Source organism: Streptomyces sp. H39-C1 (assembly GCF_027158125.1).
GTDB classification, from domain to species: Bacteria; Actinomycetota; Actinomycetes; order Streptomycetales; family Streptomycetaceae; genus Actinacidiphila; species Actinacidiphila fildesensis.
The window spans coordinates 1-56854 of sequence record NZ_JAPVLS010000034.1; the positions used below are offsets into that span (position 1 = coordinate 1).

Annotated in this window: 54 protein-coding genes and 1 tRNA gene; 36 read left to right on the forward strand and 19 right to left on the reverse strand. The window is 69.6% G+C overall.

The features are described from left to right. Window positions 1–97: 97 nt before the first annotated feature. Together O3W51_RS22485 and O3W51_RS22490 are read right to left on the reverse strand one after the other, a co-directional pair. Window positions 98–1180, reverse strand: coding sequence for a DUF4365 domain-containing protein (locus tag O3W51_RS22485; protein WP_269287225.1), 1083 nt, complete (start codon window positions 1178–1180; stop codon window positions 98–100). Window positions 1181–1632: 452 nt separating this feature from the next. Next, complete coding sequence (locus tag O3W51_RS22490; protein WP_244809312.1) at window positions 1633–4443, reverse strand: tetratricopeptide repeat protein; 2811 nt, start codon at window positions 4441–4443, stop codon at window positions 1633–1635. A gap of 541 nt (window positions 4444–4984) precedes the next feature. Here O3W51_RS22490 and O3W51_RS22495 point away from each other — a divergent pair. Continuing rightward, window positions 4985–5569 carry a phosphotransferase gene (locus O3W51_RS22495; RefSeq protein WP_138351317.1) on the forward strand — a complete coding sequence of 195 codons (585 nt, stop codon included), beginning with the start codon at window positions 4985–4987 and terminating at the stop codon, window positions 5567–5569. Here O3W51_RS22495 and O3W51_RS22500 read toward each other — a convergent pair. Both O3W51_RS22500 and O3W51_RS22505 read right to left on the reverse strand, forming a co-directional pair. Then, entirely contained in the window at window positions 5530–6231 is a 702-nt protein-coding gene (locus tag O3W51_RS22500; protein WP_164294622.1) for a response regulator transcription factor, read from the reverse strand. The two genes, O3W51_RS22495 and O3W51_RS22500, sit on opposite strands and share 40 nt — an antisense overlap. After that, the gene (locus tag O3W51_RS22505; protein WP_138351319.1) at window positions 6228–7445 is read right to left on the reverse strand and encodes a sensor histidine kinase; all 1218 of its coding nucleotides are present in this window, start codon (window positions 7443–7445) and stop codon (window positions 6228–6230) included. The genes O3W51_RS22500 and O3W51_RS22505 overlap by 4 nt, the downstream gene beginning before the upstream one ends. Before the next feature lie 139 nt (window positions 7446–7584). On the opposite strand from O3W51_RS22505, the gene O3W51_RS22510 reads away from it, so the two are divergent. Together O3W51_RS22510 and O3W51_RS22515 are read left to right on the forward strand one after the other, a co-directional pair. Continuing rightward, the gene (locus tag O3W51_RS22510) at window positions 7585–7989 is read left to right on the forward strand and encodes a DUF4190 domain-containing protein (RefSeq protein ID WP_232484894.1); all 405 of its coding nucleotides are present in this window, start codon (window positions 7585–7587) and stop codon (window positions 7987–7989) included. Window positions 7990–7994: 5 nt separating this feature from the next. Then, a complete protein-coding gene (locus O3W51_RS22515) occupies window positions 7995–9479 on the forward strand; it encodes an alpha/beta hydrolase (protein WP_269287227.1) in 1485 nt (494 codons plus the stop codon). Window positions 9480–9883: 404 nt separating this feature from the next. Here the strand turns inward: O3W51_RS22515 and O3W51_RS22520 are convergent, their stop codons facing one another. Then, a complete protein-coding gene (locus O3W51_RS22520; RefSeq protein WP_138351321.1) occupies window positions 9884–10285 on the reverse strand; it encodes a DNA-binding protein in 402 nt (133 codons plus the stop codon). After that, window positions 10282–10530 (reverse strand): type II toxin-antitoxin system CcdA family antitoxin, encoded by a 249-nt coding sequence (locus tag O3W51_RS22525; RefSeq protein WP_138351322.1) that lies wholly within the window; start codon window positions 10528–10530, stop codon window positions 10282–10284. The genes O3W51_RS22520 and O3W51_RS22525 overlap by 4 nt, the downstream gene beginning before the upstream one ends. Window positions 10531–10700: 170 nt before the next feature. Here O3W51_RS22525 and O3W51_RS22530 point away from each other — a divergent pair, with 170 nt between their 5' ends. Beyond that, the gene (locus tag O3W51_RS22530) at window positions 10701–11069 is read left to right on the forward strand and encodes a calcium-binding protein (RefSeq protein WP_138351323.1); all 369 of its coding nucleotides are present in this window, start codon (window positions 10701–10703) and stop codon (window positions 11067–11069) included. A gap of 60 nt (window positions 11070–11129) precedes the next feature. Here the strand turns inward: O3W51_RS22530 and O3W51_RS22535 are convergent. Further along, a tRNA-Gly gene (locus O3W51_RS22535) sits at window positions 11130–11203 on the reverse strand. 452 nt (window positions 11204–11655) lie between these two features. Between O3W51_RS22535 and dcd the strand changes: the two genes are divergently transcribed. Then, window positions 11656–12231: a dCTP deaminase gene (gene dcd / locus O3W51_RS22540; RefSeq protein WP_138351324.1), complete on the forward strand. Its 576-nt coding sequence runs from the start codon at window positions 11656–11658 to the stop codon at window positions 12229–12231. A 1-nt stretch (window position 12232) separates the two neighbouring features. Then, entirely contained in the window at window positions 12233–12730 is a 498-nt protein-coding gene (locus O3W51_RS22545; RefSeq protein ID WP_198357290.1) for a phosphoribosyltransferase, read from the forward strand. A gap of 57 nt (window positions 12731–12787) precedes the next feature. Here O3W51_RS22545 and O3W51_RS22550 read toward each other — a convergent pair whose 3' ends face one another. Next, window positions 12788–13759, reverse strand: coding sequence for a Yip1 family protein (locus O3W51_RS22550; RefSeq protein ID WP_269287229.1), 972 nt, complete (start codon window positions 13757–13759; stop codon window positions 12788–12790). A gap of 148 nt (window positions 13760–13907) precedes the next feature. Here O3W51_RS22550 and O3W51_RS22555 point away from each other — a divergent pair, with 148 nt between their 5' ends. Then, the gene (locus tag O3W51_RS22555) at window positions 13908–14720 is read left to right on the forward strand and encodes a DsbA family protein (protein ID WP_198357292.1); all 813 of its coding nucleotides are present in this window, start codon (window positions 13908–13910) and stop codon (window positions 14718–14720) included. Window positions 14721–14790: 70 nt separating this feature from the next. Here the strand turns inward: O3W51_RS22555 and O3W51_RS22560 are convergent, their stop codons facing one another. Continuing rightward, complete coding sequence (locus tag O3W51_RS22560; RefSeq protein WP_138358866.1) at window positions 14791–17070, reverse strand: (Fe-S)-binding protein; 2280 nt, start codon at window positions 17068–17070, stop codon at window positions 14791–14793. 238 nt (window positions 17071–17308) lie between these two features. On the opposite strand from O3W51_RS22560, the gene O3W51_RS22565 reads away from it, so the two are divergent. From O3W51_RS22565 to O3W51_RS22590, 6 genes are all read left to right on the forward strand, one after another. Further along, a complete protein-coding gene (locus O3W51_RS22565) occupies window positions 17309–17941 on the forward strand; it encodes a hypothetical protein (protein ID WP_138358864.1) in 633 nt (210 codons plus the stop codon). Window positions 17942–18107: 166 nt separating this feature from the next. Next, a complete protein-coding gene (gene dnaK / locus O3W51_RS22570) occupies window positions 18108–19964 on the forward strand; it encodes a molecular chaperone DnaK (protein WP_138358862.1) in 1857 nt (618 codons plus the stop codon). Next, on the forward strand, window positions 19961–20623 hold the full coding sequence (grpE, locus tag O3W51_RS22575) for a nucleotide exchange factor GrpE (RefSeq protein ID WP_138358860.1): 663 nt from the start codon (window positions 19961–19963) through the stop codon (window positions 20621–20623). Before dnaK ends, grpE (O3W51_RS22575) begins: the two co-directional genes overlap by 4 nt. 30 nt (window positions 20624–20653) lie before the next feature. Next, on the forward strand, window positions 20654–21853 hold the full coding sequence (gene dnaJ / locus O3W51_RS22580; protein WP_138358858.1) for a molecular chaperone DnaJ: 1200 nt from the start codon (window positions 20654–20656) through the stop codon (window positions 21851–21853). 1 nt (window position 21854) lies between these two features. Next, a complete protein-coding gene (locus tag O3W51_RS22585) occupies window positions 21855–22307 on the forward strand; it encodes a heat shock protein transcriptional repressor HspR (protein ID WP_269287231.1) in 453 nt (150 codons plus the stop codon). A 132-nt stretch (window positions 22308–22439) separates the two neighbouring features. After that, on the forward strand, window positions 22440–22961 hold the full coding sequence (locus O3W51_RS22590) for an FBP domain-containing protein (RefSeq protein ID WP_138358854.1): 522 nt from the start codon (window positions 22440–22442) through the stop codon (window positions 22959–22961). 42 nt (window positions 22962–23003) lie between these two features. Here the strand turns inward: O3W51_RS22590 and O3W51_RS22595 are convergent, their stop codons facing one another. After that, a complete protein-coding gene (locus tag O3W51_RS22595) occupies window positions 23004–23855 on the reverse strand; it encodes a hypothetical protein (protein WP_138358852.1) in 852 nt (283 codons plus the stop codon). A 54-nt stretch (window positions 23856–23909) separates the two neighbouring features. Then, complete coding sequence (locus tag O3W51_RS22600) at window positions 23910–24314, reverse strand: ATP-binding protein (protein ID WP_138358850.1); 405 nt, start codon at window positions 24312–24314, stop codon at window positions 23910–23912. Window positions 24315–24561: 247 nt separating this feature from the next. Between O3W51_RS22600 and O3W51_RS22605 the strand changes: the two genes are divergently transcribed. Then, window positions 24562–25443 (forward strand): helix-turn-helix domain-containing protein, encoded by an 882-nt coding sequence (locus O3W51_RS22605; protein WP_138358848.1) that lies wholly within the window; start codon window positions 24562–24564, stop codon window positions 25441–25443. Window positions 25444–25454: 11 nt separating this feature from the next. Beyond that, the gene (locus tag O3W51_RS22610) at window positions 25455–25655 is read left to right on the forward strand and encodes a DUF397 domain-containing protein (RefSeq protein WP_138358846.1); all 201 of its coding nucleotides are present in this window, start codon (window positions 25455–25457) and stop codon (window positions 25653–25655) included. 15 nt (window positions 25656–25670) lie between these two features. Here O3W51_RS22610 and grpE (O3W51_RS22615) read toward each other — a convergent pair whose 3' ends face one another. From grpE (O3W51_RS22615) to O3W51_RS22630, 4 genes are all read right to left on the reverse strand, one after another. After that, window positions 25671–26216 (reverse strand): nucleotide exchange factor GrpE, encoded by a 546-nt coding sequence (grpE, locus tag O3W51_RS22615; RefSeq protein ID WP_164294596.1) that lies wholly within the window; start codon window positions 26214–26216, stop codon window positions 25671–25673. Further along, window positions 26213–27388, reverse strand: a complete 1176-nt coding sequence (locus O3W51_RS22620) for a tetratricopeptide repeat protein (RefSeq protein ID WP_138358842.1) — start codon at window positions 27386–27388, stop codon at window positions 26213–26215. The genes grpE (O3W51_RS22615) and O3W51_RS22620 overlap by 4 nt, the downstream gene beginning before the upstream one ends. A 53-nt stretch (window positions 27389–27441) precedes the next feature. Next, window positions 27442–29037: an Hsp70 family protein gene (locus O3W51_RS22625; RefSeq protein ID WP_244809318.1), complete on the reverse strand. Its 1596-nt coding sequence runs from the start codon at window positions 29035–29037 to the stop codon at window positions 27442–27444. 150 nt (window positions 29038–29187) lie between these two features. Further along, the gene (locus O3W51_RS22630) at window positions 29188–29592 is read right to left on the reverse strand and encodes a pyridoxamine 5'-phosphate oxidase family protein (protein WP_187144960.1); all 405 of its coding nucleotides are present in this window, start codon (window positions 29590–29592) and stop codon (window positions 29188–29190) included. 81 nt (window positions 29593–29673) lie between these two features. On the opposite strand from O3W51_RS22630, the gene clpB reads away from it, so the two are divergent. After that, complete coding sequence (gene clpB / locus O3W51_RS22635) at window positions 29674–32277, forward strand: ATP-dependent chaperone ClpB (protein ID WP_269287248.1); 2604 nt, start codon at window positions 29674–29676, stop codon at window positions 32275–32277. 92 nt (window positions 32278–32369) lie between these two features. Further along, window positions 32370–32921, forward strand: a complete 552-nt coding sequence (locus tag O3W51_RS22640) for a YbjN domain-containing protein (protein WP_138358838.1) — start codon at window positions 32370–32372, stop codon at window positions 32919–32921. Between the two features lie 68 nt (window positions 32922–32989). Here O3W51_RS22640 and O3W51_RS22645 read toward each other — a convergent pair whose 3' ends face one another. Continuing rightward, the gene (locus O3W51_RS22645) at window positions 32990–34204 is read right to left on the reverse strand and encodes a hypothetical protein (protein ID WP_198357294.1); all 1215 of its coding nucleotides are present in this window, start codon (window positions 34202–34204) and stop codon (window positions 32990–32992) included. 268 nt (window positions 34205–34472) lie between these two features. Between O3W51_RS22645 and O3W51_RS22650 the strand changes: the two genes are divergently transcribed. The 16 genes from O3W51_RS22650 to O3W51_RS22725 all read left to right on the forward strand — a co-directional run bounded on the left by O3W51_RS22650 (window position 34473) and on the right by O3W51_RS22725 (window position 51138). Further along, window positions 34473–35249, forward strand: a complete 777-nt coding sequence (locus O3W51_RS22650) for an ANTAR domain-containing protein (protein ID WP_138357057.1) — start codon at window positions 34473–34475, stop codon at window positions 35247–35249. 147 nt (window positions 35250–35396) lie between these two features. Beyond that, window positions 35397–36113, forward strand: a complete 717-nt coding sequence (locus O3W51_RS22655; protein ID WP_138357058.1) for a GAF and ANTAR domain-containing protein — start codon at window positions 35397–35399, stop codon at window positions 36111–36113. A gap of 125 nt (window positions 36114–36238) precedes the next feature. Then, entirely contained in the window at window positions 36239–37405 is a 1167-nt protein-coding gene (locus O3W51_RS22660; protein WP_138357059.1) for an aminotransferase class I/II-fold pyridoxal phosphate-dependent enzyme, read from the forward strand. Between the two features lie 706 nt (window positions 37406–38111). Further along, window positions 38112–38633 carry a DUF2617 family protein gene (locus O3W51_RS22665; RefSeq protein ID WP_138357060.1) on the forward strand — a complete coding sequence of 174 codons (522 nt, stop codon included), beginning with the start codon at window positions 38112–38114 and terminating at the stop codon, window positions 38631–38633. A 168-nt stretch (window positions 38634–38801) separates the two neighbouring features. Next, window positions 38802–40391, forward strand: a complete 1590-nt coding sequence (locus O3W51_RS22670) for a polyamine aminopropyltransferase (protein ID WP_138357061.1) — start codon at window positions 38802–38804, stop codon at window positions 40389–40391. A 160-nt stretch (window positions 40392–40551) separates the two neighbouring features. Beyond that, complete coding sequence (locus O3W51_RS22675; protein ID WP_138357062.1) at window positions 40552–41346, forward strand: carbon monoxide dehydrogenase subunit G; 795 nt, start codon at window positions 40552–40554, stop codon at window positions 41344–41346. A gap of 48 nt (window positions 41347–41394) precedes the next feature. After that, window positions 41395–42192, forward strand: coding sequence for an aldose epimerase family protein (locus O3W51_RS22680; protein ID WP_138357063.1), 798 nt, complete (start codon window positions 41395–41397; stop codon window positions 42190–42192). A gap of 38 nt (window positions 42193–42230) precedes the next feature. Further along, window positions 42231–42770: an orotate phosphoribosyltransferase gene (gene pyrE, locus O3W51_RS22685; RefSeq protein WP_138357064.1), complete on the forward strand. Its 540-nt coding sequence runs from the start codon at window positions 42231–42233 to the stop codon at window positions 42768–42770. 219 nt (window positions 42771–42989) lie between these two features. Beyond that, window positions 42990–44012 carry a class II fructose-bisphosphate aldolase gene (fbaA, locus tag O3W51_RS22690; RefSeq protein ID WP_138357065.1) on the forward strand — a complete coding sequence of 341 codons (1023 nt, stop codon included), beginning with the start codon at window positions 42990–42992 and terminating at the stop codon, window positions 44010–44012. Between the two features lie 129 nt (window positions 44013–44141). Then, window positions 44142–44555 (forward strand): DUF3151 domain-containing protein, encoded by a 414-nt coding sequence (locus tag O3W51_RS22695; RefSeq protein WP_138357066.1) that lies wholly within the window; start codon window positions 44142–44144, stop codon window positions 44553–44555. A gap of 370 nt (window positions 44556–44925) precedes the next feature. Beyond that, window positions 44926–45732 carry a DUF3152 domain-containing protein gene (locus O3W51_RS22700; protein ID WP_244809322.1) on the forward strand — a complete coding sequence of 269 codons (807 nt, stop codon included), beginning with the start codon at window positions 44926–44928 and terminating at the stop codon, window positions 45730–45732. 82 nt (window positions 45733–45814) lie between these two features. Further along, complete coding sequence (locus tag O3W51_RS22705) at window positions 45815–46693, forward strand: tryptophan 2,3-dioxygenase family protein (RefSeq protein WP_269287235.1); 879 nt, start codon at window positions 45815–45817, stop codon at window positions 46691–46693. Then, complete coding sequence (kynU, locus tag O3W51_RS22710) at window positions 46686–47978, forward strand: kynureninase (RefSeq protein WP_138357068.1); 1293 nt, start codon at window positions 46686–46688, stop codon at window positions 47976–47978. Before O3W51_RS22705 ends, kynU begins: the two co-directional genes overlap by 8 nt. Window positions 47979–47981: 3 nt before the next feature. Next, the gene (locus tag O3W51_RS22715; RefSeq protein ID WP_138357069.1) at window positions 47982–48947 is read left to right on the forward strand and encodes an alpha/beta hydrolase; all 966 of its coding nucleotides are present in this window, start codon (window positions 47982–47984) and stop codon (window positions 48945–48947) included. 122 nt (window positions 48948–49069) lie between these two features. Next, window positions 49070–50482 (forward strand): histidine kinase, encoded by a 1413-nt coding sequence (locus O3W51_RS22720; RefSeq protein WP_138357070.1) that lies wholly within the window; start codon window positions 49070–49072, stop codon window positions 50480–50482. Further along, window positions 50479–51138: a response regulator gene (locus O3W51_RS22725; RefSeq protein ID WP_138357071.1), complete on the forward strand. Its 660-nt coding sequence runs from the start codon at window positions 50479–50481 to the stop codon at window positions 51136–51138. Before O3W51_RS22720 ends, O3W51_RS22725 begins: the two co-directional genes overlap by 4 nt. A 116-nt stretch (window positions 51139–51254) precedes the next feature. On the opposite strand, the gene O3W51_RS22730 is transcribed toward O3W51_RS22725, so the two are convergent. Beyond that, window positions 51255–51929, reverse strand: coding sequence for a Crp/Fnr family transcriptional regulator (locus O3W51_RS22730; RefSeq protein ID WP_138357072.1), 675 nt, complete (start codon window positions 51927–51929; stop codon window positions 51255–51257). 253 nt (window positions 51930–52182) lie between these two features. On the opposite strand from O3W51_RS22730, the gene nth reads away from it, so the two are divergent. From nth to O3W51_RS22745, 3 genes are all read left to right on the forward strand, one after another. Then, window positions 52183–53016 (forward strand): endonuclease III, encoded by an 834-nt coding sequence (gene nth / locus O3W51_RS22735; protein ID WP_244809324.1) that lies wholly within the window; start codon window positions 52183–52185, stop codon window positions 53014–53016. Beyond that, complete coding sequence (locus O3W51_RS22740) at window positions 53013–53690, forward strand: NUDIX hydrolase (protein ID WP_138357074.1); 678 nt, start codon at window positions 53013–53015, stop codon at window positions 53688–53690. The genes nth and O3W51_RS22740 overlap by 4 nt, the downstream gene beginning before the upstream one ends. 106 nt (window positions 53691–53796) lie before the next feature. Continuing rightward, a complete protein-coding gene (locus O3W51_RS22745) occupies window positions 53797–54996 on the forward strand; it encodes a MarP family serine protease (protein WP_138357075.1) in 1200 nt (399 codons plus the stop codon). Between the two features lie 420 nt (window positions 54997–55416). On the opposite strand, the gene O3W51_RS22755 is transcribed toward O3W51_RS22745, so the two are convergent. Beyond that, window positions 55417–56340 carry an alpha/beta fold hydrolase gene (locus O3W51_RS22755; RefSeq protein WP_138357077.1) on the reverse strand — a complete coding sequence of 308 codons (924 nt, stop codon included), beginning with the start codon at window positions 56338–56340 and terminating at the stop codon, window positions 55417–55419. Between the two features lie 13 nt (window positions 56341–56353). Next, window positions 56354–56803: a phage holin family protein gene (locus tag O3W51_RS22760; RefSeq protein WP_138357078.1), complete on the reverse strand. Its 450-nt coding sequence runs from the start codon at window positions 56801–56803 to the stop codon at window positions 56354–56356. Window positions 56804–56854 lie beyond the last annotated feature (51 nt).

Consider the following 56854-nt stretch of genomic DNA (forward strand, 5'->3'; position numbering starts at 1 on the left):
GCATGTGCGCCACCCCTCCGCGCTCGTCTTCGCCCAATCCATGTGGCGCAGAACCCACCAAACCATCAGCAAACGGATCCACTACGCGCAACGACGCCTACGAGCTCTCCAACCGCCCCTGTAGTACCTGGCGGACGAAGCGTGGCTCGGTTTCCAAGGAACCAAGCTCGGCGATGACGGCTGGTTGCAACGTGATGTCCTTGCGCATGGCCAGAATCGAGCGCTGCACGAGGTCCGGCTCGGCTTCGATGCGGTTGAGCATGCATGCCAGTACGTAGGCATGAATGACGTCTGCTTCGATCCTGCCGTGCTCTACGAAATCCTCACCCGTGCAGCTGGGGCACCCCTCGCACTCGTCGGGTTCGATGAGGTCGCTCTCGGGGCCTTCATCAGCCTGCCGGGTGGACATGAAGCATGCGGCCACCCACATGATCTCGGACTGGCTCAGCTCAAGTTCCTCGGCGGTCCACAGATCGGGGTCGGTGGGTTTGGTGGTATCGCCGTCCTGTAGGAGAGGAGGTGTGGAGCGCATCAGCGACTCCAGGGTGACCCAAGCCGTATTCCAGCCCTGGGTACTGAGCAGCAGTGTTGCCACCGCAGCCCCCGGGGACTTCCAGAAGATGAGGTCCTCGTCATCGCCGTTGACGAAGTGCAGAACGTGATCTGACGGGTCGAATTCCGTCCCGGACATTTCCCCGAGGTGGGTGAGGACGGCCTGGCGGCCTCGATAGCGTCCGACATAGCGCCGCGCCTGAGAGACGAAGGAGTCCATGGTGGCGTCGTCAAGCACCGCGTTGGGGCTGACGCCGATGTAGCGGGGCGGATCGTGAGGGCCGAAGCGGCGGAGCTGTTGGGTGGCGTTCGCCCAGTACAGCTCCTTCGTATTTGGGTCGTACACCACACAGTAGACGGGGATGTTGCCGTCCGCCCAGGTGTCGCCGTGTAGGTTGACGGGCACCGCGTAGCCGTTCCCACGGCGCCAGCTGTCCCCACCTTTGACTTGGACCTTAACCGTGTCGCTGGTGACGTCCCCGCCATCGGTGAAGGTGACGTAGAAGTCCTCGCCGAAGTCGTTCCGTCCGGATATTTCTTGAACGATGTGATCGTGTTCCTCGAGCAGTGTGCGTACGGCGTTTACTGCGGCTTGGCCCACGCGCCGCCCTCTTGGGATCTTCGGCATGCCACTCTCTCCGGGGTTCCTCATGTGCCCAGGCGGACCGAGACGGTGCCGCCACCCGTCACCTTGCACCACGGCTCTGACATCGCGACTCGGGCAGATCCGTATTGCAGGTCAGGACAGTGAGGTGCGCCTGCGAGGCGGTGATGCGGCTCAGAGCAGTTTCCGCAGACGCTGCCGGGTTGAGGCCAGTTGGGCGAAGAAGTGGCGATCGACGAGGTGGGGGTGCTGGGACTCAGGGAAGTCGATTTGGACGCGGGCGCGCTTCACAGCGAGTCGTCGAAATCTGCGTGGACTTGCTCCCTCGCCCTCCGGCTCGGGATGCTAGGTTGACGACCGAGCCGACTGAATACGCCGTTTCGGAATCCATTGCCGACGGCCCCCAGCCGACCACAGAATGGGGGATGGGTAGCTTGTCGCATGCTGACAGATATTGGAAGACGCGGTTGCTGATTTTACTCCTGTTTGTCGCCTTGTAGTTCCGCTAGTCGCTGCGCGGCATCGGGAATTCCGGCGTCTTGCGCACGCCTCAACATGATTTCGGCTCCTGCAACGTCGCCCCGCTGTTCACGGATTCGCGCCAAGGGCAGAAGCAGGTTCGAGCGTCCTTGCGCAATGGCTTTGAGTAGTAACTGTTCGGCAGATTCATATTCGCCTCGGGCTGCCCGAGCCCGCGCCAAGGGTTCGACGAGTTCCTTCGAGTCGGCTGCCAGTTGCTCGGCCAGCCGCACCTTTCCCCTGATCTCCAAGATCCGTACTAGGTCGTGGGCTGCGCTTGGCTGTCCCTCCTCAATGGCACGCCAGTAGAGCTTCTCGGCTCGTCTCAGGTTGCCCTCTTCTTCTCGTAGGCGAGCCAGCTCGAGCAGCACGTACGTCAGACCCAGATTGTAAGCTCTCCAGAAGAGAGCCGAAGCAGACTGGTAGTTACCTTTACTGCGACGGATCATTCCCAGGCCGCGAAGGGTGTTCGTCTCACCGAGGCGGACGGCGATCTCACAGAAACGATCTGCTCCGTCGCAGTCTCCTTCTCTCTCCAAAACCCAGGCGAGTTCTCGCGGTGCATTTATGTCTCCTGCGTCCATGGCGAACCTGAACACTTGAATAGCTCGAGAAGTATCTTTGTACATGTAGGTCCAGGCCAAGCCTGCAAATGCCTCAGTGTTTCCAGCGTTGAAGGAATATTTTGTCAGGATCAGTGCAAGTTCGTGCTGGCCTTGATCGGCCAGCCAGCGTGCCTGGTACTCAACTGCCCGGGCGCCGAAAAATCCGCCGTCAAGTGCCTGGTTGTACAATTCGACAGCGCGTGCGGTATCCCCGAGTTGAGATGTGACGGAGGCCAATCCTACGACGGCGTCCCATCGGCGCCCGTCCCGATCCACAGCTTTGCGATACCAGTGCTCTGATTTCTCAAGTTGGCCCTCTTCCTCCGCGCGGGAAGCGAGTGCGATCTGCGCGGTGACGTCTCCGAGTTCGGCTGCCAACTCGTAGTAGACGTGTGGATCCTCGCCCTTGCGATTTTCGCGGATCCATCCAGCCAGATGGGTCAGGGCGGCACCGTCCCCGTCTTGCGCTGCCGCTAGCGCCAGTGCTTCCGCGTGGGTCTCCCTGCCTCGTTCAAGAGCAGCCCGGGAAAGGGCAACTTTGTCGCGCGCGCTGGCGGCTTGCTCTGTCGCTGCCTCCCAGAAATCGTTTTCAGGGCAGAGAAATTGTCTGTTCCGGCGACCATGCAATTCGACGTAGTCGGCTAGGCGGTAGCTGCTGGGATTCTCTGCCCCGTTCGTGGAGAAGCCCCGGACCGGTGCCAGCGGCCCGCGAACCCCCCGGCACGGAGTTGACAAGTACTGCAGGGCGCGAGAAAACCAGTCATGTTCCGCCAGATCCCGCTGGAGCGTGGTCAGGTAGCTAGTAGCCGCAGACCGGAGGAAACCGGGAGGCAGATCCATGCCGTGACCAAGCCGCCGGGCGTCCATGGCGGCATGCAGGATTGCCTGTGAGGTCGGGGATCCGTTCGCGTACCGTTCCAATTGCGCTGGCCCACCTGCCAGGTACTGGATGACGTGGCCGCCCTCGGCCTCGCGAGCAGCCTTCAGCATTCTCCGATCGGTGGGCCGATCCATGTCGAGGAGAGCGGCCACCTCGTCGTTGCTGAACCTCTCCGGAACTGGGAGGGCGCACCTGAACAACAGGGCTCGAGTCTTCGCGCGCTCGTCTGCCGGCGCGGTGGTCATGGTGGCCCAGTGGACATGCCAGGTTGTCCCCAGCACCAGGACGGGGGCCCGGTGGGGATCGCGCAGCAGCTCCGTGAGTCGAGCAGCCACGTGTTCATTTCTGTCCGAGCCGTCGCAGAGCAGATAGCGATTGATCTCGTTGAGCCACACGACCGTGCGCGGTCTCACCGCCCCCAGCGAGGCGAGTAGGTCCTCCTGGTCGGCCGGATGCCACAGCCGCCACTCCTTGCCGAGGCGCTGAATCGCTTCCCAGGCAGCACGAGTCTTTCCCGTGGAGGAATCCGCGAGAAGGACTTTCATGCCACTGTTCCCGGCGAGAGCCATGTTGACGAGAGCGTCGAGTTCGTCGTCGAACGACCTTCGAAAGTATGTAGGCAGAGCAGGCTGATCAGGGTCTGTGACCTCATCGACCGAGATAGCCTCGTGAACCTCCAGACCGATCGGGTCAGCGTCGCGCACAAGACAGCCAACCTCGCCCCTGCGCCCAGCTCTGGAGAACGCCTCCAGGGAATCCGCGTCGCAGAAGCGTCGTGCTACATGATCCCCGAAGTACCGGGCGACGATCCGTGGCTGGATACGCAAATGGGATGTCAAGTGCTCGCCGTCCCAGAACTCGAGCAACAGATCTGGATGTTGGGCTTGGTAATGATGAACCAGATCACGCACCTGAGCCCGGGTTGTCTTGCATGACGTGACGATGACGAGCCGTGTTGCTGCATAGGGCCGCGGTCCGCTGAGGAAGAGATCCAGGGCCTTCTTTGTATCCGCCTCAGTGAACTGGGCTACGTGTTTGACCTGGAATGCGGACCATTGGCCGCCCTCCGACAGCCCTGCGATGTCGATACCGCCCTGCGCTTGACCAGGCGATCCGTATCGGTGGCAGGGCGACAACCGTTCGTGCACTTGGACGAATTCGCACACAAGCTTCTCGAACTGACTCCACGAAGTCAGTTCATGGAAGGGCAGAGAGGTGATCTTGCCATCGACCACCAAGGGGTGCTTCGAAAACTCGGCCACGCTGCCTCGCTCGGTCTGCACTGGATGCTCAACAAGCACTTTACGCGGGGTGGCTGACAGTCCGGAGGGCGTGGGATCAGTCCTGAGACCTCACGCCAGCCATGCGGGATGCTCCGCAGCAGCCGATTCGCTCGTTTCCCGGAGTTGAGGCACGCGGAGGGCACAACAGGCCCAAAGTGGTCTGGACAACAAAGAAGCCCCGGGCCGTGAGGCCTGGGGCTTTGAATGGAGCGAGTGACGGGAATCGAACCCGCGCTCTGAGCTTGGGAATCAACGAGTGCTGCGGGGCTGATGTGTTGTCTGACCTGCGAAAACGGGGGCTCGGATGGCTCCTGGGGCGGTCCGGGTTGCACCGTTGTTGACCGGGGTTTTCCGCTCAGGAGGGCACGGCTGGGGCACGCGGTGGCCGAGGCGGCCTGTCGGATCTGCTCCGTGGCCTGTGCACGCCGTGTGACGGGACAGCCAGGTTGTGGGAGCAAGGGCGCTCGGGAATGGGCCTTTTCCTTCGTGGCATGGTTCGGCCCTGCCACGCTGGTCGTCGTGACGGCCTGCTGTGCCCGACATGCTGACCGCCGACGTGACGACGCCGGAGCAGGCGGTGGAGAAGTCGGAGCGGCTGTCCGCAGCGGTAGAGAACAAAGGCACTGGCAGCGCGTTCGGCGCGGCGGCCTCGGCCGCCCTGGAGCAGCGGCGGGTGCTGATCGGCAAGCATGCCGATCGTCGGCCTCAGGACGCGGTCCCTGTGGGCCGGCACGGGTGGACACACGGTGATGTCCAGTACCGGAACCTGCTGTGGAAGGAAGGGGAGTTGGCCGCCGTCCTCGACTGGGACCGCGTCGGCGTCCGTCCGTACGCCGAAGAGGGCGTTCGGACCGCCCAGGTGCAGTTCGGCGTGGATGGAGTGTTCGACCTCGCTCGGGTGGCGGCCTTCGTGTGCGGCTACCGGTCCGTGGTGCCGCTGGAGGCAGCCGCGCTGTCAGATGGTGTGCGCCGACTCTGGTGGAAGCGGATGACGGACTTCTGGCAGCTGCCTCCGGGTCGGCCCCTCCGCTCACGTAGCTGTCGCGAAGTGAAAATCGGTAGTGCGGAGCTGTGGCCCGCGAGCTGTCAGTCGGTGAGGCCGGGGACTACCAGGCCGGACTCGTAGGCGATGACCACCGCGTGTGTCCTGTTCTGTGCGCCGAGCTTGGTCAGCACGTTTCCCACGTGGGTCTTCACCGTCTCCAGGCTCACCGTGAGCGCCCTCGCGATCTCCGGATTGGACAGGCCCGTGGCCATGCTCCGCAGCACTTCTTCCTCCCGGTCCGTCAGTGCCGCTTTCGGTAGCGCCTCGGCGGAGTCCAGGGGGCGGGCGGTGACCATGCGGCGCAGTGCTGAGGGGAAGAGGATCGCTTCTCCCGACGCCACCACCCGTACCGTCTCCGCGATCTGGCGGACCGGGAGTCGCTTGAGCACGAACCCGGCGGCGCCCGCGCTGAGTGCCGCGGTGACGTAGTCGTCGTTCTCGAAGGTGGTGATCACCACGACCTTCGGCGGTGCGGTGGCCGGGTCGGCGAGGAGTTGCCGGGTGGCCTCGATGCCGTTGCAGCGCGGCATGCGTACGTCCATCAGGACCACGTCCGGACGCAGTCGCCGTGCCTGTTCGACCGCGTCGATGCCGTCGGCGGCTTCTCCGACCACCGCGATTCCCGGTTGCGCCGCGAGCAGCATGCGCAGACCGCTGCGGGTCACTTCGTCGTCGTCCGCGATCAGGAGGGTGATGGGGTTGTCGGCGGGACCAGCGGCCGTGCTCGTGTCGGGGCCGGTCATGCCGATGCCGGTATCGGCAGGCGGACCACCAGGCGCCAGTGCCGTGTCCCCTGCGGGCCCGCCTCGATCTCGCCGTGCAGCAGCCGCACGCGTTCGGCGAGACCGGGCATGCCGTGCCCGGACGTCGGGAAGGGGCCCGCGCCCGTCCCCGGCCCGGTCCTGTTGACCACGCCCAGCTCAAGACTGTCCGGGGTGGCCGCCACGCGGAGCTCGATCGGACCGCCCGCTCCGTGCCGCAGCGCGTTCGTCAGGCCCTCCTGCAGGATCCGGTACGCCGCTCGGGAGAGCGTCCCCTGCACCTGCGCCCAGTCGCCCGACAGTTCCGGCTCCACCGTCGCGCCCGCGTGCCGCAGCCGGTCGACCAGCTCGGGCAGGTTGGCCAGGGTGCGGGTCGGTGCCGTCTCCGCCCGCTGATCGCGCAGCACACCCAGTACGTAGTCCAGGTCCTCCAGCGCGGCCCGGGACGACTCCTCGATGCTGCGCAGCGCGGCTCGCGCCGTCGCCGGGTCGGTGGCGAGCACCTGGCTCGCCACCGCCGCCTGGATTGTGGTCGCCGTCAGTGTGTGACCGATCGAGTCGTGCAACTCGTGAGCCAGCCGGTTGCGTTCGGCCAGCGCTTGTTCCCGCTCGGCTGCCAGCGCGAGCCGCTCGGCCGCCGAGGGCCCCAGCAGCCTGGGCGCCAGCCGGCGCAGGGCTCCTGTCACCACCACGCACACCACCGCGGCCAGCAGCAGGCAGCACAGCCCCCGCGTCCAGTTCTGCCGGCCGCCCTCCGCACGCAGTGACCAGCCGAACAGACTCAGCTCCGCCTCACCACGGAGCCAGCCGAACGGAAGGCTCACCCCCATGATCAGCAGCACCCCACTGACCAGTGCCCCCGTCCACCCCAGCGTCACGTGCAGCAGCAGCCACAGCGGAGTCCGCCAGCGGTCGCCGCCCGATGCCGCAGGATCCGGCAACGGCACCCCCAGCAGCCTGCGGACGAACGCGATCAGCGCCCGCCGCGTGGTGCGGGCCAGACCGATCGTACCGATCAGCGCCGCCCAGACCAGGAGAGTCAGAACGGCTTTCACGCCATAGGGAGCGGACGGCCACACCAGGGTCGGCAGCATGGCGAAAGGCAGCAGCGGAATGCTCGCCAGGGCACCGCAATAGGCGAGGAACATACCCGTATACGTGGAGCCGCGCAGCAGCGGCCGGATTCCCCAGATCATGATCCGACCAGTATGACCGGCCGGAGGGCCCGGGCCCTCCCCCGATCGGGGGAGGAAATCCTCCCGCCTTTACGCGATGTGCGGTCACGTCTCCCGAAACCAGAATCGGCCCCCTGAGCACTCGACCGGAGGATGGCTGATGAACACACAAGGGACCCAGATGTCGCCGTACGACACGGCACCGGCCAGGACCGGCGGGACGGTCCCATACCGCCCCCACCCTCAGGGCCCCAAGAACCGGCCGGCCGGAGCCGCCATGGTGTTGGGCGTCACCGGCCTGGGCACCTCGGTCTTCATCTTCGGCGGCCTGCTCGGTGTTGTCGGCCTGGTCCTCGGCATCGTCGCCCTGGTGAGAAGCGGGCCGACACGGAGCGGCCGGGGCAAGGCCATCACCGGCGTGGTGGCGTCGGCCGTCGCGATCGTGGTAGCCGTCCTGGTTGCTTTCTTCATGGTCTGGTACGCGAACGAGACGCAGGAGTGCTACCAGCCCGGCAGTTTCCAGCAGTACAAGCAGTGCGTCAGCCAGCAACTCACGGGGAACTGATCCTGATGCGGAACTCACGAATAGCGTCTGTGCTGGCTTCCGGTGCCGCGGCGGCTCTTCTTTCGGTGTCGATTCCCGAAACGGCCTTCAGCGCATCCGAGCCCACCGCAGCGCAGCACAAGCCCCGATGGCAGTGGTGCGATGCGGGCAGCCCCGCCTCCTTTCAGTGCGCGACTCTCCAAGTGCCACTGGATTACAGCGATCCCGGCGGCAGGACGCTCGACATCGCGATATCCCGGATCAAGGCGGGCAGCGGGAAGGAGCGGCGCGGAGTTCTGCTCCTCAACCCCGGCGGACCTGGCGGACCCGGCCTGGGCATGCCCGTGGACCCGGCACTGCGCCTCTCGCGGAAGGTGAGGAGGCAGTACGACCTCATCGGGTTCGACCCCAGGGGTGTCGGGCACAGCTCTCCCGTCAGCTGCGGGCTGACCGTCGACGACCGGGACACCGAACGCCCGTACAAGGCCAGGACCTTCGCGAGGGATGTGGAGCGGGCCCGTACCGTAGCCGCCAAGTGCCAGGCTGCGGCGGGCGGCACACTGCGCCACCTCACCACCCGCAACACCGCGCGCGACATGGACGCGATCCGTGCCGCGCTGGGCGAGAAGAAGATCTCGTACCTGGGGATGTCCTACGGCACCTATCTCGGCGCCGTCTACACGCAGTTGGTCCCCCGGCGGACCGACCGGTTCGTGCTGGACAGCGCGGCCGACCCCGCGGGCTACGGGCGCGGCATGTTCACCGCGATGGCCGAGAGGGCCGAGCCCGCGTTCACACGGTGGACCCGGTGGACGGCCCGGCGGCACACGGCGTACGGCCTGGGCCGCACACCGGCCGAGGTCCGCAAGACCTTCTGGGACCTCGTCGACAGGGCCGACCGCACCCCCATCGAGGATCGCGGGGCGCTGTTGACCGGTGACGGCATCCGCGCTCAGCGCGCCGTGTTCGCCCGCGTCCAGCAGGCCGCCGCCTGGGTCGCCGGACTGAAGGAGACGGCCGACGGCAAGAAGCCCAGGACCTCCGGGCAGGCACCGGGCCCCGTCCCTCCGGTGTCCACTCGCGACGTTCCCCCGGACAACGATGACGCGAGCGCCTGGGCCGTGCTGTGCGCCGACACCCGGGCGTCATGGCCGAGCGATCCGCAGCAATACCGCCACGACGCGATCCGCGACAGGACCCGGTATCCGCTGTCCGGCGATTTCGACGCCAACATCAAGCCGTGTGCCTTCTGGAAGCCGGGCAGCGAGCCCAGAACGACGGTGAACAACAAGGTCCCCGCGCTCATCGTGCAGAGCGAGTGGGACCCCCTGACGCCCCTGGCCGGAGGCCGGGCGATGCACCGGGCACTGCACGGCTCCCGGATGGTCACCGTCGCCGGCGGGGAGGGGCACATCGTCAACGGCAGCAATCCCTGCGCGGACACGAGTGCCATGGCCTACCTGGCCACGGGCAGGCTCCCGGGCAAGGACCTGACCTGCCGGGTCGGCTGAACCTCGTTCGTGAGCAACAGGCCGAGCAGCGAGTTCACGAACTCCGATCCCCGAGAACCTTGCAGGTCAACGCGGTCAACCCACACCTGGCGCCAGAACGCATTTCGTGCCGGAAGATCGACATCAGGTGGGGTGAAGAGGTCTAGACAATAGAGAAGCCCCGGGCCGCCGGCCTGGGGCTTTGAATGGAGCGAGTGACGGGAATCGAACCCGCGCTCTGAGCTTGGGAATCAAAGGATCTTGGTAGCTCGACAGGGCTACTGACCTGCAAAAACGCCACCTCTGAGCACTGCTGTGGGTCGATATCTATGCCCGCCGCTGACCCCGTTGTACCGCCCGTTGGGGCACGGATAGGGCATGCCCCCGGATACGCGGCAGTCGCTTCGGCTGAGCCGGTGGGTGTGTCAGAGGCGGATGAGTCGCACACTGCCGCCGCAGAACTTCGTCATGTCGTCGATGTCGGAAGTCAGCACCGCTACTGGACTTGGCTGACGCAGAGCAGCCTCCGCCACGGTGGCGTCGATCGCGTACTTGTGACCGTGCAATCCCGCTCCTTTGAGCAGTTCTGCCGACGCTTTGGCCGCCTGCTCGGTGACCGGCTCGACCTTGACCCGGGACAGGGCCCAGTTCAGACGTGGGAGGTTCACCCGGGAGTGGCTGACTTCCACGATGGTGTTGGCGCCGACGACCAGGTCGGCTCCCATCTCGTGAAACACCTGCAGCATTGCGAGGACCTTCCGATCCTGCGCGATCCACGCTGACAGTCCTTCCGAGTCCAGGACAACGGTCTCGAAGTGCGTGCTCACGCGGCGTCCGTGCGGTTGGCGGACGCGTCTGAGCCGAGGATTTTGGCGCGAGCCTCGGCCAGCTCTTCGTCTGTGAAGGCGCCGTGTTCCTCTTGATGGCGTCGCAGGTCATGGCCGAGCAGTTCATGTCTGATCTGGCGAGCCACTGCCTCGGCCACGTAGCCGGAGACGTTGTCGGTCAGCTTTCTGAGTTCAGCCACCTGCTCGGTGGGCAGGGTGACCGTGATGCGCGTGGTGGCAGACATAGGGGAAGCATACTGCAGTATGCGCCATCTGATGCGGATGATCACAGAGCTGGGCCTGCCCCCGCGCACGGTGACACCGGCAGCGTGCGGGAAACCCTTCTGCCCGAGGCCCGGAGACCCGGATGCTGTCACGTCATCGCGTGTCGAGCTGAAGAGGACGGAGACAGTGAATGCCGGGTCAGCCCCGTGATGATGAACGCGAGCAACGCATCGTGAATGAGGTCATCGTTGATGCCTATGGCCCTGAGGAGCAGGCCATGGGGTGGTACTACTACCTGGAAGAGGCTCTTGCTTTCCCCTTCATTGCCCGCTGCACGACGAAGCGGATCATTTCGCCAACGCGTGTCGACGAGGAGGTTGAGGTGATGGGCATGGCGCCGGAGGAGGAGTGTGAGCGTGAGATCTTCGTGCGGGTCCAATGGCAAGGCCACGATCTCGGCATCCCGCTCTCCCAACTGGAGCCCGTGGACGCCGAGGGCCTGACGCGGCAAGGGGTCGCAGACTGGCGTTACTGGGTGGCTCGGGGCTATGCGTTCTGATTCCGTAGCCGCGCCCGATGACAACAAAGAAGCCCCGGGCCGTTGGCCTGGGGCTTTGTGTGGAGCGAGTGACGGGAATCGAACCCGCGCTCTGAGCTTGGGAAGCTCATGTTCTACCATTAAACTACACTCGCGCGGCACGCCGGTTTGGGGCGTAGCACCGTCGCACACTGTACCGCATGGTCGGCCCTGGGCGTGTTTTCGTCCGGGGCCTTCGTGTTGTCGTGGGGCGGGGTGGGGGGCCGGGGGGCGGGGGTTGGGGCGTAGCGTGGGCGTCGGAGCGGCGCGTGGAAGATGGCCCGGCTCATCCCCTAATGTGGCTTTTGTCGTCCACGGAAGTTGGGGAAGGGAAGCGATGGATCGCACCGTCGTTCGTTGTGCCGAGGGGCACGTGTTCAGCACCGCGTCGTTCCCGATGCAGAATCTGGGTGTCGGCCGGCTGGGTCCCGGGCGGTTGTTGAGGTGTCCGCGCTGTGCGCGGTTGCGGCATGCGGTGCCGGTGGAGAACGGAAAGTAGCGCAAGTGATGCCGCGCGGCTCCGGTCAGGATTGGGCCGGGGCCGCGTCGTCCGCGTAACCTTCGGGACGTGCTTCTCTCAGACAAGGACATCAGGGCCGAGATCGACAGCGGACGGGTGCGGGTCGACCCCTTCGACGAGTCGATGGTGCAGCCGTCGAGTATCGATGTGCGGCTGGACCGGCTCTTCCGCGTGTTCGAGAACCACCGGTACCCGCATATCGACCCGGCGGTGGAGCAGAGCGATCTGACCCGGCTGGTCGAGCCGGAGGGCGACGAGCCGTTCATCCTGCATCCGGGTGAGTTCGTGCTCGCGTCGACCTACGAGGTCATCTCGCTCCCCGACGACCTCGCGTCGCGGCTGGAGGGGAAGAGCTCGCTGGGCCGGCTGGGGCTGGTCACGCACTCGACGGCCGGCTTCATCGACCCCGGGTTCTCCGGGCACGTGACGCTGGAGCTGTCGAATCTGGCGACGCTGCCGATCAAGCTGTGGCCGGGGATGAAGATCGGTCAGCTGTGCCTCTTCCGGCTGACCTCACCGGCCGAGCACCCGTACGGCTCGGAGCGGTACGGATCGCGCTACCAGGGGCAGCGGGGGCCGACGGCCTCGCGGTCGTTCATGAACTTCCACCGGACGCAGGTCTGACATGGCGGCCGTGCGGGAGAACCTGACGTACGAGGGCTTCGGGCATGCCGTGCGCCAGCTGGCGCAGACGATCGCGGACGACGGCTACGAGCCCGACGTCGTGCTGTCGATCGCGCGCGGCGGGGTCTTCGTGGCGGGCGGTCTGGCCTACGCGCTGGACTGCAAGAACATCCACCTGGTGAACGTCGAGTTCTACACCGGTGTGGGCACCACGCTGGAGATGCCGGTGATGCTCGCCCCGGTGCCCGACGCCATCGACTTCGGCAACAAGCGCGTGCTGATCGCCGACGACGTCGCCGACACCGGCAAGACGCTGAAGCTGGTGCACGACTTCTGCGTCGGGCATGTCGCCGAGGTCCGCAGCGCGGTGATCTACGAGAAGACGCAGTCGCTCGTGAAGTGCGAGTACGTGTGGAAGCGCACCGACGACTGGATCAACTTTCCCTGGTCCGTCGATGAGCCCGTGGTGAAGCGGGCGGGGCAGGTTCGGGACGCCTGAGGCCTGGCCGATGTGATGCACGTAAGGGGCGGCTCCCAGGGGAGCCGCCCCTTACTGCTAGATCACCGGGAGCTTGAAGAGGACCAGCAGCGCGATCAGTTGGATCGAGGCCGCGCCGAGTGCCTTGGGCCAGGGCAGGTCGTGGGACTTGCTCACCATGGAGGTGAGCAGGGCCGCGCAGGCCAGCCAGGTGACCCAGCCGAGGATCTGGACGAGTCCGTTGGCGCTGCCGAGGAACATCGCGAAGAGCAGGCGGGGCGCGTCGGTGAGCGAGGTGACGAGCATCGCCAGGCCGATGGTGGGGGCCCAGGAGCCGTCGCCGCCGAGCTGGCGGGCCAGCGCGTGCGTCACGGTGCCCAGCATCAGGCCGCTGAGCGTGACGGCGACCGCGGTGCTGATCACCCACGGGGCGCTGGACGACACGGTCGCGTTGAGGACGTCCTCGCGGGCCGCGTCGAAGCCGAAGACCGCCAGCAGGCCGTAGAGGAACGTGACGGTCAGGGCCGGGCCCCAGACCGCGTAGTCCCGCATCTGCCAGAAGGTGTGGCCGGGGCGCAGCGCGATACCGCTGATCAGCTGCTTCCAGCGCAGCCGGGGCCCGGAGGGCGGTGCGGTGGTCTGACCCGCGCGGTACGTGGCGATGTTGTCGTTGCCGGGGCCGCCCTGGTCCGGGCCGGCGTACGGCGCGAACTGGTCGGGGGAGCCGGGGAGGGTGAAGGCGCGGGTGTGGCCCGGGTTGTCGTTGTACGCCGGTGCCGGTGCCGGTGCCGGTGCCTGGCCCGGAGCGGGCTCGCCGAAGTATTCGGGCTCGCCCGACGGGGCGCCGGCGTGCCCGCCTCCGTAGCCCTGCGGATAACCCTGCGGTTGTCCGTAGTTCTGAGGCCCACCGTGCTGGGGCGCCTGCTGCCCGCCGTGGTCCCGTCCGCGTCGATTCCTGAATCCAGCCACGTCATCGAACGTACCGGTTCCCGCTGGGCGCCGGGCCGGGAGGCCGGTTCTCAGGGGGGCTTTGCTGCCAACCTGTGACACGTCACGACAGGGGCTTTGGGGGACCTTTGGCCCTGATTCATGTGACTTATGTCGGGGCTGGTGGGGCTGGTGGGAACTTAGCTTCGTTAGACGGTAGGACATCTCGGGACTTCCGGGACGCAGCAGTCACATCAGAAGGAGCCGTTCCATGGCCGTACGTACCGCCCGTAACGTCAGAACCGCGGGAACCGCGGGAATCGCGGCCGTCGCCGCCGCGGTGCTCGCGATGACGGCGGCCGGCTGCGGGTCATCAGGGTCGGGATCCGGGTCGGCGAAGGGACCCGGCTCCGATTCCGCCGCATCCGCGAAGTCCGGGGCGAAGTCCGGGGCGCAGGCCGGAGCCAACGACGACGGCGGTGCCAAGGGCGCCGTCGACCCGGCCACGCTCTCGCAACTCCCCGCCCGGATGGCCGCGGACGGTACGGCGATCGTCGTCGGCGACCCGAAGGCGCCCAACACGGTGAAGGTCTACGAGGACCCGCGCTGCCCGTACTGCATGCACTTCGAGCAGGGCGGCGGCTCGGCGCTCGCGAAGCTGGTGAAGGACGGCAAGGTCAAGGTCGAGTACACGATCGCGTCCTTCCTCGACGCGAACTTCGGCGGCAGCAGCTCGAAGAAGGCGGCCAACGCGATGCGCGCGGCCGTCGACGCGGGGAAGTTCCCCGAGTTCCACTCCGCGGTCTTCGAGAACCAGCCCGAGGAGCCCGCCGACGGCTTCACCGACGCCGTCCTGCTGAAGATCGCCGACACCGTGAAGGGCCTGAATACCACGGCCTTCCAGAAGGCGGTCAAGGACCAGACCCACAAGGACTGGGTGGCGACGTCCGAGAAGGCCTTCGAGGCCTCCGGCTCCCAGGGCACCCCGACGGTCCTGGTGAACGGCAAGAAGGTCACGCCGGAGAAGGCCGTCTACGACGCCACCGCGTTCGCCACAGCGCTCAAGGCGCTCGGCATCAGCTAGGGCACGGGAACGGGAAACAGAGCGGGGACGGCACGCCCCTCAAGGCATGCCGTCCCCGCTGCGTGTCACGTCAGGAGTTGCTGGCCGCCTCCGCGGGCTCCTCCACCGAGCCCTCGTCGTCCGGGCCCTCGACATCAGGCTCCACAGGCGTCTTGACCGACTGCAGCAGCAGCTGCGAGACGTCCACGACCTGCAGGTTCTCCTTCGCCTTGCCGTCGTTCTTCTTGCCGTTGATCGAGTCGGAGAGCATCACCAGGCAGAACGGGCAGGCGGTGGAGACGATGTCCGGGTTGAGGGACAGCGCCTCGTCCACGCGCTCGTTGTTGATGCGCTTGCCGATGCGCTCCTCCATCCACATGCGCGCGCCGCCGGCGCCGCAGCAGAAGCCGCGCTCCTTGTGCCGGTGCATCTCCTCGTTGCGGAGACCGGGCACCGCCTTGATGATGTCGCGCGGCGGTGTGTAGACCTTGTTGTGCCGGCCCAGGTAGCAGGGGTCGTGGTACGTGATCAGGCCCTCGACCGGGGTGACCGGGACGAGCTTGCCCTCGTCCACCAGGTGCTGCAGCAGCTGCGTGTGGTGGATGACCTCGTACTCGCCGCCGAGCTGCGGGTACTCGTTCGCGATGGTGTTGAAGCAGTGCGGGCAGGTCGCGACGATCTTCTTCTTGGTCTTCTCGACGACGATGCCCTCTTCGGCGTCCTCACCGAAGGCCATGTTCAGCATCTCGACGTTCTGCTGGCCGAGCTGCTGGAAGAGGAACTCGTTGCCCAGGCGGCGGGCGGAGTCGCCCGTGCAGTTCTCCTCACCGCCCATGATGGCGAAGGAGACCCCGGCGATGTGCAGGAGCTCGGCGAAGGCCTTGGTGGTCTTCTTCGCGCGGTCCTCCAGGGAGCCCGCGCAGCCGACCCAGTACAGGTACTCGGTCTCCGAGAGGTCCTCGATGTCCTGGCCCACGACCGGGACCTCGAAGTCGACCTCCTTGACCCAGGCCAGGCGCTGCTTCTTCGCCAGGCCCCAGGGGTTGCCCTTCTTCTCCAGGTTCTTGAGCATCGTCCCGGCCTCGCTCGGGAACGCGGACTCGATCATCACCTGGTAGCGCCGCATGTCGACGATGTGGTCGATGTGCTCGATGTCGACCGGGCACTGCTCGACGCAGGCGCCGCAGGTGGTGCAGGACCACAGGACGTCCGGGTCGATGACGCCGTTCTCCTCGGCGGTGCCGATGAGCGGACGCTCGGCCTCGGCCAGGGCGGCGGCGGGTACGTTCGCCAGCTGCTCGGGCGTGGCCTTCTCGTTGCCCTCGGCGTCCTTGCCGCCACCCGCGAGCAGGTACGGCGCCTTGGCGTGCGCGTGGTCGCGCAGCGACATGATCAGGAGCTTGGGGGAGAGCGGCTTGCCGGTGTTCCAGGCGGGGCACTGCGACTGGCAGCGGCCGCACTCGGTGCAGGTGGAGAAGTCGAGCAGGCCCTTCCAGGAGAAGTGCTCGATCTGGGAGACGCCGAACTGGTCGTCCTCGCCCGGGTCCTCGAAGTTGATCGGCACGCCGCCCGAGGCCATCGGCTGCAGCGCGCCGAGCGCGACCGCGCCGGACTCCTCGCGCTTGAACCAGATGTTGGGGAAGGCCAGGAAGCGGTGCCAGGCGACGCTCATGTCGGTGTTGAGGCCGACGGTGATCGCCCAGGTCATCGTCACGCCGAGCTTGATCATCGCCGTGAGGTAGACCGCGTTCTGCAGCGCCCCGGTGCTGAGCCCCTTGAAGGCCGCGACGATCGGGTACGAGGCGAAGTACGCGGCCTCGTAGTGGTCCACGCCGTGCAGCGCGCCCTCCAGTCCGCGCAGCGTCAGGATCGCGAGGCCGATGACGAGGATGACGTACTCGACGAAGTACGCCTGCCAGGACGTCGAGCCGGCGAAGCGCGACTTGCGGCCGGCCCGCGAGGGCAGGTTCAGCAGCCGGATCGCCATCAGGACCAGGATGCCGACGGTCGTCGCGAGCGCGATGAACTCGGTGTACATCTCGTACGGCAGGAAGCCGCCCAGCACCGGCAGCGTCCAGTCGGCCTTGAAGAGCTGGCCGTACGCGGTGAGGATCGTCAGCCCGAGGGTCAGGAAGCCGACGGCCACGAACCAGTGCGCGACGCCGACGACGCCCCACTTGTTCATACGGGTGTGGCCGACGAACTCCACGCCCAGGGTCTTGGAGCGCTGCACCGGGTTGCCCGTGCGGGAGCCCTCAGGGGTGGGCTGGCCGAGCTTGATGAACCGGTAGATCTGCGCGACGGCGCGGCTGATGAGCGCAACGCCGACCGCGGTGAGGACCAGCGACACAATGATCGCGGCGAGTTGCATGGAGGGCTCCTCGGGCCTGCGCGAGCGGGGATTACTAAGCGGTAACTTATCCGGTCTCCCGCTGAGATTACCCGGGATACCCGGCCTCATACAGCCGCCCAGCCGGTGATCTGTGTCGCTGTGTGACCGATCGAACGACGAGTCCGGTTCGACGGGCCCGCATCCGTTCGTGGGAAATACGACTATAGGCGCACGAAAGCTCAGCAATACGGCAATGCAGTACGGCATGAAGTGTGCCGTGACGACGCCGCGGACCCGCAGGATGCTGCGGGTCCTGGGCCTGGGGATGGCCCTGCTGCTGGGGGTGTCGGCGGCGCTCGGCTGGATGGCCTACCGCAGGCTCAACGGCAACATCCGCACCGACGAGGTCGCCGCCCGGGTGCTCGCGGAGCACCCGGAGGAACGTCCCCCGGTGCTCGTTCCCAAGGCGCGCAACGTCCTGGTGATGGGCGAACGGTCGGCGTCGGTGACCCTGCTCCATGTGTCCGCCGACGCCCGGCGGACGGCGGCCGCCGTCACCCTGCCCGGCGACCTGATGGCGCGCACCCCCGGCTGTACGGGGTGCACGATCCGCGCCTTCGAGGCGCTCACCGGCATCCGGGTCGATCACCACGTGGTGATCGACCTCAAGGGCGGCAGGGGAACCGGGGGTCAGTTGCGGACCTTCGCGACCGCGACCGTCACCGCCGACGCCGGACTGGACTCGATCCCCGAGCTCTATCCGCTCGTCGAGCTGTACCCGCTCGACCCGCTCTCCCCCCTCGTGGACGGGGTCCGCGGGCGGCCCGGGCACCGGCTCAGATCGGTGACGGTGCCGCACGGACCGGCCGCGGGTGCGCTCTTCCGGGCGCTGCGTGAAGATCGGTTCTGATGCCGAAACCAGCAAGAAACCAAAGGTCACAGCCCTGCAACCGAAGCTGTGAGCGATCGAACAGTCGAAGAGTTGAGTCGCCTCCACTCAGCTCTGTTGACAGGTTTCGCTCTCTGATGCACCCTTGAGCCAGTTCCACTCAAGTCGGTCAGCTGGAGGATTTACCATGGCACGTGCGGTCGGCATCGACCTGGGCACGACTAATTCCGTCGTCAGCGTTCTCGAAGGCGGCGAGCCCACCGTCATCACCAACGCCGAAGGCGCCAGGACCACGCCGTCCGTCGTCGCCTTCGCCAAGAACGGCGAGGTGCTCGTCGGAGAGGTCGCTAAGCGCCAGGCAGTCACGAACGTCGACAGGACCGTCCGGTCGGTCAAGCGCCACATGGGCACCGACTGGAAGATCAACGTCGACGGCAAGGACTTCAACCCGCAGCAGATGAGCGCCTTCATCCTGCAGAAGCTGAAGCGTGACGCCGAGGCCTACCTGGGCGAGAAGGTCCAGGACGCGGTCATCACCGTCCCGGCGTACTTCAACGACTCCGAGCGCCAGGCGACCAAGGAAGCCGGCGAGATCGCGGGCCTCAACGTCCTGCGCATCGTCAACGAGCCGACGGCCGCCGCTCTGGCCTACGGCCTCGACAAGGACGACCAGACCATCCTCGTCTTCGACCTCGGTGGCGGCACCTTCGACGTCTCGCTGCTGGAGATCGGCGACGGCGTCGTCGAGGTGAAGGCCACCAACGGTGACAACCACCTCGGTGGTGACGACTGGGACCAGCGGGTCGTCGACTACCTGGTGAAGCAGTTCGCCAACGGTCACGGCGTGGACCTGTCCAAGGACAAGATGGCCCTCCAGCGCCTCCGTGAGGCCGCTGAGAAGGCGAAGATCGAGCTGTCCTCGTCCACCGAGACCTCGATCAACCTGCCCTACATCACGGCCTCCGCCGAGGGCCCGCTGCACCTGGACGAGAAGCTCACCCGCGCCCAGTTCCAGCAGCTCACCGCGGACCTCCTGGACCGCTGCAAGAACCCGTTCAACAACGTCATCAAGGACGCCGGCATCCAGCTGTCCGAGATCGACCACGTGGTTCTGGTCGGCGGCTCGACCCGTATGCCCGCCGTCGCCGAGCTCGTCAAGGAGCTGACCGGCGGTCAGGACGCCAACAAGGGCGTGAACCCGGACGAGGTCGTCGCCATCGGCGCCGCACTGCAGGCCGGTGTCCTGAAGGGCGAGGTCAAGGACGTCCTGCTGCTCGACGTCACCCCGCTGTCCCTCGGTATCGAGACCAAGGGAGGGATCATGACGAAGCTCATCGAGCGCAACACCACGATCCCGACCAAGCGCTCCGAGATCTTCACGACGGCCGAGGACAACCAGCCGTCCGTCCAGATCCAGGTCTACCAGGGCGAGCGCGAGATCGCGGCGTACAACAAGAAGCTCGGGATGTTCGAGCTGACCGGTCTGCCGCCGGCCCCGCGCGGGATGCCGCAGATCGAGGTCACCTTCGACATCGACGCGAACGGCATCATGCACGTCGGCGCCAAGGACCTCGGCACCGGCAAGGAGCAGCGCATGACCGTCACCGGTGGCTCCGCGCTGCCGAAGGACGACATCGACCGCATGATGCGCGAGTCCGAGCAGTACGCCGAAGAGGACCACAAGCGCCGCGAGGCCGCCGAGACCCGTAACCAGGCAGAACAGCTCGTCTACCAGACGGAGAAGTTCATCGCCGACAACACGGACAAGCTCCCGGCGGACGTGAAGGAAGAGGTCGAGACGACCGTCGCGGACCTCAAGGAGAAGCTCAAGGGCGAGGACGTCGCCGCGATCCGCGAGGCCACCGAGAAGGTCGCCGCCACGAGCCAGAAGCTCGGCACGGCGCTCTACGCCAACGCCCAGGCCGAAGGTGCCGGCGCCGCCGGTCCCGAGGACGCCGCGGGTGCCGGCCAGGCCCAGGCCGACGACGATGTCGTCGACGCCGAGATCGTGGACGAGGACAAGCCGAAGGACGGTGCCGCGTGACGGAGGAGTCGAAGGGCTTCGACAAGGAGCCCGACGTCCCCTCCGATGCCGCGGAGTCCGAGAGCGCGACGCCCGACAACGAAGCGGCGAAGGCCGCCGGTTCCGCCGATGAGGCGGAGCCGGCGGCCCCGGCCGGGGACGCGAATCAGATCACAGCGCTGAAGGCCCAGCTGGACCAGTCCCGCAGCGCGCTCACCGAGCGCACCGCGGACCTCCAGCGGCTCCAGGCCGAGTACCAGAACTACCGGCGCCGGGTGGACCGGGACCGCATCGCGGTCAAGGAGGTCGCGGTCGCGAACCTGCTGACCGAACTGCTCCCGGTACTCGACGACATCGGCCGCGCGCGGGATCATGGCGAGCTGGTCGGCGGTTTCAAGTCCGTCGGCGAGTCGCTGGAGACCGTGGTGGCCAAGCTGGGTCTGCAGCAGTTCGGCAAGGAGGGCGAGCCCTTCGACCCGCTGGTGCACGAGGCCCTCATGCACAGCTACTCGCCGGATGTCACGCAGACCACCTGCGTGCAGATCCTGCAGCCCGGGTACCGGATCGGTGAGCGGACCATCCGCCCGGCCCGCGTCGCCGTCGCCGAGCCCCAGCCGGGCGCGGCGGGCAAGGGTGAGGACGAGGCTGACGAGGAGAGCGGTGGCCCGGACGAGGGCTGACGCGACACACGGGAAGGAGGGACGGCGAGGATGAGCATCAGCAGGGACTTGTACGAGAAGGACCTCTACAAGGTTCTCGGCGTCCCGAAGGACGCGACCGAGGCGGAGATCAAGAAGGCGTACCGGAAGCTCGCCCGCGAGTTCCACCCGGACGCCAACAAGGGCGACGCCAAGGCCGAGGAGCGCTTCAAGGAGATCTCCGAGGCCAACGACGTCCTGTCCGACGCCAAGCGCCGCAAGGAGTACGACGACGGCCGCGCGCTGTTCGGCAACGGCGGACTGCGCAGCGGTCCCGGCGGTGCCGGCGGCCAGGGCGGTTTCGGCTTCGACCTCGGCGACCTCTTCGGAGGGGCCCAGGGCGGCGGCACGCAGACCGGCCAGGCCGGCGGGTTCGGCGGCGGTCTCGGCGATGTCTTCGGCGGTCTGTTCAACCGGGGCGCCGGCGGCACCGGCACCCGCGTCCAGCCGCGTCGCGGCCAGGACATCGAGTCCGAGGTGACGCTCAGCTTCACCGAGGCGGTGGACGGGGCCACGGTCCCGCTCCGGATGTCCAGCCAGGCCCCCTGCAAGGTCTGCTCCGGCACCGGCGACAAGAACGGCACCCCCCGGGTCTGCCCGACCTGCGTCGGCACCGGCCAGGTGTCGCGCGGCGGCGGTGGCGGCTTCTCGCTCACCGACCCGTGTGTGGACTGCAAGGGCCGCGGCCTCATCGCCCAGGACCCCTGCGACGTCTGCAAGGGCAGCGGGCGCGCCCGCAGTTCCCGCACCATGCAGGTCAGGATTCCCGCGGGTGTCACCGACAACCAGCGGATCCGGCTGCGCGGCAAGGGCGCACCGGGCGAGCGCGGCGGCCCGGCCGGCGATCTGTACGTCGTCGTCCATGTCGCCAAGCACCCCGTGTTCGGACGCAAGGACGACAACCTCACCGTCACCGTGCCGGTCTCCTACCCGGAGGCGACACTCGGCGGCGAGATCAAGGTACCGACCCTCGGCGGTCCGCCGGTCACCCTGAAGCTGCCCCCGGGCACGCCCAACGGGCGTACTCTGCGGGCCCGCGGTAAGGGCGCGCTCCGCAAGGACGGCAGCCGTGGTGACCTGCTGGTCACCGTGGAGGTCGCGGTACCGGAGAAGACCGAGGGCAAGGCGCTCGACGCGCTGGAGTCCTACCGGGAGGCCACAGCGGAGTTCGACCCGCGGGCGGAACTCTTCAAGGCCGCGAAGGGAGCATGACATGGACGGCATGCGGGGCGGTCGGATGCGTAACCCGTATCAGCTGACCGAGGAGTCACCGGTCTACGTCATCTCGGTGGCGGCCCAGCTTTCCGGGCTGCACCCGCAGACGTTGCGCCAGTACGACCGGCTCGGCCTGGTCTCCCCGGACCGCACCGCCGGCCGTGGCCGCCGTTACTCGGCCCGCGACATCGAGCTGCTCCGCGAGGTGCAGCGGCTGTCGCAGGACGAGGGCATCAACCTCGCCGGCATCAAGCGCATCATCGAGCTGGAGAACCAGGTGACCGCGCTCCAGGCGCGCATCGCCGAGCTCGCGGTGGCCGCCGAAGGCATGTCGGCCGCCATCCAGCAGCGTGAGGCCGCCGTGCATGCCTCCTACCGCCGCGACCTGGTCCCGTACCAGGAGAAGCAGACGACCGCGCTGGTCGTCTGGCGTCCCAAGCGGAACGATTAGTCGCTCTTGTGTACGAGCCCGGCATCCCCTCGGGGGTGCCGGGCTTCGTCGTGTCACAGGCCGTGCCACCGGGCCGCCCCCCCCGAATATCCGGACGACATGTCCGGACCCGGCTGTTAGCGTCGAGGCACTATGGAACCGCTCGTCGAACAGCAGATCCGTGCCTCCTTCGTGAACTGTTCCAAGGGAGAAGCACGCCGCCTCAACCTGCCCCGGGACTTCGCCGACCTGCCCTGGGCAGATCTCGACTTCCTCGGCTGGCGCGACCCCGGAGCCCCGGACCGCGGCTACCTGGTGGCAGCCCACGAGGGCGGCCTCACCGGAATCGCGCTGCGCAGCTCGGGCGGAGCCCGCCGCAACATGCTGCGCACCAGCCTCTGCTCGCTGTGCGTCACCAACCACGCGAGCGGCGGCGTCGACCTCCTCGTCGCCCCGAAGGCCGGCCCGGAGGGCCGGAACGGCAACACGATCGGCACGTACATCTGCGCCGACCTGGCCTGTTCGCTGTATGTGCGGGGCAAGAAGAAGGTCGCGACGGCCCAGCGGTTCGAGGAGACCCTCACCCTGGACGAGCAGATCGCCCGGACGATCCGGAACCTCGACGTCTTCCTGGCCAAGGTCACCGCGGACACGGGCGCCGACGCCACGCCCTAGCAGAGCGGTCACCGCAGCGGGAGACGGCTGCGGTGACGGCGGTTACAGCCTGCTGGGGAGCGCGAGAAGCCACACGATGAGTGGTGTGACGAGCAGGACGCCCCAGGCGCCGGCGAGGAAGAACCCCAGCGCGATTTCCGACAGCCATTTGATCCGGGTCGGAACGACCACGCGACGGGGATCGCGGGGGTCGTAGCGGATCTCGCCTCTCCGGGCAGCGGTGTGCGATTGATGCTCGCGTGCGTCACCGTCGAGAGTCCGAAAGCGATGCGTGTAGTCGGGGGCGTCGTCCTCGGCGGTGTCACTACGGGTGGACTCCGCACGGGCCGTTACGCCACGCCACCCAACGATCAGGTGGGTGCGGAACTCGGACAGGTCCGCCCAGAAGCCCAGAAGTGCGAGTCCGGGCAGCGACATGGCCCATGCCTCAAGTCCCGAAGTGCGAGGCTCAACCGGTATCAGCAGCATGATCGGTGCCCCGAGCACGACGTAGGCCAGCGCGCACCGCTGCCACGGCGGACCGTGCCGCACAACGTGTGTGATCCACCCGCCGGCTGCGTGGACCGCCCGCCGCAGCTGGGACGGTGCGGTGTCCTCGCGGACCTCCGGCTGCCGTTCGGCGCTGTCCTCGATGATGGCGTCGATGTCCGCGGCGAGGGCGGCCAGTACCTCTGGATTCCTGTGCCGCAGTGTCAGGGGGGTCGGCTCCTTCGCGTCATCGGCCAGAAGCAGGCTCAACCCCTTTTCGTGGCGGCGGACCTCTCGTACCCGTGCTCCCGGAACGACGGTGGTCCTACGGCCGCGCTGCCAGTGCACCGCGCCCTTCTCGACCCACACCCGGTTCCGGCCGTCCACGACCACGACGCCGGTCCCCTCTGGCTTCTGCTCCCCCATACGGCACACGGTAAGCCCACGCGGCCGGGGCGGCTTGGGTTATGAGCCTGACGATCAACTCAGTTCGAACCAGACGCCCTTCCCGGGCCCCGGCCCGTGCCGGCACACCCCCCACGCCGTCGCACACGCACTGAGCAACGGCAGCCCGCGCCCGTGCTCCTCCTCGCCCCCGGGCCGTGCGTGCGGCTGCGGCAGCCCCGGCGCGTCATCGGTGACCAGCACCCGCAACGCGCCGGGCGTTGCGCACTCGGCGAAGAGCGTCAGGCGCGCCTGAGTGCCGGCTCGCCGACAGGCGAGCACGGCGTTCGTGACGACCTCGGACGTCAGCAGTAACGCCACATCGGAGAGTTCGGCTCCGCCGCCGGTAGCGGTGAGCAGCGTACGGACGCCCTCGCGGGCGGAGCGGACCCATACGGGGTCGGGCGGGAAGACGAGCGAGAAGTCGGTTCCATTCGTCATGGGGGTTCGCGCTTCCGTGGGGCGGGGGCCCACGCGAGGATGGTGGCTCTGCCTGCCCCAACTACCGTTGGGGCAGATGCACTTCCGGTTCCGTCGCGATGGGCGGGTCGCTACGAAGGTAGGGACAGCTTCCGTAGAGTTACAAGTGTGTCCGCGAAATTCAACCCGCAAGAGTGGTGTGCGAGTTGATCGGTGGAACGAGGGTGGCCGGACGTGCAGACTGCCCTCGGTCACGAGGAGGGTTCACATGCCGCCGAGGAGTACCCCGAGCGAGCGTCAGCGTCGACTGGGAGTCGAGCTTCGGAAGTTGCGGAGCCACGCCGGGCTGGCCGGCGACGCGGCGAGTGCTGTGCTGGGTGTGGAGCGGACGCGCATCAGCCACATCGAGGCAGGCCGGGTCGATGTACCGCGGAACGGTCTGTACAAGCTGCTGCGCGCCTACGGCTGCGAGGAAGGACCGCTCTTCGACGGCTTGATGGAGATGGCGCAGGAACGGGGCAAAGGCTGGTGGGACGAGTTCCGCGACGTGGTTGCCCCGGTGGCCGCCGACCTTGCCGAACTGGAGTCACGGTCGGCCGGAATCCGGATCCACGAGTCGCTCATCGTGCCCGGCCTGCTGCAGACCGCCGACTACGCACGGGCGGTGATCTCGGAGTCGGAACACGACGCGAAGCGCGTGGAGCGGTATGTGGACTTCCGCATGGCCCGCCAGAGCGTTCTGGCGGCGCCCTCGACGGTCACCTACCGGGCGATCATCCACGAGGCCGCGCTGCACACCCGCGTCGGCGGCGCGAAAACCATGCGCCGACAGCTGCTGCGACTGATCGAGGTTGCGAGGCAGCCCAACGTCTTCGTGCAGGTCTTCCCGTACGAGGCGGGTGCATACTCGGCCTTCAGCCGTTCCTTCGGGATCTTCGGCGGGGCGACCTCGGGACTGGACACCGTCCACCTGGAGCACCCGCTGAACTCCGTATTCTTGCGGGATGGCCAGCACCTCGACGAATACGCGAAGATGTTCGAAAGGCTGTCCGTGCTGGCGCTCGACGCGGTGGATCCGGAGTCCGAGCCGGAGTCGCACGAGTCCCGCGACTCGTTGAGTCTCATCCAGCACGTCATGTACAGCATGTGAAAAGGGGTCAGATGTCCGAGCTCGCGTGGCGGAAGTCCTCGTTCAGCGGTGGCGGCAACGGCGACTGCGTCGAGGTGGCGGCCGGCGACACAGGCCTCGTCCACCTCCGGGAGAGTGACGACCCCCTGGCCGTCATAACCACCACCCCCGCCGCCCTCCGCGCGCTACTCCGCGCCGCGAAGGCCGGCGCCTTCGATCACCTCGCGCGCTGACGCGCAACAGAACCACTACTCGGCCGCGTGGACCAGCACCTGTTGGGCGCGGATCAGGCGGGGTCCCATCGCGTAGCCGTGGCGCACGATGCGTGCCACGTGGCCCACGAGGTCGGGGCTGAGGGCCGGTACGGTGCCCACCGCCTCCTGGGTGGCGGGGTTGAAGACGCCCGCTTCGATCGGCATCCGCGTCATGCCGTACTTCTCCAGGACCGTGGAGAGCTCGGCGCGGACGGAGTCGGCGAACGGGTCGGTCTCGCGCTCGACGCGGTCGAGCAGCAGCACCAGGTCGTACAGGAGCGGCTGGACCGTGCGGCCCTCGGCGAGCTTGCGGGTGTGGTCGAGCTCCTGGTGGAGCTCCTCGACGGAGCGGCGGGTCTCGCGGTCGTTGAGCAGCCGGCGGCGGAACTGGTCGCCGAGCGCGGCGACTTCGTCGCGCAGCCCGTCGACGGCGTCGGCGACGACGTTGAGCACGTCGGGGCCCGGGGAAGCGGGCGCGGGCGGTGCGGCGGGCGCCGGGATGCCGGGGGGCGCCTCCGGGTGCGGCGGCGGAATGCTCACGATTGGCTCCAGTCCGGCTGTACGGCGTTCGGGGGCAGCGATTTGCGGGCGTGCCACCAGCGGGGCTTCCAGCCGAGGCGTACCAGGAGCACGATCGTCGCGAGCAGCAGCACGTTGCTGATCCAGTTCGCGACGCCGCCATCGGGCAGGGCGTAGGCGATGATGACGAAGATCAGCACGACGCCGAACATGCTCTTGCGCCCGCGCCAGGTCTTTCCCGTCGCGTAGCGCGCGGCGGCCTGGTCGGTGTGGAGCTTCTGCACGAGTTCCTGGTCGGTGGGCTGGACGGCGAGCGCCTGGTCCACGATGCCGTCGATGCGGCGGGCGGCCTCGGCCGAGGTGATCAGCCGCTGCTGGGTGAAGGGGTGGTAGGTCTTGGCGCCCTCGGCGCGGAGCGACCAGATGGAGCTGATCTGGTTGCGCAGCCCCGCGTGCTCCGGCTGGTCGGTCAGTGCGCGCTCATAGTGCTGCAGGGCCTCGTCGTACTGGCCGGCGGCGTACAGGGCGTCACCGAGGTAGATGCGGTATTCGGTGTTGTCCTGCTCCAGCGCGCAGGCCTTCAGGTGCCAGGTGATCGCGGTCGGGAGGTCGTTGACCGCGCGGCCGGCTCTGCCCATGAGGAAGTGGCTGTACGCGTTGCGCGGCGCGAGGGTGATGGAGCGGCGGAACTCCTGGATGGCGGCGGCGGTGTCCCCGGCGTCCAGGTGCAGCGCCCCGAGCAGCTGCCAGGCGTCGGCGTTCGTGTCGTCGAAGTGGACGGCCTGCTGGGCCTCGTAGAGGGCGGCGGTGGGGTTGCCGCGCCGGACCTCTGTGCGGGCGGCCTCCAGCCAGTCGCGGGTCCGCGGGGCGTCCCCGCCCTGCTGGCCGGGGAGGGACTTGCCGCCGGAGCGCTGCTGCGGCTTCGCCTTCGGCTCCGGGGCGCGCAGCCGCTGGGTGCGCCGGGTGTCGTACGCGGTGCGGCGGGCCGGGTCGAGGAGTTCCTTGCGGGCCTCGGTGATCTGGGCGACCCGGTCCTCGGCCTCGCGGCGCTTGTCCGCGCTGGGCGCGCGGCTGGCCTTGCCCGCCCAGGCGCGCTGCTGGACGTCGAGCTTCTTGCCGAGCTCCTCGGCGCTGTCGGCGGGGTCGAGCTCGAACTCGGCGTAGTAGTCCCGGAATTCGCCGGTGCTGGTCATGGGGTTGAGACTCCGGTCAGAGGGCGGCGCGAAGGATCAGGCGTGTGCGGAGTTCAGAGCGCGGAGATCCGCGCGACCCGGTCGCTGAGCGCGTCCAGTTCCTGGGAGGTGAGGTTGTCCAGCCGCTCGACCTCGAACTCGCCGAGCCACTTGCCGCTGGTGCCGTCCTTGACCTCGACGTGGATGATCCCGTCGACGTCGTAGGAGTAGAAGACCTCGAACGGGGCGCCCACCGGGTACGGCGGGATCTGCAGGGTGCTCTCGCCGACGACCTTGACGTAGTCCAGGTCCTCGCCGTCGCCCTCGGTCACGGCGACGCGCAGCTTCGTCTGCTGGTTGGCCAGCGTGTGGAAGGTGTCGCTGCGGCGGGTGGGGACCGAGGTGTTGCGGGGCACGATGATCGAGTTGTACTGCAGCGAGTGGTCGTGGTCATGGGTGGCCACCATGCCGAGGGACTGCGAGGTGACGTCCTTGATGGACTTGATCTTGCCCTTGGTGAGCCGGGCGAGCCCGTCGCCGGGCGAGGTCTCCACGACGGCACCACTGCCGATGTACTTCTTCTTCTCCTTGGCCTGCTCGCCGCGCACCTGGGCGTCGAGGCCGACCAGCGCCGCCCCGAGGGCGACGACCTCGTCCTGGTTGATACCGCGCTCGGGGTCCTTGCCGGACAGCCGCTTCACCAGGTCCGCGACCATCGGCATCCGCGTCGAGCCGCCGACGAGCAGCACCCGGTCGATACCGGCCCAGGTGAGCGAGGCGTCCGTGAGGACGCCCTCGGTGATGATGCGGGTGCGGTCCAGCAGGTCGGCGCTGAGCTCCTCGTACTTCTCGCGCGTGATGCGGATCTGCTCGTGCCGGCCGTCGGCGGAGAGCATGACGACGGCCTGCGGGGCGTTGGAGAGGGTGCGCTTGGCGATCTCGGCCTTGTCGCGGAGCTCGGCGAGCAGCGCGCCGTCGTCGGTGAGGTCGCGCCCGCCGGCGGCGGTGAACGCCCCGTTGAGGTGCTCCATGAGGACGCCGTCCCAGTCGAAGCCGCCCAGGTTGCGGTCGCCGTCGGTGGCGATCACGTCGTAGTCGCCGTCCACGACGCGCATCACCGTCACGTCGAAGGTGCCGCCGCCGAGGTCGTAGACCAGGACGGTGCCGATCTCCTCGCCGTCGTCCACGCGGTCGAGCCCGTAGGCGAGCGCGGCGGCGGTGGGCTCGTTGACGATGCGCAGCACCTCGAAGCCGGCGATCTGGCCGGCGTCCTGGGTGGCGCGCCGCCTGGCGTCGTCGAAGTAGGCGGGGACGGTGATGACGACCTGGTCGACGGCTTCGCCGAGCATCATCTCGGCGTCTTCGCGCAGCCGCTTCAGGACGAGGGCGGAGATCTCCTCGGGCCGGTAGGCGACACCGGACTCGGAGGTGTAGATGGCGTTCGGCTCGCCCATGTAGCGCTTCGCGAACTGGATGACGTGGTCGGGCGCGGTCATCGCGGAGCGTTTGGCCTGGGATCCGACGACGACCGTGTCGCCCTGGAACATCACCACGGACGGGGTGATGTTCTCCCCCTCACGGTTCCTGACGATGGTGGCCGCACCCGACGCGTCGGCCACCGCCATCGCGGAATAGGTCGTTCCGAGATCGATCCCCAAGACACGCGCCACAGCACTCTCCCCGTTGTCGGCCGTTCCACCGCACGGGACATGATGCCGTGTCACGTACAAGTGCCGCCAGGCCCTTGGGAGATCGACGCGGGACGGGAGGTGCTGGTGGTGCTGCTGGGATCGGAGCGGACGGCCCTGGGGCGGGTGGGGTCAGGCGCTGCCCATCGCGCGGGTCAGCGCGATCTCGATGACGACGCGGTCGGGGTTGAAGGCGGGCGTCCGCGCGTAGCGCTCGCCGTAGCGCCGGACGGCGTCGGCGATGCGTTCCGGATCGGTGCTGACGGTCGCGACGCCCTCGAGGGTGGCCCAGCGGCCCTTGTCGACCTGGCAGGCGGCCACCCGGGCGCCGTCGGGTCCCGCGGCCAGGATGTTCGCGACCTTGCGGCTCGCCTTGTTGGTGATCACGCGGGCGAGGCCGGCCTCGGGGTCGTACGTCACGCCGACCGCGACGACATGCGGGCTGCCGTCGGGGCGTGGTGTCGTGAGGGTGCACAGGTGATATTCGCGCCAGAAGGACAGGTACGCGGATTCGGGGTTGCGTAGGTCTCGGGCCATGGGAATGCACGCTACCGTTCCAGGGTTGAGTGGCATAGACTCAACTTGAATGAGTGATCCGACAGGAGGTTGCAGGTGGCCGTGGAAGCGGAGCTGACCAACAAGAGCCGGGAAGCGCTGAACACCGCCAACGCACACGCGGTGTCCGCCGGGAACCCGGACCTCACCCCCGCACATCTGCTGCTCGCCCTGCTGGGCGGAGCCGACAACGAGAACATCGTGGACCTGATGGCAGCGGTCGGCGCCGACGCCGCGGAGCTGCGCGCGGGCACCGAGCGGCTGATCGCCGCGCTGCCCGTCGTCCAGGGCGCCACGGTCGCGCCCCCGCAGGCCAACCGTGACCTGCTGGCCGTCGTCGCGGACGCGTCGCAGCGCGCGAAGGACCTCGGGGACGACTACATCTCGACCGAGCACCTGCTCATCGGTATCGCCGTCAAGGGCGGCCAGGCCGGCGAGCTGCTCGTCCAGCGGGGGGCCACGGCCAAGAAGCTGCTGGACGCCTTCGAGTCCGCCCGGGGAGGGCAGCGCGTGACGAGCCAGGATCCCGAGGGCACCTACAAGGCGCTCGAGAAGTACGGCACGGACTTCACCGCCGCCGCCCGCGAGGGCAAGCTCGACCCGGTGATCGGCCGGGACCAGGAGATCCGCCGGGTCGTCCAGGTGCTGTCCCGCCGCACCAAGAACAACCCGGTGCTGATCGGCGAGCCCGGCGTCGGCAAGACCGCCGTCGTCGAGGGCCTCGCGCAGCGCATCGTCAAGGGTGACGTGCCCGAGTCGCTGCGCAACAAGCGGCTGGTCTCGCTGGACCTCGGCGCGATGGTCGCGGGCGCCAAGTACCGCGGTGAGTTCGAGGAGCGGCTCAAGGCGGTGCTCTCCGAGATCAAGGAGAGCGACGGCCGGGTCATCACCTTCATCGACGAGCTGCACACGGTCGTCGGCGCGGGCGCCGGCGGCGACTCCGCCATGGACGCGGGCAACATGCTCAAGCCGATGCTGGCCCGCGGTGAGCTGCGGATGGTCGGCGCCACCACGCTCGACGAGTACCGCGAGCGCATCGAGAAGGACCCGGCGCTGGAGCGCCGCTTCCAGCAGGTGATGGTGGCCGAGCCGTCCGTCGAGGACACCATCGCGATCCTGCGCGGGCTCAAGGGCCGGTACGAGGCGCACCACAAGGTGCAGATCGCGGACTCGGCGCTGGTGGCCGCCGCGACCCTGTCGAACCGCTACATCACCTCCCGGTTCCTGCCGGACAAGGCCATCGACCTGGTGGACGAGGCCGCCTCCCGGCTCCGGATGGAGATCGACTCCTCACCCGTCGCGATCGACGAGCTGCAGCGCGCCGTCGACCGGCTGCGCATGGAGGAGATGGCACTCAAGAACGAGACGGACCCCGCCTCCGTCCAGCGGCTGGAGAAGCTGCGCAAGGACCTCGCCGACAAGGAGGAGGAGCTGCGCGGCCTGACCGCCCGCTGGGAGAAGGAGAAGGAGGGCCTGAACCGCGTCGGCGCCATCAAGGAGAGCCTGGACGAGGTGAACACGGACATCGAGCGCGCCCAGCGCGACGGTGACTTCGAGGCCGCGTCCAAGCTGCTCTACGGCGAGAAGCCGCGGCTGGAGGCCGAGCTGGCCGAGGCCACCGAGGCCGAGGCGGCCGCCGCCAAGGACACCATGGTCAAGGACGAGGTCGGGCCGGACGACATCGCGGACGTCGTCGGCGCCTGGACCGGCATCCCGGCCGGCCGGCTGCTGGAGGGCGAGACCCAGAAGCTGCTGCGCATGGAGGACGAGCTGGGCCGCCGGCTCATCGGCCAGACCGAGGCCGTCCGCTCCGTCTCCGACGCCGTACGCCGTTCGCGCTCGGGCATCTCCGACCCCGACCGGCCGACCGGATCGTTCCTGTTCCTCGGCCCCACCGGCGTCGGCAAGACCGAGCTGGCCAAGGCGCTGGCGGACTTCCTCTTCGACGACGAGCGCGCCATGGTCCGCATCGACATGAGCGAGTACGGCGAGAAGCACTCCGTCGCCCGGCTCGTCGGCGCCCCGCCCGGGTACGTCGGCTACGAGGAGGGCGGCCAGCTCACCGAGGCCGTCCGGCGGCGCCCGTACAGCGTGGTGCTGCTCGACGAGGTCGAGAAGGCGCACCACGACGTCTTCGACGTGCTGCTGCAGGTGCTCGACGACGGCCGGCTCACCGACGGCCAGGGCCGCACGGTCGACTTCCGCAACGCGATCCTGATCCTGACGTCGAACCTGGGCAGCCAGTACCTGGTGGACCCGGTGCTCGGGGACGCGGAGAAGAAGCAGAGCGTCCTGGAGACGGTGCGGATGTCCTTCAAGCCGGAGTTCCTGAACCGGCTCGACGACATCGTGGTGTTCAGCGCGCTGAACAAGGAGGAGCTGCGGCACATCGCCCGGCTGCAGACGGACCGGCTCGCCGACCGGCTGCGGGACCGCCGGCTGGTCCTGGACGTCACCGACGCCGCCCTGGACTGGCTCGCCGACGAGGGCAACGACCCGGCCTACGGCGCGCGGCCACTGCGCCGCCTGGTGCAGACCGCGATCGGTGACCCGCTGGCCCGCACGATCCTGTCCGGCGAGGTCGTCGACGGTGACACCGTACGGGTCGACCGGGCGGGTGAGGGCCTGATCGTCGGCCCTGCCCCGTCCCTGTCCAAGACGGTCTGAGCAGGCTGCCCCCGGCGTGGATCCGCCGGGGGTTGCCAGACCCCTCGGCGCATGGGGGAGGATGGAAGGAATCCGTACGAAGGGAACTCACGGTGAGCATCGATCCGTCCTCGATTCCTAATTTCGGGGGCCAGCCGGACCCCGAGCAGAACGGCCCCGCCGCCAGCGCGGTCATCCCCGACCAGGACCTGGTCAAGCAGCTGCTCGAACAGATGGAGCTGAAGTTCGTCGTCGACGACGAGGGTGACCTCGCGGCGCCGTGGGAGGAATTCCGCGCGTACTTCATGTTCCGCGGCGAGGAGGACCAGCAGATCTTCGCGGTCCGGACCTTCTACGACCGGCCGTACACCGTCGATGACAAGCCCCAGCTGCACGAGGTCATCGACGACTGGAACCGCCGCACCCTGTGGCCGAAGGTCTACACGCACACGCACGACGACGGCTCCGTCCGTCTGATCGGCGAGGCGCAGATGCTGATCGGCCTGGGCGTCAACCTGGAGCACTTCGTCTCCAGCACGGTCAGCTGGGTACGCGCCTCGATCGAGTTCGACAAGTGGGTCGTGGAGACCCTCGGACTCGAGAAGGACGTGGACGCCGACGGCGGCGCCAAGGGCGACGAAGGCACCAACGGCGACGACGCCTGACGCAGCCCGGATCTTGGATCTTGGATTGTGGATCTTGGGTTGAACCACGCCGGATCGGAAACGCCGGATCAGACCGGCGCGGAGACGACCGTCAGCAGGTACGTCCCGTAGAAGAACGAGAGCCCGGCCAATGCGGCCACCGCTACGGCGGCGGTGCGCGGCCGGGCTTTCGCCAGTGCCAGGGCGGCCGGGACCAGCAGCGGGAAGGCCGGCAGCAGGAAGCGCGGCTTGGATCCGAAGTAGTGCGAGCCGCCCAGCGCGATGAGCACCAGCACCCCCGCGTAGACCGCCAGCGGCAGCGGGATCCGCTCCAGCAGCGCCAGCGCGAGCAGCACCAGCGCGGCGGCGGTGATCGCGACGACCATGTAGCTCATGAGCTGCTCGCGGTCGAGGATCAGATGCCGGACGTACTCCACGGAATTTCGGCCGAAATCGAACTCCGAGCCCCAGCGGCGCTGCACGTCGAAGTACCCCAGCGGCCGGCCCGTCTGCCGGCCCACCCAGCCGACGTACCCGCACCAGCCCAGCGGCGCGATCAGCACGGCCGCCCAGGCCGCCCGGTCCTGCGGCAGCCCCTCCCGGCGGCGGCGCCAGGCATCGGCGGCGACGGTGACGGCGACGGCGGCCACCACCGCGACGCCGTTCGGGCGGGCCAGCCCGGCGAGCAGCGCCAGCACCCCCGCGGCGAGCCAGCGCCGGGTGAGCAGCGCGTAGAGCGCCCAGGCGGCGCAGGCGGTCAGCAGCGGCTCGGTGTACGCCATCGTCAGCACGACGGAGTGCGGCAGCAGCCCCCACAGCAGCACCAGGGCGATCCCGGCCCGCCGGCCGTACAGCCGCTCGCCGATCGCGTGGATCCCCCAGGCGGCCAGGGCGGCCGCGCCCCAGGAGATCAGCAGGGCGGTGTTGACCGGGCCGATGGGCAGGACGGCGGAGACGGCCCTGATCAGCGCCGGGTAGAGCGGGAAGAACGCCAGATCGCTGAAGCTCATGCCCTGCGTGACGGCGGACGGGAAGAACGTCCCGTAGCCCCATTCGGCGATCCGCTCGTACCAGCGCGCGTCCCAGCTCTGCCCGAACAGACTGCGCGGATGCAGTCCGGCGTGCACCGCCCACGCCGTCACCAGCACGGCGCCGGCCAGCCGGGTGGCGGCGAAGAGGACCAGGGCGGGGGCGGCCCGGCGCAGGGAGCCGCGCCAGGCGGGGGAGCGGCCGGGCTGCGCGTCGGGTGCGGGGTGCGACCCGGTGGTTCGGGGGCTGGACGAGACCGGCTCGGCCGTGTGCACCGTACCGCTCCTTCCGTGCCCGGTCGGGGCGCCGTCGGGTCCGCCCGGCTCCGCTCGGAGCGGCGGGAATGACGGTACGACTATGCGGTGATCGTCCTGAGGAATGTGCTCCCGGGCGCACGCCGAGTCGCATTCCACCCACTTGGCGGACGCCCTTGCCCGGCGCGGGGGGCCGGGGCATTCTGGATTCGGACGGTGTCGCAATCAGGCGCCGGGAAAACATCGTTGGGCGCGGTAGCAGGGCAGCGGCTCGTCGCGGGAAGCTCGGATGGTGGATTCCCAAGTCGCTGAACTGATCCGGGTCCTGGTCCTGAGTGGTGGTCAGGGACCGCCGCGTGACTGGACCAGGCTCTGCGCCGAGGTGCTCGGGGTCGACGGGATCGCGATCTCGGTGGCCTCGGACGGCACGGAACTGCTGTGGTTCAGCGACGAGCGGAGCGCGCGGCTGGACGATCTGCAGTTCACGCTCGGCGAGGGCCCCAGTGTGGAGGCCGCCCGTGACGGGTCGCTGAACCTGGAGTCCAATCTGGAGCGCGCGTTCGGGGAGCGCTGGCCCGCCTTCGTCCCCGCCGCGGTCGACTCCGGAGTGCTCGCGGTCTTCGCCTTCCCGCTACGGCTCGGTGCGATCTGCTGCGGCGGGATGACCGGCCACCGGCGGCGGCCGGGACCGCTGGGCGAGCGGGCCGTCGCGGACGCGCTGACCATCGCCGACGCCATGGCCGTCTACCTGCTGGCGCTGGGGCCGCGCGATACGGGCCCCGCCCCTCTCGCCGCCGGGACGGGGCACCCGGGCGGCAGTGGGGGCGGGACCGGCAGGACCACCGGCGGCGGCTTCGGGAGCGGGTTCCTGACCGGGTTCGGGGACCTGCACCGGGCGGAGGTGCACCAGGCGGCCGGGATCAGCAGCGTCCGGCTGGACGTGCCGCTGCCGGATGCCCTGGTGCGGCTGCGCGCCCACGCGTACGCGTCGGACCGCCCCATCCTCGATGTCGCCCGGGACATCATCGGCAACCGCCTGCAGCTGCCGCGCGATCCCGCATCGTGAAGGACCGGGCGGGAAGGCGGCGGCGGGACGGGGCGGGACAGGGCGGGGCGCGGCGGAGCGGGATGAGGTGGGGGCGCGACGGAGCGGGACGGGACGGCGCACGGCACGGCTTCGGAACCACGTTCGGCGGCAGAAAGGCAGGCGATCATGGATCGCGAACAACGGCTGGCCGACACCTTCGTCGAGTTGGCGGACACGCTGATCGACGACTTCGACATCATCGAGTTCCTCCATCAGCTGTCCACCCGGTGCCTGGAGCTCCTGGAGGTGTCGGCCGCCGCGATCATGCTCGCGCTGCCCGGCGCCGATCTGCACCCGGCCGCCGCCTCCGACGACCGCGCCGAGCTCTCCGACCTGCTGGCGCTGAACCAGCGCGAGGGCCCCGCGCTGGACTGCTACCGCACCGGATCACCGGTCGGGCCGTTCGACGTCGCCCGTTCGACGCCGCAGTGGCCGGACTTCGCCGGCCAGGCCCGCCGCGCCGGATACGGCGTGGTCTGCGCTCTGCCCATGCGGCTGCGGCGCGAGGTGATCGGCTCGCTGCTCCTGCTGCGCGCCGGCGCGACCCCGCTGAGCAGTGCCGACGTCCGGCTGGCGCAGGCACTGGCCGACGCCGCCACGATCGGCATCCTGCACCAGCAGACGCTGCGCCGGCACGCCGACCTCAGCGCCCAGCTGCACACCGCGCTGCACAGCCGGATAGCGATCGAACAGGCCAAGGGCGTACTGGCCGCCCGCTGGGGGACCACCGTGGACGAGGCCTTCAGCGCGATGCGCCGCCATGCCCGCACCCAGCGCCGGCTGCTCAGCGATGTCGCGCACGACATCGTCAACGGCGGATTCCAGCCGGACCGCGTCGAGTAGCCCCCACCGCACACCGTCTCCCCTCACCCCGTCTCCCCCTGACACCGTCCCCCGCCGCATATCGTGAGCCTCCTGTGGTGGGCCCAGGGAAGTGGCTCGGGACGTGGCTCAGGGATGGGGAACGCATGGGTGAGTGGAGTCCGGCCGCGCGGGTGCGGGGCGTCGGAACGTCGATCTTCACCGAGATGACGGAGCTGGCCAGAAGGACCGGGGCCGTCAATCTGGGGCAGGGAGTGCCGGAACTGGCCAGCCCCGCGACGCTGCTCAAGGACGTGGCCGAGGCCGTGCTCGCGGGCAACAACCAGTACCCGCCCGCCACCGGCTTCCCGGCGCTCCGCACCGCCGTCGCCGAACACCAGCTGCGGCGCTACGGGCTCGACTACCGGCCGGACGGCGAGGTGCTGATCACCACCGGCGCCACCGAGGCCATCGCGGCGGCGCTGCTCGCGTTCTGCGACCCCGGCGACGAGGTCCTGGCCTTCGACCCCTGCTACGACGCCTATCCCGCCGCCGCCCGGCTCAGCGGTGCCACGCTGGTCGGCGTCCCGCTGGAGGCCGACGGCGACGGCTTCGTGATGAACGCCGACGCGCTGCGCGCCGCCGTGACGCCCAGAACCCGCGTCCTGGTGCTCAACACCCCGCACAACCCGATGGGGAAGGTGTTCACGGCCGCGGAACTGGACGCGATCGCCGACGTCTGCCGGGAACACTCGCTCATCGTGGTGACCGACGAGGTGTACGAGCACCTGGTCTACGACGAGACCCCGCACCGGACGATCGCGGCGCTGCCCGGCATGCGGGAGCGGACGCTGATCATCTCCTCGGCGGGCAAGACCTTCAACGTCACCGGCTGGAAGATCGGCTGGATCTGCGGACCCGCGCCGCTCGTCGCCGCCGCCGGCTCCGTCAAGCAGTTCCTCACCTACGCCTCCGGCACCCCGTACCAGGAGGCGCTGGCCCGGATGCTCGGTTCCGTCGAGGAGTGGGCGGCGGAACTGCGCGGCACCCTGCGCACCAACCGCGATCTGCTGAGCGACGGCCTCAAGCAGGCCGGGCTGCGCCCGTACCGCGCGGAGGCCGGGTACTTCCTGCAGGCGGACGTACGGCCCTGGGGCTATACGGACGGCGTCACGTTCTGCCGGGAACTGCCGGAGCGGGCAGGCGTCGTCGCCATTCCGACGTCTGCCTTCTACCAGGGGCAGGACGCCCCTTCCTGGCTGGTCCGATTTTCCTTCTGCAAGCGCGAGGAATCGGTACGCACCGCCGTCGACCAGCTGGTGCGGGCGCGCTGAGAAGTTTTCGAACCTCTGGACTTCCTCAACTCTGCTTTCGATCCGATTCGGCGGGGGCATCACCGTCGCACGAACAACATCACAGCTCAGGAAGACGGGGGGCGGGGAAGATGCGTGCATTCCTCATTGGTCTGGTCGCCGTAGTGGTCATCATCGCCATAGCGATGCAACTGCAGCGCCGGAGCCGATCGGTGAACCTGCGCAAGGGACGGGGCCGCGGACGGGGCCGGGCGGGCGCGGACGGCGCGAGCGCCACGGCGGGAGGCGGCAGCTGGTGGGCCTTCGGCGGCTCGGACGGGGGCGGCTCCGGGCGCGGCGGCCACCACGGCGGGGGCGGTCACCACTCCTGCGCCGGCGGGCATTCCTGTGGCGGCGGTTCGTCGTGTGGCGGGGGTTCGTCCTGTGGAGGAGGCGGCGGCTGCGGTAGCAGCTGATCCGTGGAATTGCATGTGGCCCATGCCCATTCGCATATGCGCCCGGTGGAACTGTCACCCGCCGGGCGCAGTTTTGGTGAACACCTGAACCGATACGCGCTCCTGGGGATGTAAAGAGCGCGAAGATGGGTAAAAAGGCTGAAGGCACCCCGCGTTTCATGATTCCGTATCTACCGGACCCCACGTGGGCACGAGCCGACGTACGTTCCCGCCAGATCCACCACCTGGTGCGGGTCGGCCCATCATCCACTGCGTGCTTGCGGAGCCGACCCATGCTCACCACTCTCCAGACCGCTTACACCGATACCCGTGCCGGAGACCTGGCCTGGTGCCTGGGCAGGGAAGCGCTCCCCGCGCTCGCCGTGCTCGACCTCCAGCTCAGCGGCGCGGACCAGCCCCCCGTGCAGGTGCAGATGCGCCTGCTCGGCGCCTCCCACCAGGTACTCATCGAATCCGAGGGCGGCGGTTGTTCGGAAACCGTCGCCTGCATCCCGGGAAGTCAGACTCCGCTCCCTTTTGGCGTCGCCAAACGGATCGGCATATGGGACTACGAATTCGCGGCACGCGTCGAGACGTTGTCGCGCGGCTCCTTCGCGGGCCGGGCGCAGGAACTGCTCGCACTGGTCGCGGATCATCCGCACGGTCTCGCGGGAACGTTTCCCGGGGATCCGCACGCGTTCACCGCGATGCTCGTCCAGCACAGCGAGGGCAGCGTCCGCTGGCGCACCTGGCACGCCTATCCCCAGGAAGGGCGGTTGGTGGCGACGAGGTCGCGCGTCAGTGCCCTTCCGTAGCCGTACGGCGGGCGGGCCGCGGGTGGAGTGCGCTTCGGTGCCGGCGCTCGGAGCGCACTTTTGCGAGCCGTGGTGGTACTCATCGCGCCCTCAAGTGACGTCAAGTGCCCTCAAAATGCACCCCTGTGGGTGACAAATGCGACCGCAAGCCTGACATAGCGTTCATTCATGATCGACCAGTCAAGCCGCCGGTCCGCCGTGCGGCTCCCCGTACCGGTCGGGCCGGCCCGTGCACTGGTCCTCGCCGCCGTCTTCGTCTGCGCCGCCTGCGGCCTGATCTACGAGCTCGAACTCGTCGCGCTCGCCTCCTACCTGGTCGGTGACTCCGTCACCCAGGCCTCCGTCATCCTGTCGGTGATGGTCTTCGCCATGGGCGTCGGCTCCCTGCTCGCCAAGCGGATACGGTGCGTCGCGGCCGTCGGCTTCGCGGGGGTGGAGGCGGCGCTCGCGCTGGTCGGCGGCCTCTCGGTGATGGCGCTGTACGCGTGCTTCGCCTGGTTCGGGATGGCGCGGCCGGCGATGATCGGCTGCGCGTTCGCCATCGGGGTGCTGATCGGCGCCGAGATCCCGCTGCTCATGACGCTGATCCAGCGGATCCGCCGGCAGGATGCCGGCGGCGCCGTCGCCGATCTGTTCGCCGCGGACTACGTCGGCGCGCTCGCCGGCGGACTCGCCTTCCCGTTCCTGCTGCTGCCGGCGTTCGGACAGCTCACCGGCGCGCTGGTCACCGGCGCGGTGAACGCGGTCGCGGGCGCCGCGATGGTGCTGTGGCTGTTCCGCAACGACCTGACCCCGAGCGCCCGCAACTGGCTGCTCGTCGCCAACCTCGGCGTGCTGACGGTGCTCGGCGGCGCCGCCTTCACGGCCGGCCCGTTCGAACAGGCCGCGCGGCGCGCGGTGTACGGCGGCGATGTGCGCGTCGCCGAACAGACCGATGTGCAGGAGATAGTCCTGACCGGAGGCTCCGGCGCCCCCGTCCAGCTCTTCTTCGACGGGCGGCTGCGGGTCTGCGGAGCCGACGAGTTCCGGTACCACGAGGCGCTGGTGCACCCGGCGATGGCCGGCCCGCACTCCCGCGTCCTCATCCTCGGCGGCGGCGACGGCCTCGCCCTGCGCGAGGTGCTCCGGTACCCGGACGTCACGTCGGTGACCGTCGTCGACCTGGACGGCGAGCTCGTGCGGCTCGCCCGCACGGACGCCGACCTCGTCGCGCTCAACCGGCACGCCTACGCCGATCCGCGGGTCCGCACCGTCACCGCCGACGCCTTCGACTGGCTCCGGGCCGGCCGCCCGGGGCCGTACGACGTGATCCTCGCCGATCTGCCCGACCCCGGGATCTCGCGCAGCGCGAAGCTGTACTCCGAGGAGTTCTACGGCCTGGCGGGCCGCGCGCTGGCCCGGGACGGACGGCTCGCCGTCCATGCCGGCTCGCCGAGCTCGGCCCGGCACACCTACTGGACGATCGACGCGACGCTGCGGGCCACCGGGCTGCGCACCGTGCCGTATCTCACCGGCGGGCGGGACTGCGGGCCACCGTCGGGACCCGACCGCTGGTCCGGCAGGACCGGTGACGGGCCCACCGACTGGGGCTTCGTGCTGGCGTCGCGCGAGCGGCCCGAGCTGCGGCTCGCCCCGGACGCGCCACCGCTGCGCTCACTGACCCCGGCGGCCCTGCGGTCACTGCGCGAGGCCGCCTGGGCCTCCCGCGAGAGCGGACTCGCGCCTTCCACACTGATGCGGCCACGGGTGGGCGGCTGAGTGGGGTGGCGACCCGGCTCCGCGCCTGCTGCCGGGTCCGCTGCCGGGTCCGCTTCCGGGTCCGGTTCCGGTCCGGCTCGCAGGCCTGGCTCGGGCCTGTGTCCGGTCCGGCCGGTGCGACCCGGTGACCTGGGCGGCCGACGGTCGGTAGGCTCCCCGCATGGAGCATGAGGTGTTCGTTCCGGTCCTGGCGGAAACCATTCGGCAGGCACTCGCCGACCCGGCCCGCGTCGCCGCGAGCCTGCCCGGCTGGCAGCCCGACCCCGGCGGGGACGTTCTCACCGGCCGGCTGCGCGTGCGGGCCGGCGGTTCGACGATCACCTACCGCGGCTCGCTCCGCGTCACCGAGCGCGACGGCGGGTTCTCCGTCGAGGGCGAAGGTGCGGAGGCGCGCGGCACCGGCACCGTGAAGTTCTCGCTCGGAGTGCTCGTCGAGGAGGCCGACCAGGCCGTTCCCGGCACGATGCTGTCCTTCACCGGCACCGCGACCGCGGACGGGCGGCTCGGTACGTTCGACGGCCCCGCCCGCGAGACCGCGGCCCGCCGGCTGCTCGACCGCTTCACCGCGGAACTGACGGCCGGGCTCCCCGGACTGCCCGAGGAACCCGATGTCGTCGACGGCCTCGACGGTGCCGACGAGGGCGGGGAGCCGGACCCGGCCGAGGAGATCGCGCTGGTCGAGGTGGACCTGAACGAGGTCGAGGTGGAGGTCCCGGAGACCGCGGCCGAGCTCGACGACCTCGAACCCCCGGCCGAGGCGGCCCACGCCCGCCGCACGATGATCGGCCGCAGCGCGGAGGAGGTCGACCACGCTCCGCCCCGCGGCCGTTACGCCCCCGCGCCCTCCGCGGCGACCACCTCCACCACCGCCACCCTCCGCTGGGCCGCACCCGCCGCCGCGGTCCTGGTGGCCTCCGCGGTCGTCGTGGGCCGGGTGCTGCGCCGCCGCCGGTAGGTGGGTGCTGAGCACACATGATCGAGGGTCAGGCCCTACGCTCATAGGGTGACGACTGGGAAGAAACTGACGGCGGGCGACGCCGAACTGACCGTGGTGCCGCAGGACGGCTGCCGGATCGCCTCGCTGACGGTCGGAGGGACCGAACTGCTGCGCCAGGGCGACCGGTACGGCTCGTTCATCATGGTGCCGTGGTGCGGCAGGACCGAGAACGGCCGGTTCCGCAACGGCGGGATCGTGCACCAACTGCCGGTGGACGCAGCTCCGCACGCGATCCACGGCACGGGCCGGCACACCGCGTGGCACGACGGTCCGCCCGGAACGGACTCGGCGGCTTCCTACTACTTCGACCTGGCCGACCCGTGGCCGTATCCGGGCCGCGTCACGCAGACCTTCGAGCTGGGCGAGAACGAGCTGCGGATGACCCTGGCGGTGGAGGCGTCCGCCGACTCCTTCCCGGCGCAGGCCGGCTGGCACCCCTGGTTCCTGCGGAACCTCGGACAGGGCGGCCGCGACGCCGAGATCGACTTCAGCCCGGAGTGGCAGGAGGAGCGCGGCGACGACCATCTGCCGACGGGCAAGCGGACCGAGCCGAAGCCCGGACCGTGGGACGACTGCTTCGGGATGCCGGACGGAGTGGACGTGTCGCTGACCTGGCCCGGCGAGCTGCGGGTACGGGTGACCAGCCCGGCCGAATGGGTCGTGGTCTACGACGAGCAGCCCGAGGCCGTGTGCGTCGAGCCGCAGTCCGGGCCGCCGAACGGCCTCAACACGCTGCCGCGCCTCGTCACCCCGATCGATCCGCTGGAGATCACGACGGTCTGGTCCTGGGAGCGGCTGGGCTGATTCCGCCCGAGCCGATCGCGGCGGCTAATCTCGACGCTATGAGTGACGTGCGCGAGGCCCTGCTGCAGCAGATCAAGGACAAGGCCGTGGTCCACGGCAAGGTGACCCTCTCCTCCGGGCTGGAGGCCGACTTCTACGTCGACCTCCGCCGGATCACCCTGGACGGCGAGGCGGCGCCGCTGACCGGCCAGGTGATGCTCGATCTGACCAAGGACCTCGACTTCGACGCCGTCGGCGGGCTGACGCTCGGCGCCGACCCGGTGGCCGGCTCGATGCTGCACGCGGCCGCCGCCCGCGGCCGCCGGCTCGACGCCTTCGTCGTCCGCAAGGCGACCAAGGCGCACGGTATGCAGCGCCGGATCGAGGGCACCGAGGTCAAGGGCCGACGCGTCCTGGTCGTCGAGGACACCTCGACCACCGGTGGCTCCCCGCTGACCGCCGTCGAAGCGGTGCGTGAGGCCGGCGGCGAGGTCGTGGCCGTCGCCGTCATCGTGGAGCGCGGCGCCGCCCCGGCGATCGAGGCGGCCGGGCTGCCGTATCTCGCCGCCTACTCGCTGGCCGACCTCGACCTCGGCTGAGTCACGGCTGAGTCTCGTTCCTGCGCTTGCTCAGCGGCGGGAAGGGCCTTCTGACCTGCGGATCCACCGGCCCCCTGAACGTTCCACGTGGAACGTTCAGGGGGCCTTCGCATGCGAGGTGTGCACCGAGGTGGTGTTCCAGCGGCTCTCTGGGAGGATGGTGCCGACAAAGACGTCGTACCGCAGTATCAGGACCCGCACATCACGAGGAGCGGACAAATGCCCATCGCAACCCCCGAGGTCTACAACGAGATGCTCGACCGGGCGAAGGCAGGCAAGTTCGCCTACCCGGCCATCAACGTGACCTCGTCGCAGACGCTGCACGCCGCGCTGCGCGGCCTGGCCGAGGCGGAGAGCGACGGCATCATCCAGATCTCCACCGGTGGCGCGGAGTTCCTGGGCGGCCAGTACAGCAAGGACATGGTCACCGGCGCGGTGGCGCTGGCGGAGTTCGCGCACATCGTGGCCGAGAAGTACCCGGTCACCGTCGCGCTGCACACCGACCACTGCCCGAAGGACAAGCTGGACGCGTACGTCCGTCCGCTGCTGAAGATCTCGCAGGACCGTGTCGCCGCGGGCCGTCTGCCGCTCTTCCAGTCCCACATGTGGGACGGCTCGGCGGAGAACCTCAACGATAACCTCGCCATCGCGCAGGAGCTGCTCGCCCAGGCCGTCAGGGCCAACATCATCCTCGAGGTGGAGATCACCCCGACCGGTGGCGAGGAGGACGGTGTCTCGCACGAGATCAACGACTCCCTCTACACCACCCCGGACGACGCGTTCCGTACCGTCGAGGCCCTCGGCCTGGGCGAGAAGGGCCGCTACCTGCTGGCCGCGTCCTTCGGAAACGTGCACGGCGTCTACAAGCCGGGCAACGTCGTCCTGCGCCCGGAGATCCTCAAGGAGCTCCAGGTCGCGGTCGCCGAGAAGCACGGCAAGGCCAACGCCTTCGACTTCGTCTTCCACGGCGGTTCCGGCTCGACGATCGAGGAGATCAACGAGGCCCTGGAGAACGGCGTCGTCAAGATGAACATCGACACCGACCTGCAGTACGCCTTCACCCGCCCGGTCGCGGACCACATGTTCCGTAACTACGACGGTGTGCTGAAGGTCGACGGCGAGGTCGGCAACAAGAAGGTCTACGACCCCCGCGTCTGGGGCAAGTCCGCCGAGGCCGGCATGGCCGCGCGCGTCGTCGTCGCCGCCGAGAACCTGCGCTCCGCGGGCAACAAGATCAAGTAATTCGCGGCGCCACTGCGGAGTGCCGCTCCGTGGCACGACCGCGCAGTACCGCTCCGCACGCAGCCCCCCGGGTCCGCCGTTCCGGCCCGGGGGGCTGCGCGCTGTCCGGGACAGGGCAGACTGGAACGCATGGCCATTCACAAAGACCTTCTCGGGGGTCCGCCCCCGACCCATCTGCCCGACGACCCGGAGCCGCGCGAGCTGCTCGCCTCCGGGGCGGCGCCCTCCGAGGTAGCCGCGAAGTACCCCGCCTCCTCTCTGGCCTGGGCCCAGCTCGCCGACGACGCCTTCGAAGGGGGCCGGGTCGTCGAGTCGTACGCCTACGCGCGCACCGGCTACCACCGCGGCCTCGACGCGCTGCGCCGGGCCGGCTGGAAGGGCCACGGCCCGGTGCCGTTCGAGCACGAGCCGAACCGCGGCTTCCTGCGCGCGCTGCACGCCCTCGCCCGCGCCGCGCAGGCGATCGGCGAGCAGGAGGAGTACGAGCGCTGCTCGTCCTTCCTCCGCGACAGCTCGCCGACCGCGGCGGACACCCTCAGCTGACGGAACCGGCGACGGGATCTCCGGCGGCACCAGTGGTGCGACGCGTGAGGGAACTCGCGTACGTCACCCACGTATTGGGCTGATGCCGCCTTCTCCCGTCCGGTCGCCGATTGCCCCCGAATTGCAGCAGAAGCTGACAAAAATTCATGCGGTTTGGCGTTGGACCGAACCCATGTGTGATTGTGAGCGTCATTGTCTGTGAGCACCGTGGGAGCAGTCGGCGGCCGGGGAGGCCGCCACTCCGGTGGCGCCTTCAGGGGGAGCTTTGACCCATCACGCACCGGTGGCCGGCGGCGACCGACAGCGAGGCCCCAGCCGTCGGGGGAGCCGGAGCCAGGCCGCGCGCCGGCGTCGGCGCGCCCAACGGCGTGTGCGGTTGCTGCTGACCTTCACCGTGCTGGCCTTGCTGGTCGGCGGTGTCGCCGCGTGGTGGAGCGGTGGTTCCGACGACGTCGCGGACGCGTCGGCCCCGACCGCGGCACCCGCCGCGTCCTCCCCGGTCGCCACCGCGTCGAAGGACGTGTCCCCGAGCGCTGCCGCCAAGAGCCCCAAGGCATCCACGTCGCCCAGCGTGACGAAGGGCGGCGGCAAGTCGACGTCCGTACCGAAGTCCGGCCCCGGCACCTTCAAGGCGGGCAAGGGCAAGGGCGACGGCTCAACGGTCGGCAAGGGCCTCATCCGTACGTACCGGGTCCAGGTCGAGGACGGCATCCTGGTCTCCGCCGACCAGGCGGCGGACGAGGTGGCGGCGATCCTCGCCGACCCCCGCAGCTGGGCCCATGACGGCAAGCACGGCTTCCGCCAGGTGTCGTCCGGCAGCGCCGACCTGGTCATCAAGATAGCCACGCCCGACACCGCCGACGCGCTCTGCCTGGCCGCCATCCACCTGGACACCGGCAACGAGCTGAACTGCGAGGTCCCCGGCGGTGTGGTGGTGAACCTCCGGCGGTGGATCCTGGGCTCCCCGACGTTCACCGGTCCCATCTCCGACTACCGCGCCCTGATCATCAACCATGAGGTCGGGCACAGCCTCGGCCACGGCCACGAGGGCTGCCCCGGCCCCGGCAAGCTCGCGCCCGCGATGATGCAGCAGATCAAGGGCCTCGACGGCTGTAAACCGAACGCCTGGCCGTACGACTCCCAGGGGCGCTACATCAGCGGCCCGCACGTGACCTGAGGCCCTTGCCGAATCACCGCACTCGACAGATGATCTCGGCGTGGCCCGGCGACCCCGGGCCGAGATCCTGAAGGGAACGGAAATGTCCGAAACACCGGCCGAGAGTCCGGAGACCCCGAACCTCGACTTCCAGGGCACCACCCCTTACGAGGACTACGTCCAGGCGGATGTCCTCACCCACCTTCAGCACACCCTCTCCGACGACCCCGGCGAGATGGTCTTCCTCGTCACCACCCAGGTCATGGAGCTGTGGTTCACCGTCCTCGTCCACGAGTGGCACACCGCGGGGCAGGCGCTCCGCGAGGACGACATCCCGACGGCGATGGCGGCGCTCAAGCGCAGCACCTACGAACTCGAATCGCTCAACGCCTCCTGGAAGCCGCTCGCGCACCTCACCCCCGGGCAGTTCAACGCCTACCGCAGCGCGCTGGGCGAGGGCTCCGGATTCCAGTCCGCGATGTACCGGCGGATGGAGTTCCTGCTCGGCGAGAAGTCGGCGTCCATGCTCGTCCCGCACCGCGGCTCGCCGCGGGTGCACGCCGAGCTGGAGAAGGCCCTGCACGAGCCGAGCCTCTACGACGAGGTGCTCGGCCTGCTGCAGCGGCGCGGCCACGACATCCCCGCCGAACTCCTCGAACGCGACCTCTCGCTGCGCTACGAGCCCGACCCGGCCGTCGAGCGGGCCTGGCAGCGGATCTACTCCGCCGCCGAGGCCACTCCCGGGGCCACTCCCGGGGCCGGCGCGGCCTCCGCCGGTGACGCCGATCTGCTGCGGCTGGGCGAGGCGCTGACCGAGGTCGCCGAGCTGGTCTGGCGCTGGCGCAACGACCATCTGGTGGCGACCCGCCGCGCGATGGGTTCCAAGACGGGCACCGGCGGCTCCGCGGGCGTGGCGTGGCTGGAGAAACGTGCCACCAAGAACGTCTTCCCCGAGCTGTGGACGGCGCGCAGCCATGTCTGACGCCTCGCTGCGGGAGAAGGCCGGGCGGCTCGACGCCGCCGACGGGCTCGCGAAGATCCGCGACCGGTTCACCCTCGACGAGACCGTCTATCTGGACGGCAACTCCCTGGGCGCCCTCCCCACCACGGTCGCGCCCCGGCTGCGGGACGTGATCGAGCGCGAATGGGGCAGTCTGCGCATCCGCTCCTGGGACGAGAGCGGCTGGTGGACCGCACCCGAACGGATCGGCGACCGTATCGGCGCGCTGATCGGCGCGGCCCCCGGCCAGGTCGTGGCCGGCGACTCCACCAGCGTCAACGTCTTCAAGGCGGTCGTGGCGGCCGTCCGGATGGCCGGGGAGGACCGCACCGAGATCCTCGTGGACGCAGCGACCTTCCCGACCGACGGCTACCTCGCCGAGTCCGCGGCCCGGATGACCGGCCGTACCGTCCGGCCCGTCGCGGCCGGGGCGATGGCGGACGCCATGGGCGACCGCACCGCCGTCGCGCTCGTCAACCACGTCGACTACCGCACCGGGCGGCTGCACGACCTGCCCGGTACGACGGCCGCCGCGCACGCCGCGGGCGCCCTGGTCGTCTGGGACCTGTGCCACAGCGCGGGCGCGCTGCCGGTCGGTCTCGACGCGCACGGGGTGGACCTCGCCGTCGGCTGCTCGTACAAGTACCTCAACGGCGGCCCCGGCGCGCCCGCGTACCTGTACGTCCGCCGCGATCTGCAGTCCCGTTTCGACTCGCCGCTGCCGGGCTGGAACTCGCACGCCGATCCCTTCGGCATGAGCTCCGACTACCTTCCCGCGGATGGCGCCGTCCGCGGCCGCGTCGGCACGCCCGACATCCTGTCGCTGCTCGCCCTCGACGCCGCGCTCGACGTCTGGGACGGCGTCGCCGTCGCCGACGTACGGGCCAAGAGCCTGGCGCTGACCGACTTCTTCCTCGACTGCGTCGAGCGGTACGTGCCGGCCGGCCGGGTCTCGTCGATCACGCCGGCCCCGCACGAACACCGTGGCAGCCAGGTCGCGCTGCGCTGCGACGACGCCGGCGAGGTCATGCGCCGGCTGACCGCCCGCGGTGTCGTGGGCGACTACCGGCGCCCCGACGTCCTGCGCTTCGGCTTCACCCCGCTCTACACGCGGTTCGCCGACGCGGAACGCGCCGCGCAGGTGCTCGCCGACGTGCTCCGCGAGGTCGACGAGGAGGCCGGTGCGAAGCCCGGCGCGGAGGTCGTGGAAGCTGGCGGCGAAGCCGGCGCGCCGTCCGGCCACGACGCCGGTGAAGGGAACCGATAACCGATGCCCGCCTCCACGCCCGAGCACGCCGCCCACCGCGCGCCGGCCCCGGCCGGCCCCGGCCCGGCGGACGCCGCCGCGAAGCGTGCGGAGGCGGAGGAGGCATCGGCCTTCGCGCACGCGGCCGTCCCCCCGGACGTGACCGCGGCCTACGGTGAACTGCCCGACCAGATCGCCGACTTCTACCGGCCGCGTACCGCGCCCGGTGTCCCCGCGCCGCTCGTCGTGGTGCTGCACGGCGGTGCCTGGCGCGCACGCTACGACCGCCGGCACATCTCGCCGTTCGCCGCGTACCTCGCCGGCCGCGGCTTCGCCGTGGCGTCGGTGGAATACCGCCGCGGCGGCGAGGAGCCGCCGTCCGGCGGCGACGGCAGCGCCTACCCGCGCGAGGAGACCCCGCCGGCGGGCCGTTGGCCGGACACGCTCGACGACATCGCCGCCGCCGTCGACGCCCTGCCCGCGCTCGCGGTGCGGGCGCTGGGCGCGGACACCGTGGACCCCCGGCGGGTCGTGCTCACCGGGCACAGCGCCGGCGGGCACCTGGCGCTGTGGGCCGCCGCCCGCAACGCCCTTCCGCTCGATTCCCCCTGGCATCGCCCCTCGCCTCCCCCGTTGCGCGGTGTCGTCGCCCTCGCGCCGATCGCGGACTTCGCGTCCGCGATCCGGCTGGGGGTGTGCTCCGACGCCGTCGTGCAGTTCCTCGGCGGGCCCGAGCACGTCACGGCGCGGCTGCCCCACGCCGATCCCGCCGCGCTGCTGCCCACCGGTATCGCCACAACCATCGTGCAGGGGACCACTGACAATGAGGTTCCGCCGCAGGTCGCGAGGGCTTTCGCGGCAGCCGCGGCCCTGGCGGGCGAGGAGGTCACCGAGGCGGTGCTGGACGGCATCGGGCACTTCCCGCTGATCGACCCGGCTGCCGCCGCCTGCGCCGTCGTCGCCGAGGAGATAGCGCAACTCGCCTGGTAGCGGGCGGCGCCGGCGACCGTCCGTGCCGCCTTCCGGCGGAGCCGTGTAGTCCTTGAGACGGATGCCGGGAGATCGGCTCCGGTGTGGACGACGCGCCGCCGTGAGCTGCCTAGTGTGTGAGCGTGACCGACACCGACCAGACCACTTTGCGGACCGAGCTCCGGATAGCCCGGAGCGCTCTGAAGGGGCTGCGTGACGACCTGGTCACCGACGCCTTCGCCTTCCGCCCGCTGCCGCCCCGCTCCACCGACGGCCCGGTCGTACACCGTCTCCCCGACCGGCTCCGCGACTCCGCGCGCCTGCTGCCGCACGCCTGTCTGGCCGCCTTCGCCTGCTTCCTCATGCTGGTGGGCTTCGAGTTCGAGAGCGAGCGGGGCGGAGCGGCACTGGCCGCCGCGCTCCTCACCGGGATCCCGCTCTTCACCGTGCTGTTCCGCCCGGTCGGCGGCTGGTGGCTGTCCTTCGGGGCCGCCTTTCTCAGCGGCGCCGCGGCCGGCCAGTTCTCGGTGTGGCCGTGGTCGGCCACCGGATTCGTCTCGCACCTGGTGGTGATGGCCGTCGTCGCGGGCCGCACCCGGCCCCGGGTCGCGGCGGAGATGTGGCTGCTGACGGTGCTTCTCGGCGCCGGGTTCGCGTTCACGACGCCCGGCCGGGAGTCGGACACCTTCGCCATGGCGTTCGTGTCGTTCCTCGTCCTGCTCACCGTGGTGCTGATCAGGGGCTGGCGCGAGACGCAGGCGAAGGTCGTCGAGCAGGTCGCGGTCACCCAGGTGGAGCGCTCGCGCCGCACCGTCCTGGAGGAGCGCACGACGATCGCCCGCGAACTGCACGATGTCGTCGCGCACCACATGTCCGTCATCGCGATCCAGGCCGAGGCCGCGCCCTACCGCGTCGACGACCCGCCGGCCGAACTGACCCGCAGCTTCGCGATCATCCGGGAGAACGCGGTGGCCGCCCTCACCGAGCTGCGCCGCGTCCTGGGCGTCGTGCGGGCCGACAACCCCGAGGCGTTCGCCGGCGGTGCCCCCGAGGCCCCGCAGCCCACCCTCGCCAACCTCGACTCGCTGCTGGCCAACGTCAGGGACACGGGCGCGGACGTCGACAAGGTGGTGACCGGCGCCGTCCGGACGCTTCCGCAGGGCGTGGAGCTCTCCGCGTACCGGATCGTCCAGGAGGGGCTCAGCAACGCGCTGCGGCACGCTCCGGGCGCCGCCACCCGCGTCGAGATCGGCTACGTCCTCGGCGGCCTCGGCCTGCGCGTGGTCAACGGCCCGGCCACCGAGGAGGTCAGGCCGTCCCACGGCGCCGGTCACGGGGTGCTGGGCATGCGGGAGCGGGTGTCGATGCTGGGCGGCGAGATGACGGCGGAACCCACCGCCGAAGGCGGCTACGAGGTGACGGCCTTCATCCCGGTGGCCGCCGAGCCGAAGCCGGAGCCGAAACCGGAAGGGGACCCCGGAGCGAAGCGGGAACCCGAACCGAACCCGCAACGGAAGCCCTGGCCCATGGTCAAGTCCACCGGGGACCCCGTATGACGATCCGGGTGCTGATCGTCGACGACCAGATGATGGTCCGGGAGGGCTTCTCGGTCCTGCTCAACGCGCAGCAGGACATCGAGGTCGTGGGGGAGGCGGTGGACGGCCGGGAGGCCATCGCCCAGGTGGCCGCGCTCCGTCCCGACGTCGTCCTCATGGACATCCGGATGCCCGAGGTCAACGGGCTGGAGGCGACCCGCGAGATCGTCGCGGCCGACGCCGACGCCAAGGTCCTCGTCCTGACCACCTTCGATCTGGACGAGTACGTCTACCAGGCGCTCCGCGCCGGAGCCAGCGGCTTCCTGCTCAAGGACGCCTCGGCGCGGCAGCTGGGCGACGCCGTACGGATCGTTGCCGCCGGTGAGGCGCTGCTCGCCCCGGCCGTCACCAAGCGGCTGATCGCCGAGTTCTCCCGGCTCGGTACGCCCAGGCCGCCGGCCCAGGACCGGGTCGGCGATCTGACCGACCGCGAGACGGAGGTCCTCGTGCTGGTCGCCCAGGGCCTGTCGAACGCCGAGATCGCCTCGCACCTCGTCGTCGCCGAGTCCACCGTCAAGACCCACGTCAGCCGGGTCCTGGTGAAGCTCGGGCTCCGGGACCGCACCCAGGCGGCGGTCTTCGCCTACGAGGCCCGTCTGGTGACCCCGGGAGGCTGACCGGCCGGAACGGACGCCTCCGGGGGCCGCAGGCCCGCAGAAGGCGGTCCAGGCGCCCTCTGGACGCACCGAAGGCCCCGCCCGGTGAGGGGCGGGGCCTTCGGCAGGTGGTTCGGTCAGCGGCTGCGCTTGGCGAGCCGCTCCACGTCGAGCAGGATCACCGCGCGCGCCTCCAGACGGAGCCAGCCACGGCCGGCGAAGTCGGCGAGCGCCTTGTTGACGGTCTCGCGCGAGGCGCCGACGAGCTGCGCCAGCTCCTCCTGCGTGAGGTCGTGCACCACGTGGATGCCCTCTTCGGACTGCACGCCGAACCGGCGCGACAGGTCGAGGAGCGCTTTGGCCACCCGGCCGGGCACGTCCGAGAAGACCAGGTCCGACATGACGTCGTTGGTACGCCGCAGCCGTCGCGCGACGGCGCGCAGCAGCGCGGTCGCGACCTCGGGCCGGGCGTTCAGCCAGGGCTGCAGGTCACCGTGGCCCAGGGCCAGGAGCTTGAGCTCCGTCAGTGCCGTGGCCGTGGCGGTCCGGGGGCCGGGGTCGAAGAGCGACAGCTCGCCGATCAGCTCGCCGGGGCCGATGACGGCGAGCATGTTCTCGCGGCCGTCGGGGGAGGTGCGGTGCAGCTTCACCTTGCCCTCGGTGACGACGTAGAGCCGGTCCCCGGGGTCTCCCTCGTGGAACAGCGCGTCGCCACGCGCGAGCGTGACCTCGGTCATCGAGGCGCGCAGTTCAGCGGCCTGCTCATCGTCGAGCGCCGCAAAAAGCGCCGCGCGCCGCAGAACGTCGTCCACGAGCTCTCTCCTTGTCGACATCGCCGGATGATCCCCGTGATGCCCGCTGGCAAAACAGTGCGATCAATCACAAGTCTGTCTTATGTATCGCCGTGCACGTGCCCCGGGGGTCCGATTGGGGGTCGGTTCCTTGTGGTCAAGGGCAGATGTCAGTGCCGAGCCTTAGGCTGGCCGGGTGTCTGATACGCCGAGTTCGCAGAAGAAACGGCAGGGTGGGACGGCCAAGCGGGTGACCCGGACCCCTGATTCCGCTGTGAGCGAACAAGCTTCGCTCAAGCCCGCCAAAAAACCGGAATCACGCATCGCCCTGGTCCGCCGGGCGCGGCGGATCAACCGTGAGCTCGCCGAGCTCTACCCGTACGCCCATCCGGAACTCGACTTCGAGAACCCGTTCCAGCTCCTCGTCGCGACGGTCCTGTCCGCGCAGACCACCGACCTGCGCGTGAACCAGACGACCCCCGCCCTCTTCGCCGCCTACCCGACACCGGAGGACCTGGCGGCGGCCGAACCGGAGCGGCTCGAGGAGCTGATCCGGCCGACCGGCTTCTTCCGCGCCAAGGCCAAGTCGCTGCTGGGCCTGTCGACGGCGCTGCGCGACCGGTTCGACGGCGAGGTGCCGAGCCGGCTGGAGGACCTGGTCACGCTGCCGGGAGTGGGCCGCAAGACGGCGAACGTCGTCCTGGGGAACGCGTTCGGAGTCCCCGGGATCACCGTCGACACCCACTTCGGCCGGTTGTCCCGCCGCTTCGGCTGGACCACCTCCGAGGATCCGGAGAAGGTCGAGCAGGAGGTCGGCTCGCTCTTCCCGAAGAGCGAGTGGACGATGCTCTCGCACCGGGTGGTCTTCCACGGCCGCCGTACCTGCCACTCCCGCAAGCCGGCTTGCGGCGCCTGCCCGATCGCCCCGCTCTGCCCGTCGTACGGTGAGGGCGAGACCGACCCGGAGAAGGCGAAGAAGCTTCTGAAGTACGAGCTGGGCGGTGCCCCCGGCCAGCGCCTGCAGCCACCGCCCGACTATCCGGGCGACCCGGCTCCGGCGCTGGGCGCCCCGGCGGCCACCGCGGCCATGACGCAGGGGAGCGAATGACGACGACACGTGGCGGCGAGGCGGCCGTATCGACCCAGGGGCTGCCCCAGTGGCTGCAGCCGGTGGCCCGCGCGGCGGGCGATGTGCTCCCCGAGCAGCTCAGCCGGTTTCTGCCGCCCGAGTCCGGCCGGGGCCGGCAGTCCGCAGTGCTGATCCTCTTCGGTGAGGGCGAGCACGGCCGCGACCTGCTGCTGATGGAGCGCGCGACGTCGCTGCGGTCGCACGCGGGCCAGCCGTCGTTCCCCGGCGGCGCCCTCGACCCCGAGGACGGCGATCCCGAGGGCGACGGCCCGCTGCGCGCGGCCCTGCGCGAGGCGGAGGAGGAGACCGGCCTGGACCCGTCGGGCGTGCAGATCTTCGGCGTGCTGCCGCGGCTCTACATCCCGGTCAGTGAGTTCGTCGTCACACCCGTGCTCGGCTGGTGGCGCACTCCCAGCCCGGTCGGCGCGGTGGACCAGGCCGAGACCGCCCGGGTCTTCCGGGTCCCCGTCGCGGACCTCGCCGACCCCGCCAATCGGGCGACGATGACCCATCCCAGCGGTTTCCGCGGCCCGGCGTTCCTCGTCGAGGGCGCGGTGGTGTGGGGATTCACAGCCGGTCTGATCGACAAGATTCTGCACTTCGCGGGCTGGGAGCAGCCCTGGGACCGGGGCAGGACGGTGCCGCTCTCATAGAACGGCATGAGACCGTGTGCTCGTGCTGTGTCTTCCTGGGGGGCAGCCCCGGGAACCCCGGCCGTTGCCCCGGTCGAGCTGGACCGTCCTCGCGAGGTCAACCTAGATGAACGTGCTGGACTTGTTGCTGTTGCTCGCGGCCGCGTGGTTCGCGGTCGTCGGCTACCGCCAGGGATTCGTCGTCGGCGTCATGTCGGTGATCGGGTTCCTGGGCGGCGGCCTGGCAGCGGTCTACCTGCTGCCCATGATCTGGGACAAGGTCACCGACGACTCCTCGCCGGGGTCCGTGGCGGTGGTGATCGCCGTGGTCGTGGTGATCGTCTGCGCCTCGGTCGGCCAGGCGTTCACCACCCATCTGGGCAACAAGCTGCGCACCCAGATCACGTGGTCACCGGCCCGCGCGCTGGACGCGGGCGGCGGCGCGCTGGTTAACGTCGCCGCGATGCTGCTCGTCGCCTGGCTGATCGGCTCCGCGCTGGCCACCACGGCGCTGCCGACCATAGGCCGTGAGGTGCGCTCCTCGAAGGTCCTGCTCGGCGTCTCCCGGGTCATCCCGCAGCAGGCCGACAACTGGTTCACCGACTTCAGCTCCACGCTCGCGCAGAACGGCCTCCCGCAGGTCTTCAGCCCGTTCGGCAGCGAACCGATCACCTCGGTGCCCGCGCCCGATCCCAGGCTCGCGAGCAGCGCGGTCGTCAACGACGCCCGTCGGAGCATCGTGAAGGTCGTCGGGACCGCGCCCAGCTGCGGCAAGGTGCTGGAGGGCACCGGCTTCGTCTTCGCCAGGGACCGGGTGATGACCAACGCCCACGTCGTCGGCGGGGTCAGCGAGCCCACCGTGCAGATCGGCGGCGAGGGCCGGCTCTACGACGCCCGCGTCGTCCTCTACGACTGGCAGCGCGACATCGCCGTCCTGGAGGTGCCGTCCCTCAACGCACCCGTGCTGAACTTCACCGCGGGCGACGCGCACAGCCGCGACGACGCGATCGTGGCGGGCTTCCCGGAGAACGGCGGCTTCGACGTCCGTGCGGCCCGGGTACGCGGCCGCATCCAGGCGAACGGCCCGGACATCTACCACCGGGGCACCGTGCACCGCGACGTCTACTCGCTGTTCACGAAGGTGCGCCAGGGCAACTCCGGCGGCCCGCTGCTGACCCCGGACGGCAGGGTGGCAGGCGTCATCTTCGCCAAGTCCCTCGACGACGCCGACACCGGCTACGCACTGACCGCGGACGAGATCCGCGACGACATCACCGCGGGCCGCACGGCGGACCGCCAGGTCGACAGCCAGGGCTGCGCGCTCTAGAAGGTCTTCCAAGGTCCCTGCGGGCCGTTCGGGATCGGCCGAACGGCCCCTGAGGCCCTGTCCGGGTCCCTGAGGCCCTGTCCGGCGCTAGTCGCTACGGGGGTGCCGCAGGCGCGCGCCCACCCAGCGGGCGCGCCGCCGGAGAATGCGGGGAATACCGATCTGATGCTCCCCCTCGGGGAGTACGGCCACAGGCGTCGCGCGGTTGACAGCTGCGACGAGATTGCGGCGGGTGCGTGATACATCACGGTAGTCGTGCGTCCAACCCATACCGAGCTACGTGCCCGCGCCCCAAGGTCGGTAATCGTGCGGCGGTCGGCCAATTGGCGTATGCGTCCGGCATTTGGCTGATCGTCAGACAGTCGTACCGGACTGTCCACCCGTCTGACGTCCCGTCCGGCGGCCGATTCTTCAGGGTGACTAGCGGTCCGGCTCGGGGTCCTTCAGCCAGTTGATCAGCTCGGTCGAGAACGCGACCGGGTCCTCCTCGTGCGGGAAGTGCCCCAGCCCGTCGAAGAGCCGCCAGCGGTACGGCGCCTCCACGTACTCACCGCTGCCCGCGGCGCTGCGGGTGCGCATCGCGGAGTCCAGCGAGCCGTGCAGATGCAGGGTCGGGACCCGCACCGGACGCTTCATGCGCCGGTTGAACTGGATGCCGTCGGGGCGGGCCATCGAGCGGACCATCCAGCGATACGGCTCGACGGCGCAGTGCGCCGTCGAGGGAATCTGCATCGCCTGCCGGTAGACGTCGACCGTCTCCTCGTCCGGCAGCAGCGGTCCTGACCAGTCCCGGATCAGCCGTCCGACCATCGCGGAGTCGTCCGCGATCAGCTGCCGCTCCGGCAGCCATGGCCGCTGGAAGCCCCAGATGTAGGAGCCGGCCGCGCTCTGCTTCATGTCGGTGAGCATCGCCGTGCGCCAGCGCCGGGGGTGCGGCATCGAGCACACCGCCAGCCGGCGCACCAGCTTCGGGCGCATCACCGCCGCGGTCCAGGCGAGGTAGCCGCCGATGTCATGGCCGACCAGCGCGGCGTCCGGCTCGCCGAGCGAGCGGATCACCCCGGTCACGTCCAGCGCCAGGTTCGCGGGGTCGTAGCCGCGCGGCGTACGGTCGCTGCCGCCGACCCCGCGCAGGTCCATCGCGACCGCGCGGAAACCCGCGTCGGCGAGCGCCGTCAGCTGGTGCCGCCAGCTCCACCAGAACTGCGGGAAGCCGTGCAGCAGCAGCACCAGCGGGCCGTCGCCGGCCTCGGCGATGTGGAAGCGCGCGCCGTTCGCGGCGACATCCCGGTGAGTCCAGGGTCCGTCGAGCCGTGCAACCGAGGAATTACCAGCGACCGTCATGAAGCTGAGCGTGTCACACCTTGAGGTCGTCGGTGGTCCTGGACTCCAGGGGGCGCGGATGCGGCTTGACGCTCTGGAGTACGGCTGCCGTCTGCTTGGCCGAGGCGATGCTGCGCTCCGGCTTCTTCACCTTCTTGAACTTCGCCCGCGCGAACACCCCGAGGATCAGGGCGATCAGCACGTACGCGCCGCCGACGATCAGGAACGACCAGGCCAGACCCAGCCCGAGGGCGTGGATGCCGTAGGCCGCCGCCATGCTGAACATCGGCAGGGCGAAGAACGCCAGGGTGACGGCGCCCACGATCGCGCCGCTGCCGAGGCCGACCCGCTTGACGTCCTCACGCAGTTCCGCTTTGGCGAGGGCGATCTCGTCATGCACCAGGGCGGACATCTCCGCCGTGGCGGAGGCGAACAGCTGTCCGAGACTGCGGCTCGCGCCCTCGGCCTGCTCCACTGCGCTCATCGCATCCTCCGTCGGTATCCGTCATGCCCGGCTACCAGGTGGTAGGGACTG

Bases quoted from the DNA above. Each gene is read 5' to 3' on its own strand.
- O3W51_RS22485 (WP_269287225.1), bottom strand. From the start codon at position 1,180: ATGCCGAAGATCCCAAGAGGGCGGCGCGTGGGCCAAGCCGCAGTAAAC.
- O3W51_RS22495 (WP_138351317.1), top strand. From the start codon at position 4,985: ATGCTGACCGCCGACGTGACGACGCCGGAGCAGGCGGTGGAGAAGTCG.
- O3W51_RS22500 (WP_164294622.1), bottom strand. From the start codon at position 6,231: ATGACCGGCCCCGACACGAGCACGGCCGCTGGTCCCGCCGACAACCCC.
- O3W51_RS22505 (WP_138351319.1), bottom strand. From the start codon at position 7,445: ATGATCTGGGGAATCCGGCCGCTGCTGCGCGGCTCCACGTATACGGGT.
- O3W51_RS22510 (WP_232484894.1), top strand. From the start codon at position 7,585: ATGAACACACAAGGGACCCAGATGTCGCCGTACGACACGGCACCGGCC.
- O3W51_RS22515 (WP_269287227.1), top strand. From the start codon at position 7,995: ATGCGGAACTCACGAATAGCGTCTGTGCTGGCTTCCGGTGCCGCGGCG.
- O3W51_RS22525 (WP_138351322.1), bottom strand. From the start codon at position 10,530: ATGTCTGCCACCACGCGCATCACGGTCACCCTGCCCACCGAGCAGGTG.
- O3W51_RS22530 (WP_138351323.1), top strand. From the start codon at position 10,701: ATGCCGGGTCAGCCCCGTGATGATGAACGCGAGCAACGCATCGTGAAT.
- O3W51_RS22545 (WP_198357290.1), top strand. From the start codon at position 12,233: ATGGCGGCCGTGCGGGAGAACCTGACGTACGAGGGCTTCGGGCATGCC.
- O3W51_RS22555 (WP_198357292.1), top strand. From the start codon at position 13,908: ATGGCCGTACGTACCGCCCGTAACGTCAGAACCGCGGGAACCGCGGGA.
- O3W51_RS22560 (WP_138358866.1), bottom strand. From the start codon at position 17,070: ATGCAACTCGCCGCGATCATTGTGTCGCTGGTCCTCACCGCGGTCGGC.
- dnaK (WP_138358862.1), top strand. From the start codon at position 18,108: ATGGCACGTGCGGTCGGCATCGACCTGGGCACGACTAATTCCGTCGTC.
- dnaJ (WP_138358858.1), top strand. From the start codon at position 20,654: ATGAGCATCAGCAGGGACTTGTACGAGAAGGACCTCTACAAGGTTCTC.
- O3W51_RS22585 (WP_269287231.1), top strand. From the start codon at position 21,855: ATGGACGGCATGCGGGGCGGTCGGATGCGTAACCCGTATCAGCTGACC.
- O3W51_RS22590 (WP_138358854.1), top strand. From the start codon at position 22,440: ATGGAACCGCTCGTCGAACAGCAGATCCGTGCCTCCTTCGTGAACTGT.
- O3W51_RS22595 (WP_138358852.1), bottom strand. From the start codon at position 23,855: ATGGGGGAGCAGAAGCCAGAGGGGACCGGCGTCGTGGTCGTGGACGGC.
- O3W51_RS22600 (WP_138358850.1), bottom strand. From the start codon at position 24,314: ATGACGAATGGAACCGACTTCTCGCTCGTCTTCCCGCCCGACCCCGTA.
- O3W51_RS22605 (WP_138358848.1), top strand. From the start codon at position 24,562: ATGCCGCCGAGGAGTACCCCGAGCGAGCGTCAGCGTCGACTGGGAGTC.
- O3W51_RS22610 (WP_138358846.1), top strand. From the start codon at position 25,455: ATGTCCGAGCTCGCGTGGCGGAAGTCCTCGTTCAGCGGTGGCGGCAAC.
- O3W51_RS22620 (WP_138358842.1), bottom strand. From the start codon at position 27,388: ATGACCAGCACCGGCGAATTCCGGGACTACTACGCCGAGTTCGAGCTC.
- O3W51_RS22630 (WP_187144960.1), bottom strand. From the start codon at position 29,592: ATGGCCCGAGACCTACGCAACCCCGAATCCGCGTACCTGTCCTTCTGG.
- O3W51_RS22650 (WP_138357057.1), top strand. From the start codon at position 34,473: ATGGTGGATTCCCAAGTCGCTGAACTGATCCGGGTCCTGGTCCTGAGT.
- O3W51_RS22655 (WP_138357058.1), top strand. From the start codon at position 35,397: ATGGATCGCGAACAACGGCTGGCCGACACCTTCGTCGAGTTGGCGGAC.
- O3W51_RS22660 (WP_138357059.1), top strand. From the start codon at position 36,239: ATGGGTGAGTGGAGTCCGGCCGCGCGGGTGCGGGGCGTCGGAACGTCG.
- O3W51_RS22665 (WP_138357060.1), top strand. From the start codon at position 38,112: ATGCTCACCACTCTCCAGACCGCTTACACCGATACCCGTGCCGGAGAC.
- O3W51_RS22670 (WP_138357061.1), top strand. From the start codon at position 38,802: ATGATCGACCAGTCAAGCCGCCGGTCCGCCGTGCGGCTCCCCGTACCG.
- O3W51_RS22675 (WP_138357062.1), top strand. From the start codon at position 40,552: ATGGAGCATGAGGTGTTCGTTCCGGTCCTGGCGGAAACCATTCGGCAG.
- pyrE (WP_138357064.1), top strand. From the start codon at position 42,231: ATGAGTGACGTGCGCGAGGCCCTGCTGCAGCAGATCAAGGACAAGGCC.
- fbaA (WP_138357065.1), top strand. From the start codon at position 42,990: ATGCCCATCGCAACCCCCGAGGTCTACAACGAGATGCTCGACCGGGCG.
- O3W51_RS22695 (WP_138357066.1), top strand. From the start codon at position 44,142: ATGGCCATTCACAAAGACCTTCTCGGGGGTCCGCCCCCGACCCATCTG.
- O3W51_RS22705 (WP_269287235.1), top strand. From the start codon at position 45,815: ATGTCCGAAACACCGGCCGAGAGTCCGGAGACCCCGAACCTCGACTTC.
- kynU (WP_138357068.1), top strand. From the start codon at position 46,686: ATGTCTGACGCCTCGCTGCGGGAGAAGGCCGGGCGGCTCGACGCCGCC.
- O3W51_RS22715 (WP_138357069.1), top strand. From the start codon at position 47,982: ATGCCCGCCTCCACGCCCGAGCACGCCGCCCACCGCGCGCCGGCCCCG.
- O3W51_RS22725 (WP_138357071.1), top strand. From the start codon at position 50,479: ATGACGATCCGGGTGCTGATCGTCGACGACCAGATGATGGTCCGGGAG.
- O3W51_RS22740 (WP_138357074.1), top strand. From the start codon at position 53,013: ATGACGACGACACGTGGCGGCGAGGCGGCCGTATCGACCCAGGGGCTG.
- O3W51_RS22745 (WP_138357075.1), top strand. From the start codon at position 53,797: ATGAACGTGCTGGACTTGTTGCTGTTGCTCGCGGCCGCGTGGTTCGCG.
- O3W51_RS22755 (WP_138357077.1), bottom strand. From the start codon at position 56,340: ATGACGGTCGCTGGTAATTCCTCGGTTGCACGGCTCGACGGACCCTGG.
- O3W51_RS22760 (WP_138357078.1), bottom strand. From the start codon at position 56,803: ATGAGCGCAGTGGAGCAGGCCGAGGGCGCGAGCCGCAGTCTCGGACAG.